The sequence below is a fragment of the Streptomyces justiciae genome (assembly GCF_015163075.1).
Taxonomy (GTDB): domain Bacteria; phylum Actinomycetota; class Actinomycetes; order Streptomycetales; family Streptomycetaceae; genus Streptomyces; species Streptomyces justiciae.
Genome location: NZ_JADDXU010000012.1, coordinates 114,436 through 172,106, shown reverse-complemented (window position 1 = coordinate 172,106; position 57,671 = coordinate 114,436). Strand labels below are relative to the sequence as shown.

Here is a 57,671-nt window from a genome sequence, read left to right as displayed (position 1 = left end):
CGCATCCCCTTCAGTCAGGAGAGACCGGTGTCAGACGTCCGTGTGATCATCCAACGCGATTCCGAGCGGGAAGAGCGCACGGTGACGACGGGCACTACGGCCGCCGAGCTCTTCGCCGGCGAGCGCTCGATCATCGCCGCGCGGGTGGCCGGTGAGCTGAAGGACCTGGCGTACGAGGTCAAGGACGGCGAGACCGTCGAGGGCGTCGAGATCTCCTCCGAGGACGGTCTCAACATCCTGCGCCACTCCACCGCCCACGTCATGGCGCAGGCCGTGCAGGAGCTCTTCCCCGAGGCCAAGCTGGGCATCGGCCCGCCGGTCAAGGACGGCTTCTACTACGACTTCGACGTCGAGAAGCCGTTCACGCCCGAGGATCTCAAGGCCATCGAGAAGAAGATGCAGGAGATCCAGAAGCGGGGGCAGAAGTTCTCCCGCCGTGTGGTGACCGACGAGGCGGCCCGTGAGGAGCTGGCGTCGGAGCCGTACAAGCTGGAGCTGATCGGCCTCAAGGGCTCGGCTTCGAGCGACGACGGCGCGGACGTCGAGGTCGGCGCCGGTGAGCTGACGATCTACGACAACCTGGATGCCAAGACCGGCGACCTGTGCTGGAAGGACCTCTGCCGCGGTCCCCACCTGCCCTCCACCCGGAACATCCCGGCGTTCAAGCTGATGCGCAACGCGGCCGCCTACTGGCGCGGCAGCGAGAAGAACCCCATGCTCCAGCGCATCTACGGCACCGCATGGCCGACCAAGGACGAGCTCAAGGGCTACCTCGACTTCCTCGCCGAGGCCGAGAAGCGCGACCACCGCAAGCTGGGCAACGAACTCGACCTGTTCTCCATCCCGGAGCAGATCGGCTCCGGCCTCGCCGTCTTCCACCCCAAGGGCGGCATCATCCGCCGGGTCATGGAGGACTACTCGCGCCGCCGCCACGAGGAGGAGGGCTACGAGTTCGTCTACACCCCGCACGCGACGAAGGGGAAGCTCTTCGAGACGTCCGGGCACCTGGACTGGTACGCCGACGGCATGTACCCGCCCATGCAGCTCGACGAGGGCGTGGACTACTACCTCAAGCCCATGAACTGCCCGATGCACAACCTGATCTTCGACGCGCGCGGCCGCTCCTACCGTGAACTGCCGCTGCGCCTCTTCGAGTTCGGGACCGTGTACCGGTACGAGAAGTCGGGCGTCGTGCACGGCCTGACCCGCGCGCGTGGCTTCACGCAGGACGACGCGCACATCTACTGCACCCGCGAGCAGATGTCGGAGGAGCTCGACAAGACGCTCACCTTCGTCCTCGGCCTGCTGCGGGACTACGGTCTGACCGACTTCTACCTGGAGCTGTCCACCAAGGACCCGGAGAAGTTCGTCGGCTCGGACGAGGTCTGGGAGGAGGCGACCGAGACGCTCCGCCAGGTCGCTGAGAAGCAGGGGCTGCCGCTGGTCCCGGACCCGGGCGGCGCCGCGTTCTACGGCCCGAAGATCTCCGTGCAGACCAAGGACGCCATCGGCCGTACCTGGCAGATGTCGACCATCCAGCTCGACTTCAACCTGCCCGAGCGCTTCGACCTGGAGTACACGGGTCCGGACGGCTCCAAGCAGCGCCCGGTCATGATCCACCGCGCGCTGTTCGGCTCCATCGAGCGGTTCTTCGCGGTGCTCCTGGAGCACTATGCGGGCGCCTTCCCGGCGTGGCTGGCCCCGGTCCAGGCGATCGGCATCCCGATCGGCGACGCGCACGTCGAGTACCTGGAGAAGTTCGCCGCCGCGGCGAAGAAGCAGGGGCTGCGGGTCGAGGTGGACGCCTCCTCGGACCGGATGCAGAAGAAGATCCGCAACGCCCAGAAGCAGAAGGTGCCCTTCATGGTCATCGCGGGCGACGAGGACATGTCGGCGGGCTCGGTGTCCTTCCGGTACCGCGACGGCTCGCAGGAGAACGGCATCCCGTTCGACGAGGCCATCGCGAAGATCGCGAAGGTCGTCGAGGAGCGGGCGCAGGTCTGATCGCTCGCCAGCAGTACGCGGAGGCCCTCGGGAGGCTCAGCTTCCCGGGGGCCTCTCGTCGTCCTCGCGCGAGAAGACCTGGAGCAGCCACGAGGCGAAGGTGCCGGTGACCGCGCCGAGCAGCGCCAGGCCGATGGCCATCATGCCGATGGCGATGAGACGGCCGATCGGGGTGACGGGGGTGACGTCGCCGTAGCCGACGGTCGCGAGGGTGGCGCAGGTCCACCACACGGAGTCGCCGAAGGTCCGGATGGAGGCGTCGGCCGCGCCCCGCTCCTGCTGGTACACGGCGAGCGAGCCCGAGAAGCCGAGCAGGAGCGTCGACAGTCCGGCGTACACCATCACGCGCGCGTGCAGCGCGAGCCGGGGCCTGCCGTGCCGCCGCTGCACCGCCTCGTAGACCCGGACGACCCGCAGGGGCCGCAGCAGCGGCAGCACCAGCACCAGCGTGTCCAGCAAGTGGGTGCGGACGAACCGCAGCCGCTGTCCGCTGACCCACCAGAGGACGGCGTAGTCCGCCGCGAACAGCGCCCAGGCGGCCAGCAGCACCGCGAGGCAGAGGTCGCGCCAGCCCTCCGCCAGATCCGGTGCCAGGACACGGACCGCGTATGCGGTGAGGAACAGCAGTGACGCCACGGCAAGTGGGGCCTCGGTGCGCCGCTCCCAGCGGTCCTTGCGGCTGTCGGTCTCCACCCCGACAGCTTCGCCCGCGCCGCTGCGGGCGCAACCCCGGCGACACGCCGCGAACGGGCGAAGCCATATGCTTCCCTGCATGACGAGTGAGCCGGAGCAGCAGTGGGGAGTGGGGACCCAGGACGCGTTCCAGCGTCTGTGGACGCCCCACCGGATGGCCTACATCCAGGGCGAGAACAAGCCGACCGGCCCGGGTGCCGACGACGGCTGCCCCTTCTGCTCCATCCCGGCCAAGTCCGACGAGGACGGTCTGATCGTCCGCCGCGGCGAGCAGGTGTACGCGGTGCTGAACCTGTACCCGTACAACGGCGGTCACCTGATGGTCGTGCCCTACCGGCATGTGGCCGACTACACCGATCTCACGGACGCGGAGACCGTCGAGCTGGCCGCGCTGACCAAGCAGGCGATGACGGCCCTGCGCACCGCGTCCGGCGCGCACGGCTTCAACATCGGCATGAACCAGGGCACGGTGGCCGGCGCCGGTATCGCCGCCCACCTGCACCAGCACATCGTGCCCCGCTGGGGCGGCGACACGAACTTCATGCCGGTCGTCGGCCACACCAAGGTGCTGCCGCAGCTGCTCGCCGACACCCGCAAGATGCTCGCGGACGCCTGGCCCGCGTAGCCGGCTACGCGTCGTAGAGGTCGGCCTTCTTCGGGGACGGGTCCTGGACCGCGGTGCTGAGGAACGCCGACCTCGTGCCGAACTTCTCCGTGTCGACGCCGTTGTCCTCCAGGACCTTGATCGCCGCCGCGTGCACCACACGCAGCACCGGTGTCGCGGCGCGCATGGCGTCGTCGGCCATGAAGCGGTGGCGCCAGGGCTGGTCGGCCCAGACGTGCCGCAGGCCGAACGGCTCGGGGAGGGTGATGGTGCCGCCGAGCCAGTTCAGCAGGGGCGGGTACCAGGTCAGCGGGGCGCGCACAGTGAGTCGTACGACCTCGTCGGTGGGGACCAGCGGCAGGTTGACCTTGCGGGTCTCCCACGGCTTGAAGGACTTCGCGACCTCCTTCGTGGGGGCCTCGGACTTGCCCGTGAACAGCGAGTTCACCGGGCCGAGCGCGTGGCCGGTCACCTCGATGCGCAGCGTCTCGTGCAGCACCGTGACGGTGATCATCATCGTGAGGATCAGCTGGCCGTCCCACAGCGTCCACTGCACGCCGAGGTAGTGCCGGTCGCCGCTGCCGAACTGCTGCTTGTTGCAGATGTCCTGTATCGAGTGCTGGCGGTGCTGGAAGGCCTCGATGTCCGCCGACTGCTCGGTGCGGGCCACAGCCTTGGCGTTCTCACCGATCGGCGAGACGATCCAGTGCCGTATGGACGCCTTCGGGAAGCCGCCGGTGTTGATGGTGTTCCGTTCCAGCATCCGCAGCCGGGCCTCGATGTTGCGGATGACGTCCCAGCTGCGGAACGGATGGATCTCCCGGGACGGGTCGGCGGGGGTGAGGTCCTCGGCGAGCTGCCAGCTGCCCCAGCGGGTGCCCATGCCGAGGATGCCCTTGGGGCCGGCGTAGAAGACGTGGTTGGACTGCTGCTCGGCGCTGAGACGGGCGAGGGACTGGCGCTTCTGCTCGGCCTGGGTCTCGCCGGGGCTGCTCGGCACCGCCTCGGGGACCTGGGCGCCGACGCTGCTGCCCGCGATCAGTCCGTCCCAGCGGGCGCGCAGGTCCTTCGCGGCGCTGTCGCAGATCTGCTTGGCCCAGAACCAGCCGATGACCGGCGCGACCACGCACGCGCGTGCGTACCAGCCCCAGAAGCCGGTGAACGGCATCTTGATCAGGAAGATGACGGCGAGGGCGCCGACGCCGACGAGGAGCGTGGTGGCGAGGGCGGAGGCGCGCTTGTTGGGGTTCTTGTCGATGGTGGTGCGGATCGCGAACACCAGGAGCCACACCAGGAGGCCGGGCAGGAACAGCACGCCGGTCAGCAGCATGACGGTCGAGAGCCGCAAGTCCCGCGCGCGGCGCAGGCGGTAGGCGGCCAGGCAGTGGTCGACGACGACCTGGGGCTCGGTGCCGAAGGACTGGATGAGCGGCTTGCGGTCCTCGCCGATCATGCGGTCGATCACGGCCCGGGAGAACGCCTCACCGAGATTGGGCTTGAACAGGCCGCCGGTCCAGCCCTGGCCCTCCTTGACCGTCGTCTCGTGCCATTCGTTGTTGGCCTTCTTGATGTCGTCGACCAGATTGTCCCGGTACGCCGCCGAGGCCAGGGCGAAGGTCGCCGTCTGGCTCTCGTCCCCCGTGCGGGGCACCTGTGGTCCGAAGACGCTTTCGTAACCGGCATCAACGGTCATTCCCGCCCCCGATCGCCGCCATGGTCGCTCCTGCGGCCTTCCCGACTTGCTTGCTTCGCACACCTGTTGATCAGGTGATCAGCGTATCCGCAGCCACCGACATTCGTCGGCGGACGGCCCAAGCCGCCCGCCGACTCGGAGGGGAGCGTTCCACAAAGGTCACTTGGAGCGTGCCCGGCCCCAACTGCTAGGAATCGCGCGCCTCTTCACGGATTCTCTCGGCGACCTGCGCCGGCATCGGTTCGTGCCGGGCGTAGGAGCGGTTGAAGCGGGCCGTGCCGTGGGACAGCGAGCGCAGGTCGACCGCGTACCGGCCGATCTCGATCTCCGGCACCTCGGCCTTGACGAGGGTGCGGTTGCCGCTGGTCTGCTCGGTGCCCAGCACCCGGCCGCGCCGCCCGGACAGGTCGCTCATCACGGCGCCCACGTAGTCGTCGCCGACCAGGATGCTCACCTCGGCCACCGGTTCCAGCAGATGGATCTTCGCGTCGGCCGCCGCCTCCCGCAGCGCCAGCGCCCCGGCCGTCTGGAAGGCGGCGTCGGAGGAGTCCACCGAGTGCGCCTTGCCGTCGAGGAGCGTGATCCGCACGTCGATGAGCGGGTAGCCGGCCGCAACTCCCTTGGCGGCCTGGGCCTTTACGCCCTTCTCGACCGACGGGATGAACTGCCGCGGCACCGCGCCGCCGACGACCTTGTCCACGAACTCGATGCCCGAGCCGCCCGGCAGCGGCTCGACCTCGATCTCGCAGATCGCGTACTGCCCGTGCCCGCCGGACTGCTTCACATGCCGCCCGCGCCCGCCCGACTTGCCGGCGAACGTCTCCCGAAGGGAGACCTTGTGGGGTACGACGTCGACCTGGACGCCGTAGCGGCTGCGCAGCCTCTCCAGCGCGACGTCGGCGTGGGCCTCGCCGAGGCACCACAGCACCACCTGGTGGGTGTCCTGGTTCTGCTCCAGCCGCATCGTCGGGTCCTCGGCGACCAGCCGGGACAGGCCCTGCGAGAGCTTGTCCTCGTCTGCCTTGCTGTGCGCCTGGATGGCGAGCGGCAGCAGCGGGTCGGGCATCTGCCAGGGCTCCATCAGGAGCGGGTCGTCCTTGGCCGACAGGGTGTCGCCGGTCTCCGCGCGGCTGAGCTTGGCCACACAGACCAGGTCACCGGCGATGGCGTGCGTCACCGGGCGCTGCTGCTTGCCGAAGGGCGTGGACAGGGCGCCGACGCGTTCGTCGACGTCGTGGTCCTCGTGCCCGCGGTCGGCCAGGCCGTGCCCGGAGACGTGGACGGTCTCGTCGGGGCGCAGGGTGCCGGAGAAGACACGGACCAGGGAGACGCGGCCCACGTAGGGGTCGGAGGACGTCTTGACGACCTCCGCGACCAGCGGGCCCTCGGTGTCGCAGGCCTTGATCTCGCGCGGCTTGCCGTCGATGGTCGTGACGCCGGGCGTGGGGTGCTCGAACGGCGTCGGGAAGCCCCGTGTGATCAGCTCCAGCACCTCGACCGTGCCGAGCCCCTGCCTGCCGCCGTCGGTCGCGGGAGCCGCGGCGAGGACCGGATGGAACACCCCGCGCGCGACGGCCCGTTCGAGGTCCTCGATCAGGGTCTTGACGTCGACCTGCTCACCGCCGAGATAGCGGTCCATGAGGGTCTCGTCCTCGCTCTCGGAGATGATCCCCTCGATCAGCCGGTTGCGGGCGTCCTCCAGTTCCGGGAGCTCGTCCTCGCCCGGCTCGGACTCCTTGCGCTCGCCGGTGGAGTAGTCGAACAGCTTCTGCGACAGCAGCCCGGTCAGACCGGTCACGGGCGCGTGCCCGTCGGGCCCCTGCGGGCCGTGCAGCGGCAGATAGAGCGGGAGCACGGCGTCGGGGTCGTCGCCGCCGAAGGCCTCCGCGCAGGTCCGGGTCATCTCCTCGAAGTCCGCGCGGGCGGCCTCCAGGTGTGTGATCACGATCGCGCGCGGCATGCCGACGGCCGCGCACTCCTCCCACACCATGCGGGTGGAGCCGTCCACGCCGTCCGAGGCGGAGACGACGAAAAGGGCCGCGTCCGCCGCTCGCAGACCGGCCCTGAGTTCCCCGACGAAGTCGGCGTATCCGGGGGTGTCCAGAAGATTGACCTTGATGCCGTCCCATTCGACCGGCACCAGGGAGAGCTGCACCGAACGATTCTGCCGGTGCTCGATCTCGTCGTAGTCGGAGACGGTGCCGCCGTCCTCCACGCGGCCCGCCCGGTTCACCGCCCCCGCTGTCAGTGCGAGAGCTTCCACCAATGTCGTCTTGCCCGATCCGGAGTGGCCGACCAGCACCACATTCCGTACGGACGCGGGGTGGTCGGCCGCTGTTGCCCTTCCGGCGGCTCCGGGGTGTGCGTTCGCCTTGTCGCCCATGGCCTTGCCTCCCGTGCACGGTGAGGTCACTGTGGGCGCGGACATGCGGATCCGCGTGCGATGGCGGCTCCGGTGACGCCCGCGGTTCTTCGAGCTTTCCACTCTCGTCACGGTGCGTCCATACAGCGGACGCGATCGCGCCGTTACCCGTACGCCATGAGGACGTGACACGGGGCTCGGGTGCCCGGCGGTCGCACACGCGCGCGCGTGGCTACGATGGGCCAGCCGGTGGCCAGCAGGGGCCGCGCGGCGACACCGACCCTCGGGAAGGCCATGCTGAACAAGTACGCGCGTGCATTCTTCACGCGTGTCCTCACACCGTTCGCCGCGTTTCTGATCCGCAGGGGCGTCAGCCCCGACACGGTGACACTCCTCGGTACCGCAGGGGTGGTCGCGGGCGCGCTGGTCTTCTACCCCATGGGCGAGTTCTTCTGGGGCACGGTCGTGATCACGCTCTTCGTGTTCTCCGACCTCGTCGACGGCAACATGGCCCGCCAGCTCGGCCGCTCCAGCCGCTGGGGTGCCTTCCTGGACTCCACGCTCGACCGGGTGGCGGACGGCGCGATCTTCGGCGGCTTCGCCCTCTGGTACGCCGGTGGCGGCGACGACATCGCCCTGTGCGCCGTCTCGATCTTCTGCCTGGCGAGCGGCCAGGTGGTCTCGTACACCAAGGCCCGGGGTGAGTCGATCGGTCTGCCGGTCGCCGTCAACGGGCTCGTGGAGCGGGCCGAGCGACTGGTGATCTCCCTGGTCGCGGCCGGTTTCGCGGGCCTGCACAAGTTCGGTGTGCCGGGCATCCAGTACCTGCTGCCCGTCGCCCTGTGGATCGTCGCGGTCGGCAGCCTGGTGACCCTGATCCAGCGTGTGGTCACGGTCCGCCGTGAGTCGGCCGAGGCCGACGAAGCCGCGGGCGCGCAGGAGGCGGCGAAGTGAGCGCTCGCGACCGGCTGACCGACGGCATGTACGGCCTGGGCTGGGGAGCGGTCAAGAAGCTCCCCGAGCCGGTCGCCGTGCGCCTCGGGCAGACCATCGCGGACCTCGCCTGGAAGAAGCGCGGCAAGGGCGTCCAGCGGCTGGAGAGCAACTACGCGCGCGTGGTGCCCGACGCGAGCCCCGAGCGGCTCGCCGAGTTGTCCCGCGCGGGCATGCGCTCGTACCTGCGCTACTGGATGGAGTCCTTCCGGCTGCCCGCGTGGAGCGCGGAGCGCGTGAAGACCGGCTTCGACCCCAAGGATGTGCACTACCTCACCGACGGCATCGCCTCCGACCGGGGCGTCATCCTGGCGCTGCCCCACATGGGCAACTGGGACCTCGCCGGCGCCTGGGTCACCACCAAGCTGGAGACGCCCTTCACGACCGTCGCAGAACGCCTCAAGCCCGAGACCCTGTACGACCGTTTCGTCGCCTACCGCGAGGGCCTCGGCATGGAGGTCCTGCCGCACAGCGGCGGCACCGCCTTCGGCACCCTGGCCCGGCGACTGCGCGACGGCGGCCTGGTCTGCCTGGTGGCCGAGCGAGACCTGTCGTCGTCCGGCGTCGAGGTCCAGTTCTTCGGCGAGGCGACCCGCATCCCCGCCGGGCCCGCGCTGCTCGCCCAGCAGACCGGGGCGCTGCTGCTCCCCGTGACGCTCTGGTACGACGACTCGCCGGTGATGCAGGGCAGGGTGCATCCCCCGATCGAGGTGCCCGAGTCAGGTACGCGGGCGGAAAAGACGTCTGTCATGGCACAGGCGCTGGCCGATGCCTTCGCCTCGGGCATCGCCGACCATCCGGAGGACTGGCACATGCTGCAGCGGTTGTGGCTCAAGGATCTCGACCCCGGTAAGGCGCCCTCGTGAGGATCGGCATCGTCTGCCCGTACTCCTGGGACGTGCCGGGCGGCGTCCAGTTCCACATCCGTGATCTCGCCGAGTACTTCATCCGGCTCGGCCACGACGTCTCCGTCCTCGCACCGGCCGACGACGACACCCCGCTGCCGCCGTACGTCGTCTCGGCCGGCCGCGCGGTGCCGGTGCCGTACAACGGCTCGGTGGCCCGGCTGAACTTCGGGTTCCTGAGCGCGGCACGCGTGCGCAGATGGCTGCACGACGGCGAGTTCGACGTCGTCCACATCCACGAGCCGTCCTCGCCGTCCCTCGGCCTGCTGACCTGCTGGGCGGCCCAGGGCCCGCTGGTCGCCACCTTCCACACCTCCAACCCGCGCTCCAAGGCGATGATCGCCGCGTACTCGATCCTCCAGGCCGCCCTGGAGAAGATCAGCGCGCGCATCGCGGTGAGCGAGTACGCCCGGCGCACGCTGGTGGAGCACCTCGGCGGCGACGCGGTCGTGATCCCCAACGGCGTCGACGTCGACTTCTTCGCCAAGGCCGAGCCCAAGCCCGAGTGGCAGGGCGACACCATCGGCTTCATCGGCCGCATCGACGAGCCGCGCAAGGGCCTGCCGGTGCTGATGAGGGCCCTGCCGAAGATCCTCGCCGAGCGGCCGCAGACCAGGCTGCTGGTGGCGGGCCGCGGTGACGAGGAGGAGGCGGTGGAGTCGCTGCCGGCGGAACTCCGCTCGCGCGTCGAGTTCCTCGGCATGATCAGCGACGAGGACAAGGCGCGCTTCCTGCGCAGCGTCGACCTGTACATCGCGCCCAACACCGGTGGTGAGAGCTTCGGCATCATCCTGGTCGAGGCCATGTCGGCGGGCGCCCCGGTGCTCGCCTCCGACCTCGACGCCTTCGCCCAGGTCCTCGACCAGGGAGCGGCGGGCGAGCTCTTCACCAACGAGGACGCGGACGCGCTGGCGGAGGCGGCCCTGCGGTTGCTGGCGGCCCCGGAGCGGCTCGCCGAGCTGCGGGAGCGCGGCAGCGCGCACGTACGGCGCTTCGACTGGTCGACGGTCGGCGCGGACATCCTGTCGGTCTACGAGACGGTCACGGCGGGCGCGGCGGCGGTGGCCGCGGCGGACGACGACAGGGCGCCGGGGCTGCGGGCACGGTTGGGGCTGGCGCGGGACTGAGCGGTGCGGGGGCGGGGGCGTGTAGAGCCGTGGACAGCGCGCGGGGCCCGGGGCCCGGGGACGCGTAGGCCGGGGCAGGGGCGCGGGGCCGGGGGGCGTGTGGAGGCGTGGGCAGTGGTCCGGGGACGTGTTGGCCGGGGCAGCGGCGCCGGTCCGTGGGGCGCGTAGGGCTGTGGGCAGGGGCGCGGGGGCTGGGGGGCGTGTGGAGGCGTGGGCAGTGGTCCGGGGGCGAGTTGGCCGGGGCAGCGGCGCCGGTCCGTGGGGCGCGTAGGGCTGTGGGCGGTGGCGCGGGGCCCGGGGGCGCGTAGGGCCGTGGGTGTACGTCGGTAGTGTTGCCGCCCGTGACCGCAACCCTCATCTGGATCCTCGTCGCTCTCGTGGCGATCGGCCTGTACTTGAGCTGGACCGCAGGCCGGCTGGACCGTCTGCACGCCCGGATCGACGCCGCCCGCGCCGCCCTCGACGCGCAGTTGCTGCGCCGTGCCTCGGTGGCTCAGGAGCTCGCGACGTCCGGCGTCCTGGACCCCGCCGCGTCGATCGTCCTCTACGAGGCCGCCCACGCCGCCCGGCAGGCCGAGGAGGAGCAGCGGGAGGTCGCCGAGAGCGAGCTGAGTCAGGCGCTGCGCGCCGTGTTCGCGGAGACTCCGCAGGTGGAGACCGTGAAGGAGGCGCCCGGGGGAGAGGCCGCGATCCACGAGCTGACCGAGGCGGTACGCCGGGTTCCGATGGCCCGGCGCTTCCACAACGACGCCGTCGGCGCGGCTCGCCGGCTCCGCGAGCACCGCAAGGTCCGCTGGTTCCGGCTGGCCGGTCACGCCCCGTTCCCGATGGCGTTCGAGATGGACGACGAGCCTCCGGCGGCCCTGGTGGACCGGGCCGCGTAGCCGTTCCGGCCCCGCGGTGACGGGAAAACGATCCACCGCCTCCCTATTGGCCCTTGCTGTGGCCTGGTCCCTTCACGTTTCCTCGGTGCCGTAGAAATCCTCTTTTCACATCAGTGAGGTCAACCCGTGTCCAGCACCGAGAACCAGACCCCCGAGACCGGCACCGCGCGCGTGAAGCGTGGCATGGCCGAGCAGCTCAAGGGCGGCGTGATCATGGACGTCGTGACCCCGGAGCAGGCGAAGATCGCCGAGGACGCGGGCGCCGTCGCCGTCATGGCCCTGGAGCGGGTCCCGGCCGACATCCGCAAGGACGGCGGCGTGGCCCGGATGTCCGACCCGGACATGATCGAGGGCATCATCGACGCGGTCTCCATCCCCGTGATGGCCAAGTCCCGCATCGGTCACTTCGTCGAGGCCCAGGTCCTGCAGTCCCTCGGCGTCGACTACATCGACGAGTCCGAGGTCCTCACCCCGGCCGACGAGGTCAACCACTCCGACAAGTGGGCCTTCACGACCCCCTTCGTCTGCGGCGCCACCAACCTCGGTGAGGCCCTGCGCCGCATCGCCGAGGGCGCGGCCATGATCCGCTCCAAGGGCGAGGCCGGCACCGGCAACGTCGTCGAGGCCGTCCGCCACCTGCGCCAGATCAAGAACGAGATCGCCAAGCTGCGGGGCTTCGACAACAACGAGCTGTACGCCGCCGCCAAGGAGCTGCGCGCCCCGTACGAGCTCGTCAAGGAAGTCTCCGAGCTCGGCAAGCTCCCCGTGGTGCTGTTCTCCGCCGGTGGCGTCGCCACCCCGGCCGACGCCGCGCTCATGCGCCAGCTCGGCGCCGAGGGCGTCTTCGTCGGCTCCGGCATCTTCAAGTCCGGCGACCCGGCCAAGCGCGCCGCCGCCATCGTGAAGGCCACCACCTTCTACGACGACCCGAAGATCATCGCCGACGCGTCCCGCAACCTGGGCGAGGCCATGGTCGGCATCAACTGCGACACCCTCCCCGAGGCCGAGCGTTACGCGAACCGAGGCTGGTAATGACCGATCCCGTCATCGGAGTGCTCGCACTCCAGGGCGACGTACGGGAGCACCTGATCGCCCTGGCCGCGGCGGACGCCGTGGCCAGGCCGGTCCGGCGCCCCGAGGAACTCGCCGAGGTGGACGGCCTGGTCGTCCCCGGCGGTGAGTCCACCACCATCTCCAAGCTGGCCGTTCTGTTCGGCGTGATGGAGCCCCTCCGCGCGCGCGTGCGGGCCGGTATGCCCGTCTACGGCACCTGCGCGGGCATGATCATGCTCGCCGACAAGATCCTCGACCCGCGCTCGGGCCAGGAGACGATCGGCGGCATCGACATGATCGTGCGCCGCAACGCCTTCGGACGTCAGAACGAGTCCTTCGAGGCCGAGGTCGACGTGCAGGGCGTTCCGGGCCATCCTGTGGAGGGCGTCTTCATCCGCGCCCCCTGGGTGGAGTCCGTGGGCGCCGAGGTAGAGGTGCTCGCCGAGCACGACGGCCACATCGTCGCGGTCCGCCAGGGCACCGCGCTCGCCACGTCGTTCCACCCCGAACTGACCGGCGACCACCGCGTGCACTCCCTGTTCGTCGACATGGTGCGCGCGAACCGCACGGCGGAGTCCTTGTAGGATCTCTGGCGTTCGTTATGTAGAGGGTTACGCGAAGGAGACAGGCAGATGTCCGGCCACTCTAAATGGGCTACGACGAAGCACAAGAAGGCCGTGATCGACGCCAAGCGCGGCAAGCTCTTCGCGAAGCTGATCAAGAACATCGAGGTCGCGGCCCGGATGGGCGGCGTCGACATCGAGGGCAACCCGACCCTCTACGACGCCATCCAGAAGGCGAAGAAGCAGTCGGTCCCGAACAAGAACATCGACTCCGCGGTCAAGCGCGGCGGTGGCCTCGAGGCCGGCGGCGCCGACTACGAGACGATCATGTACGAGGGCTACGGCCCGAACGGCGTCGCGGTGCTCATCGAGTGCCTCACCGACAACCGCAACCGCGCCGCCTCCGACGTCCGCGTCGCCATGACCCGCAACGGCGGCTCCATGGCCGACCCGGGCTCGGTGTCGTACCTCTTCAACCGCAAGGGCGTCGTGATCGTCCCCAAGGGCGAGCTGAGCGAGGACGACGTCCTCGAGGTCGTCCTGGACGCGGGCGCCGAGGAGGTCAGCGACCTCGGTGAGTCCTTCGAGGTGCTCAGCGAGGCCACCGACCTGGTCGCGGTCCGCACCGCCCTCCAGGAGGCGGGCATCGACTACGACTCCGCCGAGGCCAACTTCGTCCCGACCATGCAGGTCGAGCTGGACGAGGAGGGCGCCAAGAAGATCTTCAAGCTGATCGACGCGCTCGAGGACAGCGACGACGTGCAGAACGTCTTCGCCAACTTCGACGTGAGCGACGAGGTCATGGAGAAGGTCGACGCCTGAGCCCACGCTCCGGATTCGAACGGGCCGACGGGACACACCCCGTCGGCCCGTCGCATTGTCGGTGGCACCCGATAGCCTGCACAAACAGGCGATCGAGCGGGAGGGGGCGTGGTGCGGGTACTCGGGGTGGACCCCGGACTGACGCGATGTGGTGTCGGGGTCGTCGAGGGGGTTGCCGGGCGGCCGTTGACGATGCTCGGCGTCGGTGTCGTACGGACGCCCGCGGACGCCGAGTTGGGCCATCGCCTCGTCGCGATCGAGCAGGGCATCGAGCAGTGGCTGGACGAGCACCGGCCCGAATTCGTCGCCGTGGAACGGGTGTTCAGCCAGCACAACGTCCGTACGGTCATGGGCACCGCCCAGGCCAGCGCCGTCGCCATGCTGTGCGCCGCCCGCCGCGGCATCCCCGTCGCCCTGCACACCCCGAGCGAGGTCAAGGCCGCCGTCACCGGCAGCGGCCGCGCCGACAAGGCCCAGGTCGGCGCCATGGTGACCCGGCTGCTGCGCCTCGACGCGCCTCCCAAGCCGGCCGACGCCGCCGACGCCCTCGCGCTCGCCATCTGCCACATCTGGCGCGCCCCCGCGCAGAACCGACTCCAGCAGGCCGTGGCCCTGCACGCCAAGAAAGCACCGGCCGCCCCCACGGCACGGGTCACCTCGAAAGGCCGTACGGCATGATCGCCTTCGTCAGCGGCACGGTCGCCGCGCTCGCCCCCGACACCGCCGTCGTCGAGGTCGGCGGCGTCGGCATGGCCGTGCAGTGCACGCCGAACACGCTGTCCACGCTCCGCCTCGGCAAGCCCGCCAAGCTCGCCACCTCCCTCGTCGTACGAGAGGACTCGCTCACCCTCTACGGCTTCGTGGACGACGACGAGCGCCAGGTCTTCGAGCTGCTCCAGACCGCGAGCGGCGTCGGCCCGCGGCTCGCCCAGGCCATGCTCGCGGTCCACACCCCGGACGCCCTGCGCCGCGCGATCTCCACCGGCGACGAGAAGGCCCTCACCGCCGTCCCCGGCATCGGCAAGAAGGGCGCCCAGAAGCTGCTGCTGGAGCTGAAGGACCGGCTCGGCGAACCGGTCGGGGCCCCCGCCATCGGCGCCCCGGTCACCCAGGGCTGGCGCGACCAACTGCACGCGGCGCTGATCGGTCTGGGCTACGCGACCCGCGAGGCCGACGAGGCGGTGTCCGCCGTGGCCCCGCAGGCCGAGGCCGCCGGCGGCACGCCCCAGGTGGGCCAGCTGCTGAAGGCCGCTCTGCAGACCCTGAACCGCGCCCGCTAGGAGAACGTCAGTGAACTGGGACGACACGACCGGCACCGACGCCGCCGACGAACGCCTGGTGGCCTCCGTCGCCGACCGTGAGGACCAGGCCGTCGAGGCCGCCCTGCGCCCCAAGGACCTGGGCGAGTTCATCGGCCAGGAGAAGGTCCGCGAACAGCTCGACCTCGTCCTGCGCGCCGCACGCGCGCGGGGCGCCACCGCCGACCATGTCCTGCTCTCCGGCGCCCCCGGCCTCGGCAAGACCACTCTGTCGATGATCATCGCGGCCGAGATGGGCGCCCCGATCCGCATCACGTCCGGGCCCGCCATCCAGCACGCAGGCGACCTCGCCGCGATCCTCTCCTCCCTCCAGGAGGGCGAGGTCCTCTTCCTCGACGAGATCCACCGCATGTCCCGGCCCGCCGAGGAGATGCTGTACATGGCGATGGAGGACTTCCGCGTCGACGTCATCGTCGGCAAGGGCCCCGGCGCCACCGCGATCCCCCTCGAACTGCCCCCCTTCACGCTGGTCGGCGCCACCACGCGCGCGGGCCTGCTGCCGCCCCCGCTGCGCGACCGCTTCGGCTTCACCGCGCACATGGAGTTCTACGAGCCCGCAGAGCTCCAGCGCGTCATCCACCGCTCGGCCGACCTCCTCGACGTGGAGATCGACACCGACGGCGCCGCCGAGATCGCCGGCCGCTCCCGCGGCACGCCCCGCATCGCCAACCGCCTGCTGCGCCGGGTACGGGACTACGCGCAGGTCAAGGCCGACGGCGTGATCACCCGCGAGATCGCCGCGGCCGCCCTCCAGGTCTACGAGGTCGACGCCCGCGGGCTCGACCGGCTCGACCGGGGTGTCCTCGAAGCCCTGCTCAAGCTGTTCGGCGGCGGCCCGGTCGGCCTGTCCACGCTCGCCGTCGCCGTGGGGGAGGAGCGCGAGACCGTCGAGGAGGTCGCCGAACCCTTCCTCGTCCGCGAGGGACTGCTCGCCCGGACCCCGCGCGGCCGGGTCGCCACCCCCGCCGCATGGGCGCATCTCGGCCTCACCCCGCCGCGCTCGGCGGCCACAGGAAACGGACAACAGGACCTGTTCGGGACGTGACGGCTGACATGGCGCCGGGCGTGATGTCTTTGTGACGGCGGGGCATTGGCCGGGCCAGGAACCCGGGTGCCATGCTGAGCGTTGTTCCATGCGCGCGGACTCGCTTAGACTCCGCCGATGCCGCCTTTGTCGGCGGCGCACAAACCCCCAACCATCAGGCCGCTCAGCATCGCGGTCGCGTGAAGGAAGTACCGACCCGTGAGTCTCGTGACCCTCCTCCCGTTCATCGTGCTCATCGGGGCCATGTTCCTGATGACCCGGTCGGCGAAGAAGAAGCAGCAGCAGGCAGCCGACATGCGGAACCAGATGCAGCCCGGCAGCGGCATCCGCACGATCGGGGGGATGTACGCCACGGTCAAGGAGGTGGGCGAGGACACCGTCCTCGTCGACGCCGGCCCCGGCGTCGAACTTCTCTTCGCGAAGAACGCGATCGGTGCCGTCCTCTCCGACGACGAGTACAACCGCATCGTCCACGGCATCGAGCACGACCTGAAGACCGACGTCGTCCCCGACGACGCCTCCTCCCTCACCGAGACCGACGAGTCCGCCGACGACGCTGCCGCCGCCTCCGACGACAAGGTCGACCTCGGCAAGAAGGACGAGCCCGCCGACGAGGCCGAGCAGGCCGACGAGGCCGCCGAGGCGAAGACGGACGACGCGCCGAAGAAGACCGACGGCGACTCCGACGCGAAGTAGTCGTACCCGGGGCGCGCGGGCCACGCCCGCGCGCCCTCGGATGTACGCAGCTCGCACGGGATCGACACCATGTCATGGCCGCCCGCCCGCAGACCCGGCGCGCAGCGGCCCGAGAGGGAGTACGAGAAGGTGGCAGCACCTAAGAAGGGCCGGAGCGCGAGCGCCCAGAGCAAGCCTGGGCGCTCGCTGGCCCTGATCCTGATCGCCATCGTGGCGCTCACCGGGGGAATGTTCCTCTCCGGGCACACGACCCCGCGCCTCGGCATCGACCTGGCCGGTGGCACGAGCATCACGCTCGAGGCGAAGGCCGACCAAGGCTCCGCGATCAACAAGGCCAACATGGACACCGCGGTCGAGATCATGAACCGCCGTGTCAATGGCCTGGGCGTCTCCGAGGCGGAGGTGCAGACCCAGGGCGACAAGAACATCATCGTCAACATCCCCAAGGGCACCAACTCCAAGGAAGCCCGGGACCAGGTCGGCACCACCGCCAAGCTCTACTTCCGTCCGGTCCTGGCCCAGGAGGCCACCGGCGCCGCCGCTCCCAGCGCCTCGCCGAGCCCGTCCGCCAGCGGTTCGTCCAGCGCCTCGCCGAGCCCCTCCGCGAGCAAGTCGGGCGCCTCGGGTGAGAAGGCCACCTCTTCCTCCTCCCCGTCCGCCTCGGCCACCACGCAGGGCCGGGCCGTCACCGACGCGCTGAAGGCCGACGCGAGCCCGTCCGCCTCCGCGAGCGCCTCGTCCTCCCCGAGCCCCTCCGCCTCGTCGAGCAGCGACACCGGCAGCACCGCCGACGCCAAGCTCCAGGCCCAGTACACGGCCCTCGACTGCTCCAAGAAGTCGGCCCGCACCAAGGCCGGCGAGGGCGCCAAGCCGGAGGACTCGACCGTGGGCTGCGGCGAGATCGACGGCGTCTGGTACAAGTACCTGCTCGGCCCCGCCGCCGTCGCCGGCACCGAGGTCGACGAGGCCAAGGCCGTCTTCGACACGCAGACCGCCGCCGGCTGGCAGGTCACGATGGACTTCAACAAGAGCGGCGCGAAGAAGTTCGCCGACATCACCGGCCAGCTCGCCCAGAACACCCTGCCGCAGAACGAGTTCGGCATCGTCCTGGACGGCGAGGTCGTCTCCAGCCCGACCGTCAGCCAGTCCATCACCGGCGGCCAGGCCCAGATCTCCGGCAGCTTCACGCAGGAGGAGGCCCAGAGCCTCGCCAACATGCTGTCGTACGGCGCGCTCCCGCTCTCCTTCCAGGAGCAGAGCGTCACCACGGTGACCGCCGCGCTCGGCGGTGAGCAGCTGCACGCCGGTCTGCTCGCCGGCGCGATCGGCCTCGGCCTGGTCGTGCTCTACCTGGTGTTCTACTACCGCGGTCTGTCCGTCGTCGCCATGGCCTCGCTGCTGGTCTCCGGCGTCCTCACCTACGTGATCATGGCGCTGCTCGGCCCGGCCATCGGCTTCGCGCTGAACCTGCCGGCCGTCTGCGGTGCGATCGTCGCCATCGGTATCACCGCGGACTCGTTCATCGTCTACTTCGAACGCATCCGGGACGAGATCCGCGAGGGCCGCTCCCTGCGCCCCGCCGTCGAGCGGGCCTGGCCGCGTGCCCGGCGCACCATCCTGGTCTCCGACTTCGTGTCGTTCCTCGCCGCCGCGGTGCTGTTCATCGTCACCGTCGGCAAGGTCCAGGGCTTCGCGTTCACGCTGGGTCTGACCACCGTCCTCGACGTCGTCGTGGTGTTCTTCTTCACCAAGCCGCTGATGACGCTGCTGGCCCGCCGGAAGTTCTTCGCGAGCGGCAGCAAGTGGTCCGGCCTCGACCCGAAGAGCCTGGGTGCCCAGCCGCCGCTGCGCCGCACCCGCCGTCCCGCCGCCCCCGCCCAGACGAAGGAGGCGTGAGCATGTCGAAACTCGGCAACCTCGGCGCCCGGCTGCACCGTGGCGAGATCAGCTACGACTTCATCGGCCACCGCAAGCTCTGGTACGGCATCTCGATCCTGATCACCATCACGGCGATCGTGGGCCTCGCGGTACGCGGCCTGAACATGGGCATCGACTTCCAGGGCGGCGCCGTCTTCACCACGGAGAAGACCAGCGTCTCCGTCTCCCAGGCCGAGGAGTACGCGAAGGACGCCTCCGGCCACGACGCGGTCGTGCAGAAGCTCGGCAACGGCACGCTGCGCATCCAGATCGCCGGCATGGACACCCAGCAGTCCGACGAGATCAAGAACAAGCTCGCCGAGGACTTCAAGGTCGACCCGGAGAAGATCGCCGCCGACCTCGTCGGCCCCAGCTGGGGTGACCAGATCGCCAACAAGGCCTGGCAGGGTCTGGCGATCTTCATGGTCCTCGTCGTGATCTATCTGGCGATCGCCTTCGAGTGGCGCATGGCCATCGCGGCCCTCGTCGCCCTGATCCACGACATCACCATCACGGTCGGTATCTACGCCCTCGTCGGCTTCGAGGTCACGCCCGGCACGGTGATCGGTCTGCTGACGATCCTCGGTTACTCGCTCTACGACACGGTGGTCGTCTTCGACTCCCTCAAGGAGCAGACGAAGGACATCACCAAGCAGACCCGCTTCACCTACAGCGACGTCGCCAACCGCTCGATCAACGGCACCCTGGTCCGTTCCATCAACACCACGGTGGTGGCGCTGCTGCCGGTGGCCGGCCTGCTGTTCATCGGTGGCGGCTTCCTCGGCGCGGGCACGCTCAACGACATCTCGCTGTCGCTGTTCGTCGGCCTCGCGGCTGGCGCGTACTCCTCGATCTTCATCGCCACGCCGCTCGTCGCCGACCTCAAGGAGCGCGAGCCGCAGATGAAGGCCCTGCGCAAGCGGGTGCTGGCCAAGCGCGCCCAGGCCGCCGCCGAGGAGGAGCAGGCGGAGGCCCGGGGCGAGTCCGCGCGCGACCCCGAGGACGCCACTCCGGCCGTCGTCGGACCGCGCGCCACCCGACGCCGTCCCTCGGGGAAGCGCCGATGACCGACATCAAGGAGCTCCTGCTCAGCCGCATCCGTGACGTGGCCGACTACCCGGAGCCGGGCGTGATGTTCAAGGACATCACCCCGCTCCTGGCGGACCCGGCGGCGTTCACGGCCCTGACGGACGCGCTGGCGGAGATCGCGGAGCGCACAGGTGCCACCAAGGTCGTCGGCCTGGAGGCCCGCGGCTTCATCCTGGGCGCCCCGGTCGCCGTCCGTGCGGGCCTCGGCTTCATCCCGGTGCGCAAGGCGGGCAAGCTCCCCGGAGCGACGCTCGGTCAGGCGTACGACCTGGAGTACGGCTCGGCGGAGATCGAGGTCCACGCCGAGGACCTGACCGCCGACGACCGCGTCCTGATCGTCGACGACGTCCTGGCCACCGGCGGCACCGCCGAGGCCGCGATCCAGCTGATCCGCCGGGCCGGCGCCGAGGTGTCGGGCCTGGCGGTCCTGATGGAGCTGGGCTTCCTCGCGGGCCGCCCGCGCCTGGAGTCGGCTCTGGAGGGCGCTCCGCTGGAAGCGCTGCTGGTGGTCTGAGGCTCAGGCGTCGCAGAAGGGCCGTCCCGGCAAATCCGGGGCGGCCTTTTCGCGCCCTTCAGGGGCGCGGGGCTGTATCGATTTGCGGCTACCGCCGCGTGGGCGCGACCAGCCACGACGGCGCCGCACCCGGCAACGAGCCTCGCCCCCCGGAATGCCGCCGTCCACCCCTCACGTTCCACAGGTAGACGGCCCTCACATCGGCCTGAAGGCGATCCTCGGGCGCAGGATCGCTACCATGGGGTCTCCGGAGCCTGATCGGGGGACCCGGTTCGCGCACGAGGAGTCCTCTTGCCAGACGAGGCCCAGCCACTGACCGCCGCCAAGCCCGAGTCCGCCTCGGGACCCGCGGCCACGCCCGCGAAGAACACCACGCAGGGCTCGGTCGAGCACGCCCAGTCCGCGCCCGTGGACAAGTCGGCCGAGCAGCCGCGTCCCAAGCCGGCCCCGCCCGAGCGCCCCGCGCCCGCGTCCACGCCCCCTGCGGTCCGCCCGCCCGCAGGGCAGCCCGCCCGCTCCGGCTCCTCCAACCGCGTCCGCGCCCGCCTCGCCCGTCTCGGCGTCCAGCGCTCCAATCCGTACAACCCGGTCCTGGAGCCCCTGCTGCGGATAGTGCGCAGCAACGACCCGAAGATCGAGACCGCGACGCTCCGCCAGGTCGAGAAGGCCTACCAGGTCGCCGAGCGCTGGCACCGCGGCCAGAAGCGCAAGAGCGGCGATCCGTACATCACGCATCCCCTCGCGGTGACCACCATCCTCGCCGAGCTCGGCATGGACCCGGCCACCCTCATGGCGGGCCTCCTCCACGACACGGTCGAGGACACCGAGTACGGACTCGACCAGCTCCGCCGCGACTTCGGCGACTCCGTTGCCCTCCTCGTCGACGGCGTCACGAAGCTGGACAAGGTCAAGTTCGGCGAGGCCGCGCAGGCCGAGACCGTGCGCAAGATGGTCGTCGCCATGGCCAAGGACCCCCGCGTCCTGGTCATCAAGCTCGCCGACCGCCTGCACAACATGCGCACCATGCGCTACCTCAAGCGCGAGAAGCAGGAGAAGAAGGCGCGCGAGACCCTCGAGATCTACGCGCCGCTCGCCCACCGCCTGGGCATGAACACCATCAAGTGGGAGCTGGAGGACCTCGCCTTCGCGATCCTCTACCCCAAGATGTACGACGAGATCGTGCGTCTGGTGGCCGAGCGGGCGCCGAAGCGCGACGAGTACCTCGCCATAGTGACCGACGAGGTGCAGCAGGACCTGCGCGCGGCCCGTATCAAGGCGACCGTCACCGGCCGCCCGAAGCACTACTACAGCGTCTACCAGAAGATGATCGTCCGCGGCCGTGACTTCGCGGAGATCTACGACCTGGTCGGCATCCGAGTCCTCGTGGACACGGTCCGGGACTGCTACGCGGCCCTGGGCACCGTCCACGCCCGCTGGAACCCGGTTCCGGGGCGGTTCAAGGACTACATCGCGATGCCCAAGTTCAACATGTACCAGTCGCTGCACACCACGGTGATCGGCCCCAACGGCAAGCCCGTCGAACTCCAGATCCGCACCTTCGACATGCACCGCCGCGCCGAGTACGGCATCGCCGCGCACTGGAAGTACAAGCAGGAGGCCGTCGCCGGCACCTCCAAGGTCCGCTCGGACCAGCCGCGGACCACCGGCAAGGACGACCACCTCAACGACATGGCGTGGCTGCGCCAGTTGCTCGACTGGCAGAAGGAGACCGAGGACCCCGGCGAGTTCCTCGAGTCCCTGCGCTTCGACCTGTCGCGCAACGAGGTCTTCGTCTTCACGCCCAAGGGCGACGTGATAGCGCTGCCCGCCGGCGCCACGCCCGTGGACTTCTCCTACGCGGTCCACACCGAGGTCGGCCACCGCACCATAGGAGCGCGGGTCAACGGTCGCCTCGTACCGCTCGAATCCACCCTGGACAACGGTGACTTGGTGGAGGTCTTCACCTCCAAGGCGGCCGGCGCGGGTCCCTCCCGCGACTGGCTCGGCTTCGTCAAGTCGCCGCGCGCCCGCAACAAGATCAGGGCGTGGTTCTCCAAGGAGCGCCGCGACGAGGCGATCGAGCAGGGCAAGGACGCCATCGTCCGCGCGATGCGCAAGCAGAACCTGCCGATCCAGCGCATCCTCACCGGCGACTCCCTGGTCACGCTGGCGCACGAGATGCGCTACCCCGACATCTCCGCGCTGTACGCGGCGATCGGCGAGGGCCATGTCTCCGCGCAGAACGTCGTCCAGAAACTCGTCTCCGCGCTCGGCGGCGAGGAGGCGGCCACCGAGGAGATCGACGAGGCCGTCCCGCCGACCCGCACCCGCGGCCGCAAGCGCCGCTCCAGCGCCGACCCCGGCGTCGTGGTCAAGGGCGTCGACGACGTGTGGGTCAAGCTCGCCCGCTGCTGCACCCCCGTACCCGGCGACCCCATCATCGGTTTCGTCACGCGCGGTAGCGGAGTATCGGTTCACCGCAGCGACTGCGTCAACGTGGAGTCACTGTCCCGCGAGCCCGAGCGCATCCTCGACGTCGAGTGGGCGCCCACCCAGTCCTCGGTGTTCCTGGTCGCCATCCAGGTCGAGGCCCTGGACCGCTCCCGGCTCCTCTCGGACGTCACCCGCGTCCTGTCCGACCAGCACGTCAACATCCTCTCCGCGGCCGTCCAGACCTCCCGCGACCGCGTCGCCACGTCCCGCTTCACGTTCGAGATGGGCGACCCCAAGCACCTCGGGCACGTCCTGAAGGCGGTCAGGGGAGTGGAGGGCGTGTACGACGTGTACCGCGTGACGTCGGCGCGCAGCCGCTCGTAGCGCATACGACGAGAAGGGCCCCGTACCTCGCGTACGGGCCCTTCTCGTCGTATCAGCTCACCCGGCTGTCAGCCGCCGAACTCCTGCAGACCCTTCAGCGCCTGGTCAAGGAGCGCCTGGCGGCCCTCCAGCTCGCGCTCGAGCTTGTCGGCGCGGGCGTTGTTGCCCTGGGCGCGCGCCTGCTCGATCTGGCCGCGGAGCTTGTCCACGGCGGCCTGGAGCTGGCCCGTCAGACCCTCGGCACGCGCGCGTGCCTCCGGGTTGGTGCGGCGCCACTCGGTCTCCTCGGCCTCCTGGATGGCCCGCTCGACGGCGTGCATCCGGCCCTCGACCTTGGGGCGGGCGTCGCGCGGGACGTGGCCGATGGCCTCCCAGCGCTCGTTGATCTGGCGGAACGCGGCACGCGCCGCCTTGAGGTCGGTGACCGGGAGGATCTTCTCGGCCTCCTCGGCCAGCTCCTCCTTGAGCTTGAGGTTCTCCGACTGCTCGGCGTCCCGCTCGGCGAAGACCGAGCTGCGAGCGGCGAAGAAGACGTCCTGGGCGCCGCGGAAGCGGTTCCACAGGTCGTCCTCGTGCTCGCGCTGGGCGCGGCCCGCGGCCTTCCACTCCGCCATCAGCTCGCGGTAGCGGGCCGCCGTCGGACCCCAGTCGGTGGAGTTGGACAGCGCCTCGGCCTCGGAGACCAGCCGCTCCTTGGTCTTGCGGGCCTCCTCGCGCTGCGCGTCCAGCGACGCGAAGTGCGCCTTGCGACGCTTGGAGAACGCCGACCGGGCGTGCGAGAAGCGGTGCCACAGCTCGTCGTCGGACTTGCGGTCCAGCCGCGGCAGACCCTTCCAGGTGTCCACCAGGGCCCGCAGCCGCTCGCCGGCCGCCCGCCACTGGTCGGACTGCGCCAGCTCCTCGGCCTCGACGACCAGCGCCTCCTTGGCGTGCCGCGCCTCGTCGGACTGCTTCGCGCGCTGCTGCTTGCGCTCCTCGCGGCGCTTGTCGACGGTCTCCACGAGCTTGTCCAGCCGAGTCCGCAGCGCGTCCAGGTCGCCGACCGCGTGGTGGGCGTCGACCTGCTCGCGGATGTGGTCGATGGCGACCTGCGCGTCCTTCGCCGACAGATCGGTGGTCTTCACTCGCTTCTCGAGGAGGCCGATCTCGACAACCAGGCCCTCGTACTTGCGCTCGAAGTAGGCCAGCGCCTCCTCAGGGGAGCCGGCCTGCCAGGAACCGACGACCTGCTCGCCGTCGGCCGTACGCACGTACACGGTCCCCGTCTCGTCGACGCGGCCCCACGGGTCGCTGCTCACAGCGCCTCCTCCACATGATGCCTGCGAGGGGCTTGTGCTCCCCCGGGCATCGTCCACAGTTTCGTCACGGCCAACATAGGCGACCGGCGGGTTGCCTGTCCGCATCCCGCGCGACCGAAATTTCGCAGTTGGCGGTCAGGATTTGGTGACAGTCGCCTTGTTGATCACGACCGTCGCGTTGGGAGCGCCGTCGCCCTGGCCGGTGTTCTCACCTGCGGCGGCGATCTTCTTCAGCACGGTCATGCCGGATTCGGACACGGTACCGAACGGTGTGTAGTTGGCCGGCAGTGGACTGTCCTGGTAGACGAGGAAGAACTGGCTGCCGCCGCTGTTCTTGCCCTCGCCCGTCTGGGCGTTGTACTGGTTCGCCATGGCGACCGTGCCGGCCGGGTAGGTCTGGCCCTTGAGCGACTTGTCCTTCAGGTTCTCGTCCGGGATCGTGTAGCCCGGACCGCCGGTGCCGGCGGCCGTCGGGTCGCCGCACTGGAGCACGTAGATGCCGTTGGTGGTGAGCCGGTGGCACTTCGTGTGGTCGAAGTAGCCCTTCGACGCCAGGAAATTGAACGAGTTGACGGTGTGCGGGGCCGCGGACGCCTTGAGCGCTATGTCGATGTCGCCGCAGGTCGTCGCCAGCTTCATCGTGTACTTGGCCGACTTGTCGATCGTCATCGCCGGCTCCTTCTTCCACGTCGCCGTCTTGACCTTGCCCTCGGCGGGCTTCTTGCACGGGTCGGAGACCGCGCTGGGGCTCGGGTCCGCCGACGCGCTCGCGTTGGCCTTGTCGTCGCCGTCGTCCTTGAGGACCCCGGTCGTGTAGAGCGCCAGGCTGCCCACGATGATCACGCCGAGCACCGACGCGATCACGGAGTTGCGCATGCGGGCCTTGCGCCGCGCGGCGGTGCGCCGCTGCTGCTGCCGCAGAAACTTCTCCCGGGCGAGCTGCCGCTTCCGCTGTTCCTGGGTGACCACCGGGTTCTCTCCTCATGCGTCTCGTACGTCGACTGGGACGCGTGCGTCTTGTGAGCCGACCGCCTGCGTGTGCCCCGTACCGTATATGGGTTCGCTGAGGAAACGGCAGCGCCGGTAGGCTCTGACCACAGGCGCAGCTGTTTTTTCAGCCCGCCCTCAGTCCGTAGAGTCCGCACTTATCGACACAACGAAGGACGATCGTGCTCATTGCCGGGTTCCCCGCCGGGGCCTGGGGGACGAACTGTTTTCTCGTCGCCCCCGCCGCCGGTGAGGAGTGCGTGATCATCGACCCGGGCCATCAGGCCGCCCTGGGAGTCGAGGAGACGCTGAAGAAGCATCGGCTCAAGCCCGTCGCGGTCGTCCTCACCCATGGCCACATCGACCATGTGGCCTCGGTCGTCCCGGTCTGCGGCGCGCATGACGTGCCGGCGTGGATCCACCCCGAGGACCGGTTCATGATGAGCGACCCCGAGAAGGCGCTCGGCCGCACCATCGGAATGCAGCTCATGGGCGAGCTGACCGTGGGGGAGCCGGACGACGTCAAGGAGCTGGCGGACGGGGCGAAGCTGGAGCTGGCGGGCCTCGAGCTCACCGTCGCGCACGCGCCGGGCCATACCAAGGGGTCGGTGACCTTCGGCCTGCCCGAGACGGCGGACATCCCGCCGATTCTCTTCTCGGGCGACCTGCTGTTCGCCGGCTCCATCGGACGCACCGATTTCCCCGGTGGCTCCATGGACGACATGCTCGAGTCCCTGGCCCGCGTGGTCCTGCCGCTCGACGACTCGACCGTGGTGCTGCCCGGCCACAACGAGCAGACGACCATCGGCCGTGAGCGTGCCACCAACCCGTATCTGCGGCAGGTGGCAGCCGGCCCGGGAGCGCACGTCGACGCTCCCCGACGAGGAATGTGACGAGACTTTCCGTGAGCACCTTCAAGGCCCCCAAGGGCACGTACGACCTGATCCCGCCGGACAGCGCCAAGTTCCTGGCGGTCCGCGAGGCGATCGCCGCGCCGCTGCGCAACTCCGGCTACGGCTACATCGAGACGCCCGGCTTCGAGAACGTGGAGCTCTTCGCGCGCGGGGTCGGTGAGTCCACCGACATCGTGACGAAGGAGATGTACGCCTTCGAGACCAAGGGCGGCGACCGGCTCGCCCTGCGCCCCGAGGGCACCGCGTCCGTGCTGCGCGCCGCGCTGGAGGCCAACCTGCACAAGGCGGGCAACCTCCCCGTCAAGCTCTGGTACTCCGGCTCGTACTACCGCTACGAGCGCCCGCAGAAGGGCCGCTACCGGCACTTCTCCCAGGTGGGCGCCGAGGCGATCGGCGCCGAGGACGCGGCGCTGGACGCCGAGCTGATCATCCTTGCCGACCAGGCGTACCGGTCGCTGGGGCTGCGCAACTTCCGCATCCTCCTCAACAGCCTGGGCGACAAGGAGTGCCGTCCGGTGTACCGGGAGGCGCTACAGGCCTTCCTGCGCGGCCTCGACCTGGACGAGGAGACGCTGCGCCGGGCCGACATCAACCCGCTGCGCGTCCTCGACGACAAGCGTCCGGACGTGCAGAAGCAGCTCGGCGACGCCCCGCTGCTGCGCGACTACCTCTGCGACGCCTGCAAGGCGTACCACGAGGAGGTCCGCGAGCTGATCACGGCCGCCGGTGTCGCCTTCGAGGACGACCCGAAGCTGGTCCGCGGCCTGGACTACTACACGCGCACGACCTTCGAGTTCGTCCACGACGGTCTGGGCTCGCAGTCCGCGGTGGGCGGCGGCGGGCGCTACGACGGCCTGTCGGAGATGATCGGCGGCCCCGCGCTCCCGTCCGTCGGCTGGGCCCTCGGCGTCGACCGCACGGTCCTCGCCCTGGAGGCGGAGGGCGTCGAGCTCGAACTCCCCTCCACGACCAGCGTCTTCGCGGTGCCGCTGGGCGAGGAGGCCCGCAGGGTCCTGTTCGCCAAGGTGACGGAGCTCCGCAAGGTCGGCATCGCGGCCGACTTCTCCTACGGCGCCAAGGGCCTCAAGGGCGCGATGAAGAACGCCAACCGCAGCGGTGCCCGCTACACGGTCGTCGCCGGCGAACGCGACCTCGCCGAGGGCGTCGTCCAGCTCAAGGACATGGAGTCCGGCGAACAGACGGCCATCGGCGTCAACGAGATCGTGGCGGAGCTGGAGGCCCGGCTGGGCTGAGTGAGACGCGAGGGCGCCGGGGAAACCCGGCGCCCTTTCTCATGGGTCCAGCAGCCCGTACCGCATCGCGCTCGTCACCGCCGCCGTCCGGTCGTCGACCCCCAACTTGCCGAAGACCCGCAGCAGATGGGTCTTCACCGTCGACTCGCCGATGAACAACCGCCGCCCGATCTCCGCGTTCGTGCAGCCCTCCGCCACCAGGCGCAGTACCGCCGTCTCGCGTTCCGACAGGCGGGGGCGTTCCGGCTTGGTGCGGAGTTGGTCGATCAGGCGGGCCGCGACCGACGGGGCCAGGACCGTCTCGCCCCGCGCCGCGGCTCGTACCGCCTCCGCGAGCTCCCCGCGCGGCAGGTCCTTGAGCAGGTAGCCCGCCGCGCCCGCCTCCACGGCCCGCAGGATGTCCCGGTCCGTCTCGTACGTCGTCAGGACGAGCACCCGGCACGGCAGCCCGGCTGCCGCCATCCGCTCGATCGAGTCCACGCCACCGCCGCCCGGCATCCGCAGGTCCATCAGCACGATGTCCGGGCGGAGTTCCGCCGCCAGCGCCTCGGCCTGCGGCCCGTTGGCCGCGTCGGCGACCACGTCCAGGTCGGGTTCGGCGCTCAGCATCGCCCGCAGGCCCTCCCGTACGACGGGATGGTCGTCGGCCAGGATGATCCGGATCATGAAGTGCTCCCAGGTACCGGTAGCCGGACGGTCACCGTCGTGCCGTCGCCCGGCGCGCTGTGTATCTCGGTGGTGCCTCCCACCTCGGCGGCCCGCGCGCGCAGCCCCGCCAGACCGTATCCGCCGGTCACGGACGAGGGGGCGAAGCCGTCGCCGTCGTCCCGTACGGACACGGTGAGCGACTCGTCGGCGTACGTCACCACGATGCCGATCGCCGCCGAACTCCCGGCGTGTTTGCGGGCGTTGGACAGCGCCTCCTGGCAGGCGCGCAGGGCCACGACCTCGGGTCCCGCGGGCAGCGCACGCACGGGGCCGGTCACCTCAAGGGCGGCGTCATGGCGGGCGGCCAGCCTGCGCAGCGCGTCGGGCAGTGAGGCACCGTCCAGGTCCGCGGGGGCGCCGCCGGCGACCAGCGCCCGCGCCTCGGCGAGGTTCTGCCGGGCCGTCTCGTCCATCAGGCACAGATGCCGGCGGGCCTGCGCGACATCGGTCTCCAACTCGGCCTCCACCGCCTGGATCAGCATCAGCAGGCTCGTGAAGCCCTGGGCGAGGGTGTCATGGATCTCCCTCGCCATCCGCTCCCGCTCCGCCAGCGCCCCGTGCGCCGCCGACAGCCGCGACACCTCGTGCCGGCTCGCGTCCAGTTCCGCGATCAGCTCGGCCCGCTCCTGGCTCTGCTCGATGATCCGGATGATCCAGCTGCCGATGGCGACGGAGAAGACGAACGTGACCACCGCGAACACCGAGTTGAAGAACACCGCCTCGTCCCCGGGCCGCCACAGCAGCGCCCAGCCCGCCACCGGCACCAGGTTGATCACCGCCACCGCCACGAACGCCCACCGCAGCCGCAGCGTCATGAAGCACTGCGGCACCAGCGCGAACGTCAACAGCCGCGTCTCACCGACCAGCACCGCCGACGGCAGGAACAACGCCAGCGCCGCCGCCAGATAGCCGAGCGCCCGCCGCTCGTCCGGCGGGTCACCGCACAGGATGGGGCGGCCGACCAGGACGTACAGCGGGATCAACGGCACGAGCAGCGCCGCCGCGGCGAGCCGGACCGGCCACCCCGGGAAGTTCGCGCCGAGCGCGAACACCAGGGTGGCCGGCCAGATCAGCGCGAAGTACGTGTCCCAGAGCCGGAACGAGCGGTCCCAGGTGTACGCGCCGGCGAGCCCCGAGGGGATCCTCATCCGTCGCGCCGGTTCTTCCACCGGAAGGTCAGCAGACACAGCGCCAATCCTCCGACGCACCAGGCGCCCAGGACCAGGGCGATCCGCCCGAACTCCCAGTCGCCCGCCTGCTCCAGGACCCGCGCCGAGTCCGGCAGGAACACCCCGCGCAGCCCCTGGCACATCCACTTCAGCGGGAACAGGGCGCCGATGTTCAGCATCCAGCCCGGGATGGTGTCGATCGCGATGTACACCCCGGAGATGAACTGCAGGACCAGGAAGGGGAGGACGACGACCGAGGTGGCGCTCTTGCCCGACTTCGGGACCGAGCTGATGGCGATGCCGAGCAGCGCGCACGCCGTCAGACCGAGGACGAAGATCCAGGCGAAGTGGAACCAGCGGGTCGCGTCCGAGGGCAGGTCGACGTCGTAGAGCGTCGTGCCGACGAGGAGCAGGACCGCCGTCTCCATCAGGCCCGTGACCAGAACCAGCCAGATCTTGCCGAGGAAGTACGCGGCCGGTGGCATCGGGGTGCCGCGCAGCCTGCGCAGGACCTTCTCGTCCCGTTCGATGGCGATCGAGATGCCGAGGGACTGGAAGCTCGTCGACATGATGCCCGCGGCCATCATCGCCGGGACGTAGAGCTGCGAGGCGGTGATGCCGGCGCCCTCCACGTCGTCACTGAAGATCGACGCGAACAGGAAGAGGAAGACAACCGGGAAGGCGAAGGTGAACACCACCTGGTCGCGCTGGCGGAAGAACTGCCTGAGTTCCAGTGCGCCCCGCTGGAGGCCGATGCCGAAGGCACTGGGCAGCCGCTCGGCGACCGCGTCCGCGCGGGTCCGTACGACGGTCGTGGTCATCGCGCGTCCTCCTGTCCGGTCAGCCGGAGGTAGACGTCCTCCAGCGTGGGGCGGCTCACCCGCAGCCCCGGGATCTCGCCGTCGAAGCGGCGCATCAGCGCGGCGACCGTGCGGGTCGGGGTGTCCGTGCGCTCGCTGCGCGGGGCGCCGTCCGGCTCGGTCCACTCGACGGTCGCCTCGGTGCCGTACCGCTCCCGCAGGGCGGCCGGACGGCCCTCGGCGACGATCCGGCCCGCGGTCACCACGGCCAGCCGGTCGGCCAGGGCCTCGGCCTCCTCCAGATAGTGCGTGGTGAGGAGGATCGTCGTGCCCTCCTCGGCGAGGGCGCGGATCAGCTCCCAGAACTGGCGGCGCGCCGCCGGGTCGAAACCGGTCGTGGGCTCGTCCAGGAGCAGCAGCTCGGGGCCGCCGATCACACCCAGTGCCACGTCGAGACGGCGGCGCTGGCCGCCCGACAGGGCCTTGATCCGGCTGCCTGCCTTCCCCTCAAGACCCACCAGGCCGATGACCTCCTCCGGGTCGCGCGGCCTCGGGTAATAGCGGGCGAAATGACGGACGGTCTCGCGGACCGTCAACTCGGCGGGCGCCGATTCGTCCTGCCAGACGATTCCCACACGGGACCTCCACGCGCGCGTGCCGTTCGCGGGGTCCGCGCCGAGCACGGACACTTCCCCCGCGTCCCGGCCGCGGTGGCCCTGGAGGATCTCCACCGTCGTGCTCTTGCCCGCGCCATTGGGCCCCAGCAGGCCGAACACCTCGCCCCTGCCGATGCCGAGATCGATCCCGTCGACCGCGGTCACGTCGCCGTACTGCTTGCGCAGCCCCCGTACGTCCACCGCGAGTTCGTTCGCGTGTGCTGTCATGTTTTCGAGGCTCGGCCGGAACCGAACGTTCAGGGACGACCGTGCGTACTTCCTTATGTCCACCGAACGGTGGACAAGGGCTCGTGTACGGCACAATGGCCCTCGCCCGAAGAAGGTCCAACTCTCAAGCAGACGGAATCGGCGTGATGAGCAAGACCACAGTCAAGAGCGTCTCCACCGTGCCAGAGCCCGATCGCGCGGCCGGCGAGCCACGGTCGGCGGGAGGCAGCCGCGCCTTCGCGGTGCTGCTGGTCCTCACCGGCGCGGCCGGCCTGCTCGCCGCGTGGGTCATCACGATCGACAAGTTCAAGCTGCTCGAGGCCAAGGTCGAGGGCAAGACCTTCACCCCCGGGTGCAGCCTGAACCCCGTGGTCTCCTGCGGCAGCGTCATGGAGTCCAAGCAGGCCGCCGTCTTCGGCTTCCCCAACCCGATGCTCGGTCTCGTCGCCTACGGCATCGTCATCTGCGTCGGCATGAGCCTGCTCGCCCGGGCCCGCTTCCCGCGCTGGTACTGGCTGACCTTCAACGCCGGCACGCTCTTCGGTGTCTCGTTCTGCGCCTGGCTGATGTTCCAGTCGCTGTACCGCATCAACGCCCTGTGCCTGTGGTGCTGCCTGGCCTGGGTCGCGACGATCATCATGTTCTGGTACGTCACCTCGTTCAACGTGCGCAACGGCTTCCTGCCCGCCCCGAGCTGGCTGAAGAGCTTCTTCGGCGAGTTCACCTGGGTCCTGCCGGTCCTGCACATCGGCATCATCGGCATGCTGATCCTGACGCGCTGGTGGGACTTCTGGACCAGCTGACCGGCCTGGCTCCCTCGGGGCCCGGACCGACTGTCAGTGCGGTGATTTAGGGTTTTGGACGTGGAGCCCGATCTGTTCACCGCCGCCGCCGAAGACCGCCAGGAGAAGGACCCCGCCGGGAGCCCCCTGGCGGTGCGGATGCGCCCGCGCACCCTCGACGAGGTGGTGGGCCAGCAGCACCTGCTGAAGCCCGGCTCACCCCTGCGCCGCCTGGTCGGCGAGGGCGCGGGCGGACCGGCCGGGCCGTCCTCGGTGATCCTGTGGGGCCCGCCCGGCACCGGCAAGACGACCCTCGCCTACGTCGTCTCCAAGGCCACCAACAAGCGCTTCGTCGAACTGTCGGCGATCACCGCGGGCGTCAAGGAGGTCCGCGCGGTCATCGACGGCGCCCGCCGCGCCACCGGGGGATACGGCAAGGAGACCGTCCTCTTCCTCGACGAGATCCACCGCTTCAGCAAGGCCCAGCAGGACTCCCTGCTCCCCGCCGTCGAGAACCGCTGGGTCACGCTGATCGCGGCGACCACCGAGAACCCGTACTTCTCGGTGATCTCCCCGCTGCTCTCCCGCTCCCTCCTGCTCACCCTCGAACCGCTCACCGACGACGACGTGCGCGGGCTCCTGAAGCGCGCGCTGAGCGACGAACGCGGCCTGAAGGACGCCGTCGGACTCCCCGAGGACACCGAGGACCACCTGCTGCGGATCGCCGGCGGCGACGCCCGCCGCGCGCTCACCGCCCTGGAGGCGGCTGCCGGGGCCGCGCTCGACAAGGGCGAGGCCGAGATCTCCCTCCAGACCCTGGAGGAGACCGTCGACCGCGCCGCGGTGAAGTACGACCGCGACGGCGACCAGCACTACGACGTCGCCAGCGCCCTCATCAAGTCCATCCGCGGCTCCGACGTCGACGCGGCGCTGCACTACCTCGCCCGCATGATCGAGGCCGGCGAGGACCCCCGCTTCATCGCCCGGCGGCTGATGATCTCCGCGAGCGAGGACATCGGCCTGGCCGACCCCAACGCCCTCCCCATAGCCGTCGCCGCCGCCCAGGCCGTCGCCATGATCGGCTTCCCCGAGGCCGCCCTCACCCTCAGCCACGCCACCATCGCCCTCGCGCTGGCCCCCAAGTCCAACTCCGCGACCATGGCGATCGGCGCCGCCATGGAGGACGTACGCAAGGGACTGGCCGGCTCCGTGCCGCCCCATCTGCGCGACGGGCACTACAAGGGCGCCGCCAAGCTCGGCCACGCCCAGGGGTACGTGTACCCGCACGACCTGCCCGAGGGCATCGCCGAGCAGCAGTACGCCCCGGACGCCCTCAAGGACCGCGAGTACTACGCCCCGACCCGGCACGGCGCGGAGGCGCGGTACGCGGACGCCGTCGAGTGGACCCGCAAGCACCTCGGTCGCAAGCGGTCCTGAGCAGCCTGTAGAATCCCTCGAAGTGCTGTGTCCCGTGCAGTCAGAACGGGACGGTCAGCCGGAACCCCCAGTGGGTTCCAGGAGCGTCGCGCACCGTTCGAATGGTGTCGCGGGCCGCCCACCACCACTCACCGCAGGGTGAGACCGGTCGGTGGGCCACTCGCGTGCTGCACGTATGTGCCCAGACCAGGGAGCGGCTGCCCACCAGGCCCGGCAACGGACCCGGAGGGTTTCCCCGGCTGCGGATGCGACCTCCCTCAACCCTGACGAGCCGAACACTGAGAAATGAGAGATTGTGGCGAACCAGTCCCGCCCCAAGGTCAAGAAGTCGCGTGCCCTCGGCATCGCGCTGACCCCGAAGGCCGTCAAGTACTTCGAGGCCCGTCCCTACCCGCCGGGTGAGCACGGCCGTGGCCGCAAGCAGAACTCGGACTACAAGGTCCGTCTGCTGGAGAAGCAGCGTCTGCGCGCGCAGTACGACATCTCCGAGCGCCAGCTGGTCCGCGCCTACGAGCGTGCCTCCAAGGTGCAGGGCAAGACCGGTGAGGCCCTGATCGTCGAGCTCGAGCGCCGTCTCGACGCCCTGGTCCTGCGTTCGGGCATCGCCCGCACCATCTACCAGGCCCGTCAGATGGTCGTGCACGGCCACATCGAGGTCAACGGCCAGAAGGTCGACAAGCCGTCCTTCCGCGTCCGTCCCGACGACGTCGTGATGGTCCGTGAGCGCAGCCGCGAGAAGACCCTCTTCTCCATCGCCCGCGAGGGCGGCTTCGCCCCCGAGGGTGAGACCCCGCGCTACCTCCAGGTGAACCTCAAGGCCCTGGCGTTCCGCCTGGACCGTGAGCCGAACCGCAAGGAGATCCCGGTGATCTGCGACGAGCAGCTCGTCGTCGAGTACTACGCCCGCTGATCACCAGCAGGCCGTAGGACACGCACCACCTCAGCCCGCCGTCTCCCCGCCCTTCCGGGCGCGGGAGGCGGCGGGTTCGTGCATGGTGACGGGCCCGCGCGCATGCCGGGCCTGTCCGTGCGGGCCGGGCAGCGGCGCCGGCGGCCGCCCCAGCGCCCTGGCCACCGCGGCCTCCCGGTCGAGCCCGGCCCCCTGCCGTACGCACTCCTCGTACCGCTCGTCGCCCAGCCGCTCCCGGGCCGTCGCCTCGCACAGCTCGTGCGGGCCGTTGTAGTACGCGGACCCGAACAGCGGCAGCCCCACCGAGGGCCACAGCGCGCCCGCCGCCCCCTGCAGCACCGCCGCCTCGGCGGCATCCCCGGCCTCGCCCCGGGCGGCCGTGACCAGGGCCAGCAGCTCGATCGACAGCACCGAGCCCAGCAGATCGCTGAAGGCGTGCGCGGCACCCAGGCAGTCGGTCAGCAGCTCACGGGCGCCGGCCAGGTCCCCCTCGGTCCAGGCCGCGTACGCCAGCACGTACAAGGCGTACGACCTGGTCCAGCGCTCGCCGTGGTCCTCGCAGACCCGGCGGACGTCCTCGCACAGCTTCACGGCCTCCGGCAGATCCCCTTGGAAGGCCCGGGTCATCGCCAGCTCGACCTGGCCCATCAGGACGTTGCTGTTGAGCTCGCCGATCTCCTGGTAGCGCTCCAGCGCCGAGCGCAGCAGCGTTTCTGCGCGGGGCATGTCGTCCGTGACCAGGGCCAGGCAGCCGGTGCGATGCTCGGCGTACGCGATCGCCGTCGCGTTGGCCGAGCGCTCCGCCTCCTCCCGGCACTCCTGGAGCGCGGCCAGCGCGGGCACCTTGTCGCCCTGGAGGATCGCGACATAGCCCAGCACCCACAGCGCCTTCAGCCGGGACAGCTCGTGGTCGGACTCCAGCTGCACGGACTGCTCCAGCCAGTGCCGGCCCTCCGACAGCCGCCCGCAGCCGGCCCAGTAGAACCAGAGGGAGCCCGCGAGGTACTGCCCCAGGTACGCCTCCTCCGGGTCGGCCAGGCAGCGCTCCAGCGCACAGCGCAGATTCGGCAGCTCCGCCTCGATCCGCGCGGCCACCTCGCCCTGGCGCGGCGAGAACCAGTCCAGCTCGCACCAGGTGGCCAGGCCCAGATACCAGTCGCGGTGCCGCCGGCGCAGCCGGTCCGCGTCCCCAGTCGCCTCCAGCCAGTCCTCGCCGTAGGCCCGGACCGTGTCCAGCATCCGGTAGCGCACCCCGGTCGCGGTCTCCTCGCGCCCGACCACGGACTGCGCGAGCAGCTCCGTCAGCACCTCGAGGACGTCCTGCTCGGCCAGACCGTTGCCGCTGCACACGTACTCCACGGCCTCCAGATCGAACGGCCCGGCGAACACCGACAGCCGCGACCACAGCAGCCGCTCCTCGGGCGTGCACAGCTCGTGGCTCCAGCCGATCGCGGTGCGCAGGGTCCGGTGCCGCGCCGGGGAGCCGTGGGCCGCCCCCGTCAGCAGCCGGAACCGGTCCTCGAACCGGGCCAGCAGCTGGGCGGGGGACAGGGCCCGCAGCCGACCCGCCGCCAGCTCGACGGCGAGCGGGATGCCGTCCAGCCGCCGGCACAGCTCGCGCACGTCGGGATCGTCACCGACGTCCACGCCCTGCTGCCCCGCCCGGTCGACGAAGAGCTCCACGGCCTCGTCCTCGCCGAGCGGCGCCAGCGCGAACACCCGCTCGCCCGGCACCGACAGCGGCCTGCGGCCCACGGCGAGCACGGTGAGCCCCGGCACCCGGCTCAACAGGTCGGTCACCAGCTCCGCGCAGGCCTCGACGAGATGCTCGAACCCGTCGAGGACCAGCAGGAGTTGACGCCCCGGCTCGCCCAGATACGCGAGCAGCGTCTCGCGCGGCAGCCGCGTGGTGTGGTCCGTCAGCCCCAGCGCGTCCACGACCGCGTAGTCCACGAACTCCGGATCACGCACCGCCGCCAGCTCAACCCGCCACGCCGCCCTCGCACCGAGCGCGGCCCGCGCCGCCAGCCGGGACTTGCCGACCCCGCCGGCGCCGGTGACGGTCACCAGACGCGAGGTCTCCAGCAGTCGGGACAGCGCGGCGAGTTCGGCCGTGCGGCCCACGAACGCGTCCAGTTCGAGAGGCAGATTGCCGTCGCTGAGCCGATCATCCCGCATGGAACACGGAGCGTACTCAACCGTAATCACTCCGTACAATCGCTTCGCCCAAGTCCGCTGCGCGCGGACGGTAATACCGGTGCGGAGTGCCACCCGCGGCGCGATAGGCTCGGGCCACTTGTTTTTTGGGTTCCGATGTTCAGAGCACGTATACGGGAGCGGGTGCGCAGTGTCCGGTGGAGAGGTGGCCGGCATCCTGGTGGCCGTCTTCTGGGCGATCCTGGTCTCCTTCCTCGCCGTCGCGCTGGCGAGGCTGGCCCAGACGCTCAGGGCGACCACCAAGCTGGTGGCGGACGTGACCGACCAGGCCGTCCCGCTCCTCGCGGACGCCTCCTCGGCGGTGCGCTCCGCGCAGACCCAGATCGACCGGGTCGACGCGATCGCCTCCGACGTCCAGGAGGTCACCTCCAACGCCTCCGCGCTCTCCACGACGGTCGCCTCCACCTTCGGCGGCCCGCTGGTCAAGGTCGCGGCCTTCGGCTACGGCGTGCGCCGGGCACTCGCGGGCCGCAAGGACGAGGACGTGCCCGCCAAGGCGCCCCGGCGTACCGTGATCGTGGGGCGCACCGTGCCGGCCGCGCGGCGGAAGAACCGGGGAAAGTAGGAGCCACTCAGATGTTCCGCCGTACCTTCTGGTTCAGCACGGGCGTCGCCGCCGGTGTGTGGGCCACCACCAAGGTCAACCGCAAGCTGAAGCAGCTGACCCCGGAGCACCTCGCCGTCGCTGCGACGAACAAGGCGATCGAGGCCGGGCACAGGCTCAAGGACCGTGCGGTCGGCTTCGCGCTCGACGTCCGCGACAACATGGCCCAGCGGGAGGAAGAGCTGGGGGAGGCGCTGGGCATCAACGCGGACCCCGAACTCCCCGCGCCCCGGCGGTTCGCCGCCATCGAGAACCGCAACAACCACAAGTACGTCGAGGGATCGACGTACCAGACGTACTCGTACAACCGGAATGAGGACCACTGATGGAGTCGGCCGAGATTCGCCGCCGCTGGCTGAGCTTCTACGAGGAGCGCGGTCACACCGTCGTCCCTTCGGCGTCGCTCATCGCGGACGACCCGACTCTGCTCCTGGTCCCCGCCGGAATGGTGCCCTTCAAGCCGTACTTCCTCGGTGAGGTCAAGCCGCCGTGGGCGCGCGCGACCAGCGTGCAGAAGTGCGTGCGCACGCCCGACATCGAAGAGGTCGGCAAGACCACCCGGCACGGCACGTTCTTCCAGATGTGCGGCAACTTCTCCTTCGGCGACTACTTCAAGGAAGGCGCCATCAAGTACGCCTGGGAGCTGCTCACCACGCCCCAGGACAAGGGTGGTTACGGCCTGGAGCCCGAGAAGCTCTGGATCACCGTCTACCTGGAGGACGACGAGGCCGAGCGCATCTGGCACGAGGTCGTCGGCGTGCCGAAGGAGCGCATCCAGCGCCTCGGCATGAAGGACAACTACTGGTCCATGGGCGTCCCCGGTCCCTGCGGCCCCTGTTCCGAGATCAACTACGACCGCGGCCCCGAGTTCGGCGTCGAGGGCGGCCCCGCCGTCAACGACGAGCGGTACGTGGAGATCTGGAACCTCGTCTTCATGCAGTACGAGCGCGGCGAGGGCATCGGCAAGGACAACTTCGAGATCCTCGGCGAGCTCCCCAGCAAGAACATCGACACCGGCCTCGGCCTCGAGCGCCTCGCGATGATTCTGCAGGGCGTGCAGAACATGTACGAGATCGACACCTCCATGGCCGTCATCAAGAAGGCCACCGAGCTGACCGGCGTGGCCTACGGCGACGCCCACGAGTCGGACGTCTCCCTGCGCGTGGTCACCGACCACATGCGTACGTCGGTGATGCTCATCGGCGACGGCGTGACCCCCGGCAACGAGGGCCGCGGCTATGTGCTCCGCCGCATCATGCGCCGCGCCATCCGCAACATGCGCCTGCTCGGCGCCACCGGCCCGGTCGTCCTGGACCTCATCGACACCGTCATCGGCATGATGGGCCAGCAGTACCCCGAGCTCGTCACCGACCGCGAGCGCATCGAGAAGGTCGCCCTCGCCGAGGAGAACGCCTTCCTCAAGACGCTCAAGGCCGGCACCAACATCCTCGACACCGCCGTCACCGAGACCAAGGCCTCCGGTGGCACGGTCCTCGCCGGCGACAAGGCGTTCCTGCTCCACGACACCTGGGGCTTCCCGATCGACCTCACCCTGGAGATGGCCGCCGAGCAGGGCCTCTCCGTGGACGAGGACGGCTTCCGCCGCCTGATGAAGGAGCAGCGGGAGCGCGCCAAGGCCGACGCCCAGGCCAAGAAGACCGGCCACGCCGGTGCCGGTGCCTACCGCGAGATCGCGGACAAGACCGGTGAGACCGAGTTCATCGGCTACTCGGACACCGAGGGTGAGTCCACGATCGTCGGCATCCTCGTCGACGGCGCCTCCTCCCCGGCGGCCACCGAGGGCGACGAGGTCGAGATCGTCCTCGACCGCACCCCGTTCTACGCCGAGGGCGGCGGCCAGATCGGCGACACCGGCAAGATCAAGGTCGACTCCGGTGCCGTCATCGAGATCCGCGACTGCCAGAAGCCGGTTCCGGGCGTGTACGTCCACAAGGGCGTCGTGCAGTTCGGCGAGGTCACCGTGGGTGCCAAGGCGCACGCGTCGATCGACGCCCGGCGCCGTACCGCCATCGCCCGCGCCCACTCGGCCACCCACCTGACCCACCAGGCGCTGCGGGACGCGCTCGGCCCGACGGCCGCGCAGGCCGGTTCCGAGAACCAGCCCGGCCGCTTCCGCTTCGACTTCGGCTCCCCGTCCGCCGTTCCCACGGCCGTGATGACCGACGTCGAGCAGAAGATCAACGAGGTGCTCGCGCGCGACCTCGACGTCCGCGCCGATGTCATGGGCATCGACGAGGCGAAGAAGCAGGGCGCCATCGCCGAGTTCGGTGAGAAGTACGGCGAGCGGGTCCGTGTCGTCACCATCGGCGACTTCTCCAAGGAGCTGTGCGGCGGCACGCACGTCCACAACACCTCGCAGCTCGGCCTGGTCAAGCTGCTGGGCGAGTCGTCGATCGGCTCGGGTGTCCGTCGTATCGAGGCCCTCGTCGGTGTCGACGCGTACAACTTCCTCGCCCGGGAGCACACGGTCGTCGCCCAGCTCCAGGAGCTGATCAAGGGCCGCCCGGAGGAACTGCCGGAGAAGGTCTCCGCGATGCTCGGCAAGCTGAAGGACGCCGAGAAGGAGATCGAGAAGTTCCGCGCGGAGAAGGTCCTCCAGGCCGCGGCCGGTCTCGCCGAGTCCGCGAAGGACGTACGCGGTGTCGCTCTGGTGACCGGCCAGGTCCCGGACGGCACCACCGCCGACGACCTGCGCAAGCTGGTCCTCGACGTGCGCGGCCGCATCCAGGGCGGACGGGCCGCGGTCGTGGCCCTGTTCACCACGGTCAACGGCAAGCCGCTGACGGTCATCGCCACCAACGAGGCCGCCCGCGAGCGCGGTCTCAAGGCCGGTGACCTGGTGCGTACGGCGGCCAAGACCCTCGGCGGCGGCGGTGGCGGCAAGCCGGACGTCGCGCAGGGCGGCGGCCAGAACCCGGCCGCGATCGGCGAGGCCGTCGAGGCCGTCGAGCGTCTGGTCACGGACACCGCGAAGTGACGATGCGCAGAGGCCGTCGACTCGCGATCGACGTCGGGGACGCCCGGATCGGGGTCGCCTCGTGCGACCCCGACGGGATCCTCGCCACTCCGGTGGAGACGGTCCCGGGCCGGGACGTCCCGGCCGCCCACCGCCGGCTGAGGCAGCTGGTGGAGGAGTACGAACCGATCGAGGTCGTCGTCGGACTCCCTCGCTCCCTCAAGGGGGGCGAGGGCCCGGCCGCGGTGAAGGTCAGAGCCTTCGCCCAGGAGCTGGCCAAGGGCATCGCCCCGATCCCGGTCCGCCTGGTGGACGAGCGGATGACCACGGTCACGGCAAGCCAGGGACTGCGCGCCTCGGGCGTGAAATCCAAGAAGGGCCGCTCCGTCATCGATCAAGCAGCCGCTGTGATCATCCTCCAGCAGGCGCTCGAATCCGAACGGGTGTCAGGTAAAGCACCCGGAGAGAGCGTCGAAGTGGTCATCTGATCGCGATACGGTAACGTTCCGCGCGATCGCGGCGCTGTTCGAACAGGTGCCGCACAGAGAGAGGCGGAACGGATGCCGAGCCACAAGCCGCGCGACCGCCGCCTCGCGGCTCTAGGGGATCGATGACTGAGTATGGCCGGGGCCAGGAAGGCTCCGAACCGTGGCATCCGCAGGACCCGTACTACGGGGACGGCGGATGGGAAGGGCAGCAGGGCCACGCCGGCCATCAAGCTGCCTACGGCGGCCAGCCGCAGCACTATCCGCAAGCGCCGCAGCAGCCGGGATACGGCGACTGGGGCACCGGCCAACAGGCCGACTACGGTCAGGCGCAGCAGCAGTACCAGCAGCAGCACTACGACCAGCAGCACCAGCAGCAGTACGACCCGAACCAGCAGTACGGCCAGCAGCAGTACGCGCCCCAGCAGCCTCAGCAGTCCCAGCAGCAGCACGACAGCGGCACCTGGGGAACCGGGACGCACACGCACGTCCAGTACCCGGACCCCTCGGACCCGTACGGCCAGCAGGCCGCCGCGTACGGCGCCGGTGACCAGCCCGACTACTACGGCACCCCCGACGCGTACCCGCCGCCGGAGCCGCCGAGCCGCCGCCGCACCGAGCCGGAACCGCAGCGGGCGGACTGGGACCCGGGCCCCGACCAGGGCGAACACGCCTTCTTCGCGGGCGGCGGGGACGACGACGCCGACGACGACCTGGACGACGAGGGCGGCCGCGGCGACCGCAGGGGCCGCGGCGGCAAGAAGCCGAAGAAGCGGCGCAGTGGCTGCGCCTGCCTGGTGGTCGTGCTGGTCTTCGGCGGCGGTATCGGTGGCATCGGCTATTTCGGCTACCAGTTCTACAAGGATCGTTTCGCCTCGGCGCCGGACTACACGGGCGACGGAACCGACAAGACGGTGTCGATCGTGGTCCCGAAGGGGGCGGGCGGCGCCGAGATCGGACGCCTGCTGAAGGCGAAGGACGTCGTCAAGAGCGTCGATGCGTTCGTGTCGGCGTTCACGCAGAACGACGGCGACAAGATTCAGGCCGGCGCTTATTTGCTGAACACGGAGATGTCCGCCAAGAGTGCCGTCGAAATGATGCTCGACCCGAAGAGCCAGAACGCCGTGATGGTCACCCCGGGTCAGCGCAATATCGCGGTCTACAAGCTCATCGACGAAAAACTCGGCCTGAAGTCCGGCGCCACGCTCAAGGTCGCCAAGGCGGATTACAAGAGCCTCGGACTTCCGGACTGGGCGGAAACGAACAGCGAGATGAAGGATCCGCTGGAAGGCTTCCTGTACCCGGGCACCTATCCCGCCGCGAAGGGCATGAAGCCCGAGGCGGTCCTGAAGGACATGGTGGGCGAGGCCGCGAAGAAGTACGACGCGCTCAACCTGGAAGCCAAGGCCAAGACGCTCAAGCTGGACAGCCCCATGGACATCATCACCATCGCGAGCCTTGTCGAGGCCGAGGGCAAGACCCCCGACGACTACCGCAAGATCGCCGAGGTGGTCTACAACCGCCTCGACTACGGAAACCCGCAGACCTACGGATTCCTCCAGTTCGACTCGACGTACAACTACGCGAAGAACGAAAGCAACATCGACATCAGCGAGTCCGAGATCAACAAGGATCAGGACCCGTACAACACCTACACCCACAAGGGTCTGCCGCCCGGCCCGATCGGGAATCCGGGCGAGGACGCGCTCAAGTCGACGCTGAATCCCACCGACGATGGCTGGTACTACTTTGTGGCGACCGACGGCGTGAGCAAGACCGAATTCGCCAGGACGCACGAAGAATTCCAGAAACTCAAGGACAAGTTCGATGCCAGCAGGGGCAACTGACGCCCGCCGGGCCGCCGTGCTCGGTTCGCCCATCGCCCACTCCCTCTCCCCGGTGCTGCACCGCGCCGCGTACGAGGAACTGGGACTGAAGGGCTGGTCCTACGACCGGTTCGAGATCGACGAGACCGCGCTGCCCGGGTTCTTCGCGGAACTCGGGCCGGAGTGGGCCGGGCTGTCGCTGACCATGCCGCTCAAGCGGGCGGTCATCCCGCTGCTCGACGAGATCAGCGAGACGGCCGCCTCGGTCGAGGCGGTCAACACGGTCGTGTTCACCGAGGACGGCCGCAAGGCCGGCGACAACACCGACATCCCCGGCATGGTCGCCGCGCTGCGCGAGCACGGCATCGAGACGGTGGACTCCGCCGCCATCCTCGGCGCCGGCGCCACGGCGTCGTCCGCGCTGGCGGCGCTGGCCCGGGTCTGCGCCGGTGAGGTGGTCGTCTACGTGCGCAGCGAGGCCCGCGCCACCGAGATGCGGGAGTGGGGCGAGCGGCTGGACGTCGAGGTCCGTACGGAGGACTGGTCCGAGGCGGCGGACGCGCTGCACCGGCCCCTGGTCATCGCCACCACCCCGGCGGGCGCCACGGACGGCCTCGCCATGGCCGTGCCCGAGCGGCCCACCACCCTCTTCGACGTGCTCTATGAGCCCTGGCCCACCCAGCTCGCGGCCCGCTGGTCGATGTTCGGCGGTGCCGTCGTCAGCGGCCTCGACCTGCTGGTGCACCAGGCGGTGCTCCAGGTCGAGCAGATGACGGGCCGCAGGCCCGCCCCCGTGGACGCCATGCGGAAGGCCGGCGAGCAGGCGCTGGCGGCCCGCTAGGGTCCCGCGGGTTCGTCGTGAGCGATGCCGACTTCCTGGGGGCCTACGCCCCGCGGAACCAGCAGGGCGACGGCTCCGCCTGAGCCGTGCCGGTGGAAGGGCGTCCGTCTGGTGGACCGGCGGCCGGACATGTCGGTGGGACGTGGGAGGATCGAAGGTGGCGGGCCCGGGCCGCGCACCTGGTCGCGCCATTGCCGTACGCGAGGACGCGCGTACGCAGGGCAGTACGAGGGCGCGAGCACTGAGGAGCACCGTTGAGCAGGTTGCGCTGGCTGACCGCGGGGGAGTCCCACGGTCCCGCACTCGTGGCGACGCTGGAGGGTCTTCCCGCCGGCGTGCCGATCACCACGGAGATGGTGGCGGACCACCTGGCCCGGCGCCGGCTCGGCTATGGACGCGGTGCCCGGATGAAGTTCGAGCAGGACCAGGTCACCTTCCTCGGCGGCGTCCGGCACGGCCTCACCCTCGGCTCCCCGGTCGCGATCATGGTGGGCAACACCGAGTGGCCGAAGTGGGAGCAGGTCATGGCGGCCGACCCGGTGGACGAGGAGATCCTCGCCGGGCTCGCCCGCAACGCCCCGCTGACCCGGCCCCGTCCCGGCCACGCCGACCTGGCCGGCATGCAGAAGTACGGCTTCGACGAGGCCCGGCCGATCCTGGAGCGCGCCTCCGCGCGTGAGACGGCGGCCCGGGTGGCGCTGGGCGCGGTCGCCCGGTCGTACCTCAAGGAGACGGCCGGCATCGAGATCGTCAGCCATGTCATCGAGCTGTGCTCTGTGAAGGCCCCGCAGGGCGTCTACCCGACCCCTGCCGATGTCGAGAAGCTGGACGCCGACCCGCTGCGCTGCCTGGACGCCGACACCTCGAAGGCGATGGTGGCCGAGGTCGACCAGGCCCACAAGGACGGCGACACCCTGGGTGGCGTGGTCGAGGTCCTGGCCTACGGCGTCCCGGTCGGCCTCGGCTCGCACGTCCACTGGGACCGCAAGCTCGACGCCCGCCTCGCAGGCGCGCTCATGGGCATCCAGGCCATCAAGGGCGTCGAGATCGGCGACGGCTTCGAGCTCGCGCGCGTGCCCGGCTCCAAGGCGCACGACGAGATCGTGAACACGCCCGAGGGCATCCGCCGCGTCTCCGGCCGCTCCGGCGGTACCGAGGGCGGTCTGACCACCGGCGAGCTGCTGCGCGTGCGGGCCGCGATGAAGCCCATCGCCACCGTGCCGCGGGCCCTGCAGACCGTCGACGTCACCACCGGCGAGGCGGCGCCCGCCAACCACCAGCGCTCCGACGTCTCCGCGGTCCCGGCCGCCGGCATCGTCGCCGAGGCCATGGTGGCCCTCGTCCTCGCGGACGCGGTCGCGGAGAAGTTCGGCGGCGACAACGTGGCCGAGACGCGGCGCAACGTGCGGTCGTTCCTCGACAACCTGGCCATCCGATGAGCCCTCGGGTGGTGCTCGTCGGCCCGATGGGCGTCGGCAAGTCGACCGTCGGGCAGCTGCTCGCCGAGCGGCTCGGCGTGGGCTACCGGGACACCGACGACGACATCGTCGCCGCGCAGGACCGGACCATCGCCGAGATCTTCGTCGACGAGGGCGAGTCGGCCTTCCGTGCGATCGAGAAGGCCGCGGTGCTGCGGGCGCTGACCGAGCACGACGGCGTCCTCGCCCTCGGCGGCGGCGCGATCCTCGACGACGACACGCGCGCGTCCCTCGCCGGCCTGCCGGTCGTCTACCTCTCGATGGACGTTGAGGAGGCCGTCAAGCGCACCGGCCTCAACACGGCCCGCCCGCTGCTCGCGGTCAACCCGCGCAAACAGTGGCGCGAGCTGATGGAGGCGCGACGGCACCTGTACGAGCAGATCGCCACGGCGGTCGTCGCGACCGACGGCCGTACGCCCGAAGAAGTCACCGAAGCCGCCCTGGACGCACTGGAGTTGAAGCAGGCATGAGTGAAGCAGTGACGCGGATCCAGGTCGGCGGCACCGCGGGCAGCGAGCCGTACGAGGTCCTGGTGGGCCGTCAACTCCTGGGCGAGCTCGGCGGGTTGATCGGCGACAAGGCCAAGCGGGTCGCCATCGTCCACCCCGAGGCGCTCGCCGAGACCGGCGAGGCGCTGCGGGCCGACCTCGCCGGGCAGGGCTACGAGGCGGTCGCCATCCAGGTGCCGAACGCGGAGGAGGCCAAGACCGCCGAGGTCGCCGCCTACTGCTGGAAGGCGCTCGGCCAGTCCGGGTTCACCCGCACCGACGTCGTCGTCGGCGTGGGCGGCGGCGCGACCACGGACCTCGCCGGTTTCGTGGCCGCGACCTGGCTGCGCGGGGTGCGCTGGATCGCGATCCCCACCACCGTCCTGGCGATGGTGGACGCGGCCGTCGGCGGCAAGACCGGCATCAACACCGCCGAGGGCAAGAACCTCGTCGGCGCCTTCCACCCGCCGGCCGGCGTCCTGTGCGATCTGGCAGCGCTGGACTCCCTCCCGGTCAACGACTACGTCTCCGGCCTCGCCGAGATCATCAAGGCCGGTTTCATCGCCGACCCGGTGATCCTGGAGCTCATCGAGTCCGACCCGCAGGCCGCCCGCACCCCGGCGGGCCCGCACACGGCCGAGCTGATCGAGCGGTCCATCCGGGTCAAGGCCGAGGTCGTCTCGTCCGACCTCAAGGAGTCGGGCCTGCGCGAGATCCTCAACTACGGTCACACGCTCGCCCACGCCATCGAGAAGAACGAGCGCTACAAGTGGCGGCACGGCGCCGCGGTCTCCGTCGGCATGCACTTCGCCGCCGAACTCGGCCGCCTGGCAGGCCGGTTGGACGACGCGACGGCGGACCGCCACCGCACGGTCCTCGAATCGGTCGGCCTGCCGCTGCACTACCGCTACGACCAGTGGCCCAAGCTCCTTGAGACCATGAAGGTCGACAAGAAGTCCCGCGGTGACCTGCTGCGCTTCATCGTCCTGGACGGCCTGGGCAAGCCCACCGTCCTGGAGGGTCCCGACCCGGCCGTACTGCTGGCCGCGTACGGAGAAGTGGGCGAGTAGTCCGCCGAGGAGTCATCCGTCCCATTTGCCTTGCGGGCACGGGCACTTAGGGCCGTCCCCGGCCGTTCACCAAACGGCGGCCGGGGACGGTACCGTTCGGTAAGGAGCGGGTCCGCACCCGCTCCGCCAGCGCCAATTGCCTTGTACGAGACGGAGTGGCACCGGATGCAGCACGCAGTGGGTTCTCCGCTGCCGCCGCCCCACCAGCCGGGGCACGGACCGGCCGTCGGCTGGTCGCCGGCCGCACACCACCCGGGTCCCCAGCACCCGGGCGCGCACCAGGGCTCCGCCCCGGTGCCCCCACCGCCCCCGGCACCGGGTTTCGTCCCGCCGTCGCATCAGCACCCCTCGGCGCCGCCGGCCCCGCCGCACCCCTCGGCGCCCCCGGCACCGGACACCACCGGCCACGTTCCGCTGCCGCCCGGCGGCCCCGTCGGTGTTCCCAGCACCCCACCGGCCGCGGTCACCCCCGACCCGACGAGCACGACCCTCGCGGTGCTGCTCATCGGTCCGGCCGGCGCGGGCAAGACCAGCGTCGCGAAGTACTGGGCCGATCACCGCCGGGTGCCCACGGCCCACATCAGCCTCGACGACGTCCGCGAATGGGTCCGCTCCGGCTTCGCCGACCCCCAGTCCGGCTGGAACGACCACTCCGAGGCCCAGTACCGCCTGGCCCGCCGCACCTGCGGCTTCGCCGCCCGCAACTTCCTGGCCAACGGCATCTCCTGCATCCTCGACGACGCGGTCTTCCCGGACCGCCCGGTGGTGGGCCTGGGCGGCTGGAAGCGGCACGTGGGACCTGGACTGCTGCCCGTGGTGCTGCTCCCGGGCCTGGAGATCGTCCTGGAGCGCAACGCCGAGCGATCGGGGAATCGCCGGCTCACCGATGAGGAGGTGGCGCGGATTCACGGCCGTATGGCGGGGTGGTACGGCTCGGGCTTGCCGATCATCGACAATTCACAGCTGGACGTTCCCCAGACGGCCCAGGTCCTGGACGACGTACTCGCACGGTCCATTGCCAGCCCACCTAGCTGGTAAAGGCTTTTCAGGGGCGCGGGGAACTGCGCGACCAGCCCCCACCCCGCCGCAGACCGCGTACAACCCCCATTGGCACCCCCCAACCGGCACAAAACAGACACCGCTCCTACGCTCGTGTCATGTCAGAGGTGTACGCGGCCCGCCGCACAAAGCTCAGGGAACGCTGCCACGCGGTCGGCAGCGCATCGGCACTGATCTCGCGCCCCGCCAACGTGCGCTACCTGGCGGGCGCCGCACCCAAGGGCTCCGTCCTGCTGCTCGGCAGGACAGAAGACGTGCTGGTGTGCCTCGATCCGCCGGACGACCGTGCCGGAGAGGGCCGACCCGACGAGACCCTCCGCCTGCAGACCCTGCCTGGGTCAGGTGGCGACCCCGCCGTCGCGGCGGTCGACCTGGCCTCGATCCAGGGCATCGACGCTCTCGCCGTGGAAGAACACCACCTCACCGTCGCGCGCCACAGAGCCATCCGCTCCGTCGCCCCCCGCCTCCACCTCACCGACCTCGGCGCAGCCGTGGAGCAGCTCCGGGTCGTCAAGGACGAGGAGGAGATCTCCTGCCTCCGCATCGGCGCCGAGATCGCCGACCAGGCGCTCGGTGAACTCCTCGAATCCATCCTCGTCGGCCGTACCGAACGGCACCTCGCCCTCGAACTGGAGCGCCGCCTCGTCGACCACGGCGCCGACGGCCCCGCCTTCGCGACCTCCGTCGCCACCGGCCCGCACTCCGGCCGTCGCGCCCACCGTCCCACCGACCGGCGCGTGGAGGAGGGCGACTTCCTCTCCGTCTGCCTCGGCGCGACGTACCGCGGCTACCGCTGCGAGATCGGCCGTACGTTCGTGATCGGGACGTCCCCCGCGGACTGGCAGATCGAGCTGTACGACCTGGTCTTCGCCGCTCAGCGCGCCGGCCGGGAGAGCCTCGCACCCGGCGCCGCGTACCGTGACGTGGACCGCGCCGCACGCCAGGTGCTGGACTCCGCGGGGTACGGCGAGGGCCTGCCGGCCCTGACCGGACACGGTGTCGGACTCGAAATCGACGAGGACCCGCAGCTGGCCCCCGCGGCCATGGGTAAACTGGACGCTTGCGTGCCGGTCACCGTCGAACCGGGGGTCCACCTCCCGGGCCGGGGCGGTGTCCGGATCGATGACACGCTCGTCGTACGCCCCGAGGCGGACGGCGGACCCGAGCTACTCACCATCACGACCAAGGAGCTGCTCGCGCTGTAGCTTTCCCGCTACGCGCGTGCGCCGGGGTCGTCCACGTCAGTCCAGGAGATTCCGCAACCGTGGCTTCCACGAACGACCTCAAGAACGGCCTCGTGCTCAAGCTCGATGGCGGCCAGCTGTGGTCCGTCGTCGAGTTCCAGCACGTCAAGCCCGGCAAGGGCCCGGCCTTCGTGCGCACCAAGCTGAAGAACGTGCTCTCCGGCAAGGTCGTCGACAAGACGTTCAACGCCGGCGTCAAGGTCGAGACGGCCACGATCGACAAGCGCGACATGCAGTTCTCGTACATGGACGGCGAGTACTTCGTCTTCATGGACATGGAGACCTACGACCAGCTCATGGTCGACCGCAAGGCCGTCGGCGACGCCGCCAACTTCCTGATCGAGGGCTTCACCGCCACCGTCGCGCAGCACGAGGGCGAGGTGCTCTTCGTCGAGCTGCCGGCCGCCGTCGAGCTCGTCATCCAGGAGACCGAGCCGGGCGTGCAGGGCGACCGCTCCACCGGTGGCACCAAGCCCGCCACCCTGGAGACCGGCCACCAGATCCAGGTCCCGCTCTTCATCACCACCGGTGAGAAGATCAAGGTCGACACCCGCACCAGCGACTACCTCGGCCGGGTGAACAGCTAACCGTGGCTGCCCGCAACACGGCCCGCAAGCGCGCCTTCCAGATCCTCTTCGAGGGCGACCAGCGCGGGGCCGACGTCCTGACGGTCCTTGCGGACTGGATCCGGCTCTCCCGGACCGACACCCGGCAGCCGCCGGTGAGCGAGTACACCATGCAGCTGGTCGAGGGCTACGCGCAGCACGCGAAGCGCATCGACGAGCTGATCGCGCAGTACTCCGTCGGCTGGACGCTCGACCGGATGCCGGTCGTCGACCGCAACATCCTGCGGCTCGGCGCCTACGAGCTGATCTGGGTCGACGGGACCCCGGACGCGGTCGTGCTCGACGAGATGGTCGAGATCGCCAAGGAGTTCTCCACGGACGAGTCGCCGGCCTTCGTGAACGGCCTGCTCGGCCGTCTCAAGGACCTCAAGCCCACGCTGCGCCGCGAAGAGGCGTAAGCAGAGGTACGACATCGCCAGGGGGCCCGCAGCGTGATTGCTGCGGGCCCCCTGGCGTCTCCGTGCCCGGGAGGCACCGGAGAAGCGCAGAAAGCCGCCGGGGTGGCCGGAACCATGAAGTTCCGGCCACCCCGGCGGCACGTTTCTGCTGAGGCGGGAAGCGGCTCAGCTCTCCTCGTGGGACACCGCGCGACGCGCGTCGGCGTCCAGCACGCCCCAGCTGATCAGCTGCTCGGTGAGGACCGAGGGCGACTGGTCGTAGATGACGGCGAGTGTGCGCAGGTCGTCCTGGCGGATCGAGAGCACCTTGCCGTTGTAGTCACCGCGCTGCGACTGGATCGTCGCGGCGTAGCGCTGGAGGGGGCCCGCCTTCTCGGCCGGCACGTGGGCCAGCCGCTCCAGGTCGAGGACCAGCTTCGGCGGCGGCTCGGCGGCGCCGCCCGGGGTCGTACCCGGCAGCAGCTCCTGAACGGGCACACCGTAGAAATCCGCCAACTCGGCGAGGCGCTGCACGGTCACGGCACGGTCGCCGCGCTCGTACGAACCGACCACGACCGCCTTCCAGCGTCCCTGGGACTTCTCCTCGACACCGTGGAGGGAAAGGCCCTGCTGGGTGCGGATGGCCCGGAGCTTCGCCCCGAGCTGTTTGGCGTATTCGCTGGACATATAGCTCCCCGGCACTGTGTCGACGCGGCCGGCAGGGGCGCCGTACCGCGCGGCTGGTAACTCACTGTGAGGTTACGCAGCGTTACTCTTCTGCGTCAAGCCGAATGAGCCGCACCGACTCTTCCGTGGTAGCGGTGGCCGATTAGGCCATGGGGGTGATCAGGGGTGTCCTGAGGGCCTGCTACCGTGGATGGCGCAATTCCGACGTCCTTTAAGGTCCGTCCCGTGAGGCGGAGAAGGAGGTCCGTTTCTTATGGACAAGCACGACCAGCAGGACACGCAGTCCGATGCCCGGCCCGTTCTCGAAAGCCCCGACATCGCCCGCGTACTGACCCGCATCGCCCACGAGATCGTCGAACGCGCCAAGGGCGCCGACGACGTGGTGCTCCTCGGCATCCCGACCCGAGGCGTCTTCCTCGCCCAGCGGCTCGCCGTCAAGCTCGAGGAGATCACCGACCGCAAGATTCCGGTCGGTTCGCTCGACATCACCATGTACCGCGACGACCTGCGCATGCATCCGCCGCGTGCGCTGGCCCGCACCGAGATCCCCGGTGACGGCATCGACGGCCGCCTCGTCGTCCTCGTCGACGACGTGCTCTTCTCCGGCCGCACCATCCGCGCCGCCCTCGACGCCCTGAACGACATCGGGCGTCCGCGCGCGGTGCAGCTCGCGGTCCTCGTCGACCGCGGCCACCGTGAACTGCCCATCCGCGCCGACTACGTCGGCAAGAACCTCCCCACGTCGTTGCGGGAGACGGTCAAGGTCCAGCTCGCCGAGGAGGACGGTCGCGACACCGTGCTGCTCGGCGCGAAGCAGACCCAGTAGCAAGCCGCCCGGCACGTCCGTCTTCGGCGTGCCCTGCCTTGCCCCGGAATCTCCCGACCTGAACTTCCTTACGGAGCCTGACAGATGCAGCGTCATCTCATCTCGGCCGCCGACCTCACCCGCGACGACGCCGTCCTGATCCTCGACACCGCCGAGGAGATGGCCCGGGTCGCCGACCGGCCGATCAAGAAGTTGCCGACCCTGCGCGGCCGCACGATCGTCAACCTCTTCTTCGAGGACTCCACGCGCACGCGGATCTCCTTCGAGGCCGCGGAGAAGCGCCTCTCCGCCGATGTCATCAACTTCACCGCCAAGGGGTCGAGCGTCTCCAAGGGCGAGTCCCTGAAGGACACCGCCCAGACCCTGGAGGCCATGGGCGTCGACGCCGTGGTCATCCGGCACGGCGCCTCCGGAGCGCCGTTCCGCCTCGCCACCTCCGGCTGGATCGACGCGGCCGTCATCAACGCCGGTGACGGCACCCACCAGCACCCCACGCAGGCCCTGTTGGACGCCTTCACGATGCGGCGCCGGCTCATTGGGCGGGACGCCGGGCTCGGCCAGGACCTGTCCGGCAAGCGCATCACGATCGTCGGCGACGTCCTGCACAGCCGCGTCGCCCGCTCCAACGTCGACCTGCTGCACACCCTCGGCGCCGAGGTCACCCTCGTCGCCCCGCCGACCCTGGTGCCGGTCGGCGTCGAGACCTGGCCCTGCGAGGTGTCGTACGACCTGGACAGCACGCTCGCCAAGTCCGACGCGGTGATGATGCTGCGCGTCCAGCGCGAGCGCATGAACGCCGCGTTCTTCCCGACCGAGCGCGAGTACTCGCGGCGCTACGGCCTCGACGGCGAGCGCATGGCGAAGATGCCCGAGCACGCCATCGTGATGCACCCCGGCCCGATGGTCCGGGGCATGGAGATCACCGCCGAGGTCGCCGACTCCGACCGCTGCACCGTCGTGGAGCAGGTCGCAAACGGAGTCTCCATCCGGATGGCCGTTCTGTATCTGCTGCTGGGTGGAAATGAGCCCGCCGTCAGCCACACCCGTATCGAGGAGAAGTAAGAGACATGAGCAAGATCCTGATCCGTGGTGCGAAGGTGCTCGGCGGCGAGCCGCAGGACGTCCTGATCGACGGTGCGGTCATCGAGGCCGTCGGCACGGGGCTGTCCGCCGAGGGCGCCGAGGTCGTCGAGGCCGGCGGCAAGGTCCTCCTGCCCGGGCTCGTCGACCTGCACACCCATCTGCGCGAGCCGGGCCGTGAGGACTCCGAGACCGTCCTGACCGGCACGCGTGCCGCCGCCTCCGGTGGCTACACCGCCGTGTTCGCCATGGCCAACACCTTCCCGGTCGCCGACACCGCCGGCGTGGTCGAGCAGGTCTACCGGCTCGGCCAGGAGCACGGCTACTGCGACGTGCAGCCCATCGGCGCCGTCACGGTCGGCCTGGAGGGCAAGAAGCTCGCCGAGCTCGGTGCCATGCACGAGTCGGCCGCCGGGGTCACCGTCTTCTCCGACGACGGCAAGTGCGTCGACGACGCGGTGATCATGCGCCGGGCGCTGGAGTACGTGAAGGCCTTCGGCGGGGTCGTCGCCCAGCACGCGCAGGAGCCGCGGCTGACCGAGGGCGCCCAGATGAACGAGGGGATCGTCTCCGCCGAGCTGGGGCTCGGGGGCTGGCCCGCGGTGGCCGAAGAATCGATCATCGCCCGGGATGTCCTGCTCGCCGAGCACGTCGGCTCCCGCGTCCACATCTGCCACCTGTCGACCGCCGGGTCCGTCGAGATCATCCGCTGGGCCAAGTCCCGCGGCATCGACGTCACCGCCGAGGTCACCCCGCACCACCTGCTCCTCACCGACGAGCTGGTGCGCACGTACAACCCGGTCTACAAGGTCAACCCGCCGCTGCGCACCGAGCGCGACGTGCTGGCCCTGCGCGAGGCGCTCGCCGACGGCACCATCGACATCGTCGCCACCGACCACGCCCCGCACCCGCACGAGGACAAGGACTGCGAGTGGGCCGCGGCCGCCATGGGGATGGTGGGCCTGGAGACCGCGTTGTCAGTGGTGCAGGAGACCATGGTGGACACCGGACTCCTCACCTGGGCCGGGGTCGCCGAGCGCATGTCCTCCAAGCCCGCCGAGATCGGGCAGGCGAAGGGCCACGGCCGTCCCGTCTCGGCTGGTGAGCCCGCCAACCTCACGCTCGTCGACACGGAATACCGTGGGGACGTGGACCCCGCGGGCTTCGCCTCGCGCAGCCGGAACACCCCGTACGAGGGGCGTGAGCTGCCGGGCCGTGTGACGCACACGTGGCTCCGGGGCAAGGCCACGCTCGTCGACGGGAAGCTCACGTGACACCTGTAATCCTGCTCGCAGGCGGCCTCGCAGCCGAGAAGGAATCGGCCGAGGTCACCGACTGGGCCGCGCGCATCGGCTGGCTCGTCGGGCTGGCGCTGTTCGTCGCCCTCATCTACTGGCTGATGCGCGAGGGCTGGAAGTGGCGCGGCACGCTCCAGAGCGACCTGCCCGAGCTGCCCGACGCGCCGGACGACCTCGGTGCGGCGAAACTGACGATGAGCGGCCGCTACCACGGCTCCACCACCGCCGGGCAGTGGCTCGACCGCATCGTGGCGCACGGCCTCGGCACCCGCAGCCGGGTCGAGCTCACGCTGACGGACGCGGGACTGGACGTCGTACGCCCCGGCGCGACCGACTTCTTCATCCCGGCCGGCGCGCTGCGGGAGGCCGTGCTCGGCAAGGGCATCGCCGGCAAGGTGCTCACCGAGGGCGGGCTGCTGCTCGTGACCTGGGAACACGGGGACAGGCTGATCGACTCCGGCTTCCGCTCCGACCACGCGGCCGAGCACAACGAGTGGGTCGACGCCATTAACTCCATGATCAACAAGACGGACAAGACGGAAACGGAAGGCGCACGATGACGACCTCCACAAGGGGAGCCTCGAAGGTTCCCGCGGTACTCGTCCTGGAGGACGGCCGGATCTTCCGCGGCCGCGCCTACGGGGCCGTGGGGGTGACCTTCGGCGAGGCGGTGTTCTCCACCGGCATGACCGGCTACCAGGAGACCCTCACCGACCCGTCGTACCACCGCCAGGTCGTCGTGATGACCGCCCCGCACGTCGGCAACACCGGCGTCAACGACGAGGACCCGGAGAGCAAGCAGATCTGGGTCGCCGGATACGTCGTGCGCGACCCCGCGCGCGTGCCGTCCAACTGGCGCTCGCGCCGCTCCCTCGACGAGGAGCTGTCCCAGCAGGGCGTCGTCGGTATCTCCGGCATCGACACGCGCGCGTTGACGCGCCATCTGCGGGAGCGCGGCGCCATGCGCGTCGGCATCTTCTCCGGCAACGCGCTGCCCGACCAGGGCACCATGCTCACCGAGGTGCGCCAGGCCCCCGAGATGAAGGGCGCGAACCTTTCCGCGGAGGTCGCCACCAAGGAGGCGTACGTCGTCCCCGCGATCGGCGAGAAGAAGTTCACCGTCGCCGCGGTCGACCTCGGCATCAAGGGCATGACCCCGCACCGGATGGCCGAGCGCGGCATCGAGGTGCACGTGCTCCCCGCGACGGCGACCGTCGAGGACGTCTACGCCGTCAACCCCGACGGGGTGTTCTTCTCCAACGGTCCCGGCGACCCGGCCACGGCCGACGGCCCCGTCTCGGTCATGCAGGGCGTGCTGGAGCGCAAGACACCGCTCTTCGGCATCTGCTTCGGCAACCAGATCCTGGGCCGCGCCCTGGGCTTCGGCACCTACAAGCTGAAGTACGGCCACCGCGGCATCAACCAGCCGGTGCAGGACCGTACGACCGGCAAGGTCGAGGTCACCGCGCACAACCACGGCTTCGCCGTCGACGCCCCGCTCGACAAGGTCTCCGACACCCCCTACGGCCGCGCCGAGGTCTCCCACGTCTGCCTCAACGACAACGTGGTGGAGGGCCTCCAGCTGCTCGACCAGCCGGCCTTCAGCGTCCAGTACCACCCCGAAGCGGCAGCGGGCCCGCACGACGCCGCCTACCTGTTCGACCGCTTCGTTTCCCTGATGGAGGGCCAGCGTGCCTAAGCGCACCGATATCCAGTCCGTCCTGGTCATCGGCTCCGGCCCGATCGTCATCGGCCAGGCCGCCGAGTTCGACTACTCCGGCACCCAGGCGTGCCGCATCCTGCGCGCCGAGGGTCTGCGCGTCATCCTGGTCAACTCCAACCCGGCGACGATCATGACCGACCCGGAGATCGCCGACGCCACGTACGTCGAGCCGATCACCCCCGAGTTCGTCGAGAAGATCATCGCCAAGGAGCGCCCCGACGCCCTGCTGCCCACCCTGGGCGGCCAGACGGCCCTCAACACGGCCATCTCGCTGCACGAGGCGGGCACGCTGGAGAAGTACGGCGTCGAACTGATCGGCGCCAACGTCGAGGCCATCAACAAGGGCGAGGACCGCGACCTCTTCAAGGAGGTCGTCGAGGAGGTCCGCAAGAAGATCGGGCACGGCGAGTCCGCCCGCTCGGTCATCTGCCACTCCATGGACGACGTCCTCAAGGGCGTCGAGACCCTCGGCGGCTACCCGGTCGTCGTCCGCCCGTCCTTCACCATGGGCGGCGCCGGCTCCGGCTTCGCCCACGACGAGGAGGAGCTGCGCCGCATCGCAGGGCAGGGCCTCACGCTCTCGCCGACCACCGAGGTGCTCCTGGAGGAGTCCATCCTCGGCTGGAAGGAGTACGAGCTGGAGCTGATGCGCGACACGAACGACAACGTCGTGGTCGTCTGCTCCATCGAGAACTTCGACCCCATGGGCGTGCACACCGGCGACTCGATCACCGTCGCGCCCGCGATGACGCTGACCGACCGCGAGTACCAGCGCCTTCGCGACATCGGTATCGCGATCATCCGCGAGGTCGGCGTCGACACCGGCGGCTGCAACATCCAGTTCGCGATCAACCCCGAGGACGGTCGCGTGATCGTCATCGAGATGAACCCGCGCGTGTCGCGGTCCTCGGCGCTCGCCTCCAAGGCGACCGGCTTCCCGATCGCCAAGATCGCCGCCAAGCTCGCCGTCGGCTACACCCTCGACGAGATCCCGAACGACATCACCCAGGAGACCCCGGCCTCCTTCGAGCCCACGCTCGACTACGTGGTCGTCAAGGCGCCTCGTTTCGCCTTCGAGAAGTTCCCGCAGGCCGACTCCACGCTGACGACCACCATGAAGTCGGTCGGCGAGGCCATGGCCATCGGCCGCAACTTCACCGAGGCCTTCCAGAAGGCGCTGCGCTCGCTGGAGAAGAAGGGCAGCCAGTTCACCTTCGTCGGCGAGCCCGGCGACAAGGAGGCCCTGCTCGCGGAGTCCGTCCGGCCCACCGACGGCCGGATCAACACCGTCATGCAGGCCATCCGCGCGGGCGCCACGCAGGAGGAGATCTTCGAGTACACGAAGATCGACCCCTGGTTCGTCGACCAGCTCTTCCTCATCAAGGAGATCGCCGACGAGCTCGCCGAGGCCCCGGAGCTCACCCCCGAGCTGCTGGGCGAGGCCAAGCGGCACGGCTTCTCCGACCAGCAGATCGGCGAGATCCGTGGCCTGCGCGAGGACGTCGTCCGCGAGGTCCGGCACGCGCTCGGCATCCGCCCGGTCTACAAGACGGTCGACACCTGCGCCGCCGAGTTCGCCGCCAGGACGCCGTACTTCTACTCGTCCTACGACGAGGAGACCGAGGTCGCGCCGCGCGAGAAGCCGGCGGTCATCATCCTGGGCTCCGGTCCCAACCGCATCGGCCAGGGCATCGAGTTCGACTACTCCTGCGTCCACGCCTCCTTCGCGCTGAGCGAGGCGGGCTACGAGACCGTGATGGTCAACTGCAACCCCGAGACCGTCTCCACGGACTACGACACCTCCGACCGCCTGTACTTCGAGCCGCTGACGCTGGAAGACGTGCTGGAGATCGTCCACGCGGAGTCCCTCGCGGGCCCGATCGCCGGTGTCGTCGTCCAGCTGGGCGGCCAGACCCCGCTGGGCCTGTCGCAGGCACTCAAGGACAACGGCGTGCCGATCGTCGGCACGTCCCCGGAGGCCATCCACGCGGCCGAGGACCGGGGCGCCTTCGGGCGTGTGCTCGCCGAGGCGGGCCTCCCGGCCCCCAAGCACGGCACCGCGACCACCTTCGCCGAGGCCAAGGCCATCGCCGACGAGATCGGCTACCCGGTCCTGGTGCGGCCGTCGTACGTCCTCGGCGGACGCGGCATGGAGATCGTCTACGACGAGACCCGCCTCGCCTCCTACATCGCCGAATCGACCGAGATCAGCCCCTCCCGGCCGGTCCTCGTCGACCGCTTCCTCGACGACGCCATCGAGATCGACGTCGACGCCCTCTACGACGGCACCGAGCTCTACCTCGGTGGCGTCATGGAGCACATCGAGGAGGCCGGCATCCACTCCGGCGACTCGGCGTGCGCGCTGCCCCCGATCACGCTCGGCGGCTTCGACATCAAGCGGCTGCGGGCCTCCACGGAGGCCATCGCGCGCGGTGTCGGCGTACGCGGCCTGATCAACATCCAGTTCGCGATGGCCGGCGACATCCTGTACGTCCTCGAAGCCAACCCGCGCGCGTCCCGCAC

Annotated in this window: 52 protein-coding genes (1 of these 52 running past the window's edge); 41 read left to right on the top strand and 11 right to left on the bottom strand. The window is 70.2% G+C overall.

Features of this window, described 5'->3' with window-relative positions:
• The first annotated feature begins 27 nt into the window (after positions 1 to 27).
• On the top strand, positions 28 to 2,004 hold the full coding sequence (thrS, locus tag IQ210_RS30300) for a threonine--tRNA ligase (protein WP_194082353.1): 1,977 nt from the start codon (positions 28 to 30) through the stop codon (positions 2,002 to 2,004).
• A 36-nt stretch (positions 2,005 to 2,040) separates the two neighbouring features.
• Here the strand turns inward: thrS and IQ210_RS30295 are convergent, their stop codons facing one another.
• Positions 2,041 to 2,697 carry a potassium channel family protein gene (locus IQ210_RS30295; protein ID WP_194082352.1) on the bottom strand — a complete coding sequence of 219 codons (657 nt, stop codon included), beginning with the start codon at positions 2,695 to 2,697 and terminating at the stop codon, positions 2,041 to 2,043.
• A 67-nt stretch (positions 2,698 to 2,764) separates the two neighbouring features.
• Between IQ210_RS30295 and IQ210_RS30290 the strand changes: the two genes are divergently transcribed.
• Positions 2,765 to 3,322 carry an HIT family protein gene (locus IQ210_RS30290; protein WP_126270781.1) on the top strand — a complete coding sequence of 186 codons (558 nt, stop codon included), beginning with the start codon at positions 2,765 to 2,767 and terminating at the stop codon, positions 3,320 to 3,322.
• Between the two features lie 4 nt (positions 3,323 to 3,326).
• On the opposite strand, the gene IQ210_RS30285 is transcribed toward IQ210_RS30290, so the two are convergent.
• Both IQ210_RS30285 and IQ210_RS30280 read right to left on the bottom strand, forming a co-directional pair.
• Positions 3,327 to 4,994, bottom strand: coding sequence for a hypothetical protein (locus tag IQ210_RS30285; RefSeq protein ID WP_194082351.1), 1,668 nt, complete (start codon positions 4,992 to 4,994; stop codon positions 3,327 to 3,329).
• A 187-nt stretch (positions 4,995 to 5,181) separates the two neighbouring features.
• Positions 5,182 to 7,377, bottom strand: a complete 2,196-nt coding sequence (locus tag IQ210_RS30280) for an elongation factor G-like protein EF-G2 (RefSeq protein ID WP_194082350.1) — start codon at positions 7,375 to 7,377, stop codon at positions 5,182 to 5,184.
• A 216-nt stretch (positions 7,378 to 7,593) separates the two neighbouring features.
• On the opposite strand from IQ210_RS30280, the gene pgsA reads away from it, so the two are divergent.
• From pgsA to IQ210_RS30205, 15 genes are all read left to right on the top strand, one after another.
• Complete coding sequence (gene pgsA, locus IQ210_RS30275) at positions 7,594 to 8,310, top strand: phosphatidylinositol phosphate synthase (RefSeq protein ID WP_194082488.1); 717 nt, start codon at positions 7,594 to 7,596, stop codon at positions 8,308 to 8,310.
• Positions 8,307 to 9,215, top strand: a complete 909-nt coding sequence (locus IQ210_RS30270) for a phosphatidylinositol mannoside acyltransferase (RefSeq protein ID WP_194082349.1) — start codon at positions 8,307 to 8,309, stop codon at positions 9,213 to 9,215. Before pgsA ends, IQ210_RS30270 begins: the two co-directional genes overlap by 4 nt.
• On the top strand, positions 9,212 to 10,381 hold the full coding sequence (locus tag IQ210_RS30265) for a glycosyltransferase family 4 protein (protein ID WP_194082348.1): 1,170 nt from the start codon (positions 9,212 to 9,214) through the stop codon (positions 10,379 to 10,381). Before IQ210_RS30270 ends, IQ210_RS30265 begins: the two co-directional genes overlap by 4 nt.
• 341 nt (positions 10,382 to 10,722) lie before the next feature.
• Positions 10,723 to 11,265 carry a LemA family protein gene (locus IQ210_RS30260; protein WP_194082347.1) on the top strand — a complete coding sequence of 181 codons (543 nt, stop codon included), beginning with the start codon at positions 10,723 to 10,725 and terminating at the stop codon, positions 11,263 to 11,265.
• A 183-nt stretch (positions 11,266 to 11,448) separates the two neighbouring features.
• A complete protein-coding gene (gene pdxS / locus IQ210_RS30255) occupies positions 11,449 to 12,297 on the top strand; it encodes a pyridoxal 5'-phosphate synthase lyase subunit PdxS (RefSeq protein ID WP_228048579.1) in 849 nt (282 codons plus the stop codon).
• Positions 12,297 to 12,902, top strand: a complete 606-nt coding sequence (pdxT, locus tag IQ210_RS30250; protein ID WP_194082346.1) for a pyridoxal 5'-phosphate synthase glutaminase subunit PdxT — start codon at positions 12,297 to 12,299, stop codon at positions 12,900 to 12,902. The genes pdxS and pdxT overlap by 1 nt, the downstream gene beginning before the upstream one ends.
• Positions 12,903 to 12,950: 48 nt before the next feature.
• Complete coding sequence (locus tag IQ210_RS30245; protein ID WP_194082345.1) at positions 12,951 to 13,703, top strand: YebC/PmpR family DNA-binding transcriptional regulator; 753 nt, start codon at positions 12,951 to 12,953, stop codon at positions 13,701 to 13,703.
• Between the two features lie 111 nt (positions 13,704 to 13,814).
• Entirely contained in the window at positions 13,815 to 14,381 is a 567-nt protein-coding gene (gene ruvC / locus IQ210_RS30240; protein ID WP_194082487.1) for a crossover junction endodeoxyribonuclease RuvC, read from the top strand.
• A complete protein-coding gene (gene ruvA, locus IQ210_RS30235; protein ID WP_194082344.1) occupies positions 14,378 to 14,983 on the top strand; it encodes a Holliday junction branch migration protein RuvA in 606 nt (201 codons plus the stop codon). Before ruvC ends, ruvA begins: the two co-directional genes overlap by 4 nt.
• Positions 14,984 to 14,993: 10 nt before the next feature.
• Positions 14,994 to 16,067 carry a Holliday junction branch migration DNA helicase RuvB gene (gene ruvB, locus IQ210_RS30230; protein ID WP_126270771.1) on the top strand — a complete coding sequence of 358 codons (1,074 nt, stop codon included), beginning with the start codon at positions 14,994 to 14,996 and terminating at the stop codon, positions 16,065 to 16,067.
• Positions 16,068 to 16,265: 198 nt separating this feature from the next.
• Positions 16,266 to 16,763 carry a preprotein translocase subunit YajC gene (gene yajC / locus IQ210_RS30225; protein ID WP_194082343.1) on the top strand — a complete coding sequence of 166 codons (498 nt, stop codon included), beginning with the start codon at positions 16,266 to 16,268 and terminating at the stop codon, positions 16,761 to 16,763.
• A 129-nt stretch (positions 16,764 to 16,892) separates the two neighbouring features.
• Positions 16,893 to 18,659 (top strand): protein translocase subunit SecD, encoded by a 1,767-nt coding sequence (secD, locus tag IQ210_RS30220; RefSeq protein WP_194082486.1) that lies wholly within the window; start codon positions 16,893 to 16,895, stop codon positions 18,657 to 18,659.
• A 2-nt stretch (positions 18,660 to 18,661) separates the two neighbouring features.
• Entirely contained in the window at positions 18,662 to 19,747 is a 1,086-nt protein-coding gene (gene secF, locus IQ210_RS30215) for a protein translocase subunit SecF (RefSeq protein ID WP_194082342.1), read from the top strand.
• Positions 19,744 to 20,283 carry an adenine phosphoribosyltransferase gene (locus tag IQ210_RS30210; RefSeq protein WP_194082341.1) on the top strand — a complete coding sequence of 180 codons (540 nt, stop codon included), beginning with the start codon at positions 19,744 to 19,746 and terminating at the stop codon, positions 20,281 to 20,283. Before secF ends, IQ210_RS30210 begins: the two co-directional genes overlap by 4 nt.
• A gap of 291 nt (positions 20,284 to 20,574) precedes the next feature.
• Positions 20,575 to 23,100, top strand: a complete 2,526-nt coding sequence (locus IQ210_RS30205; RefSeq protein WP_194082340.1) for a RelA/SpoT family protein — start codon at positions 20,575 to 20,577, stop codon at positions 23,098 to 23,100.
• 68 nt (positions 23,101 to 23,168) lie between these two features.
• On the opposite strand, the gene IQ210_RS30200 is transcribed toward IQ210_RS30205, so the two are convergent.
• Both IQ210_RS30200 and IQ210_RS30195 read right to left on the bottom strand, forming a co-directional pair.
• Complete coding sequence (locus IQ210_RS30200) at positions 23,169 to 24,398, bottom strand: DUF349 domain-containing protein (protein ID WP_194082339.1); 1,230 nt, start codon at positions 24,396 to 24,398, stop codon at positions 23,169 to 23,171.
• Positions 24,399 to 24,533: 135 nt separating this feature from the next.
• A complete protein-coding gene (locus IQ210_RS30195) occupies positions 24,534 to 25,367 on the bottom strand; it encodes a peptidylprolyl isomerase (protein WP_194082338.1) in 834 nt (277 codons plus the stop codon).
• A gap of 200 nt (positions 25,368 to 25,567) precedes the next feature.
• Here IQ210_RS30195 and IQ210_RS30190 point away from each other — a divergent pair, with 200 nt between their 5' ends.
• Positions 25,568 to 26,278, top strand: coding sequence for an MBL fold metallo-hydrolase (locus IQ210_RS30190; RefSeq protein WP_194082337.1), 711 nt, complete (start codon positions 25,568 to 25,570; stop codon positions 26,276 to 26,278).
• An 11-nt stretch (positions 26,279 to 26,289) separates the two neighbouring features.
• A complete protein-coding gene (hisS, locus tag IQ210_RS30185; RefSeq protein WP_194082336.1) occupies positions 26,290 to 27,552 on the top strand; it encodes a histidine--tRNA ligase in 1,263 nt (420 codons plus the stop codon).
• 39 nt (positions 27,553 to 27,591) lie between these two features.
• On the opposite strand, the gene IQ210_RS30180 is transcribed toward hisS, so the two are convergent.
• Genes IQ210_RS30180 through IQ210_RS30165 form a run of 4 tightly spaced genes read right to left on the bottom strand, consistent with a single transcriptional unit; the run spans position 27,592 to position 31,113 of the window.
• Positions 27,592 to 28,218 carry a response regulator gene (locus tag IQ210_RS30180; protein WP_194082335.1) on the bottom strand — a complete coding sequence of 209 codons (627 nt, stop codon included), beginning with the start codon at positions 28,216 to 28,218 and terminating at the stop codon, positions 27,592 to 27,594.
• Positions 28,215 to 29,408: a sensor histidine kinase gene (locus tag IQ210_RS30175; protein WP_194082334.1), complete on the bottom strand. Its 1,194-nt coding sequence runs from the start codon at positions 29,406 to 29,408 to the stop codon at positions 28,215 to 28,217. Before IQ210_RS30175 ends, IQ210_RS30180 begins: the two co-directional genes overlap by 4 nt.
• Entirely contained in the window at positions 29,405 to 30,250 is an 846-nt protein-coding gene (locus IQ210_RS30170) for an ABC transporter permease (protein ID WP_194082333.1), read from the bottom strand. Before IQ210_RS30170 ends, IQ210_RS30175 begins: the two co-directional genes overlap by 4 nt.
• Positions 30,247 to 31,113, bottom strand: coding sequence for an ABC transporter ATP-binding protein (locus IQ210_RS30165; RefSeq protein ID WP_194082332.1), 867 nt, complete (start codon positions 31,111 to 31,113; stop codon positions 30,247 to 30,249). The genes IQ210_RS30170 and IQ210_RS30165 overlap by 4 nt, the downstream gene beginning before the upstream one ends.
• A gap of 146 nt (positions 31,114 to 31,259) precedes the next feature.
• Here IQ210_RS30165 and IQ210_RS30160 point away from each other — a divergent pair, with 146 nt between their 5' ends.
• The 3 genes from IQ210_RS30160 (at position 31,260) to rpsD (ending at position 34,242) form a co-directional block, all read left to right on the top strand.
• Positions 31,260 to 31,916: a vitamin K epoxide reductase family protein gene (locus tag IQ210_RS30160; protein WP_194082331.1), complete on the top strand. Its 657-nt coding sequence runs from the start codon at positions 31,260 to 31,262 to the stop codon at positions 31,914 to 31,916.
• Positions 31,917 to 31,976: 60 nt separating this feature from the next.
• Positions 31,977 to 33,332 (top strand): replication-associated recombination protein A, encoded by a 1,356-nt coding sequence (locus IQ210_RS30155; protein WP_194082330.1) that lies wholly within the window; start codon positions 31,977 to 31,979, stop codon positions 33,330 to 33,332.
• 295 nt (positions 33,333 to 33,627) lie between these two features.
• Positions 33,628 to 34,242 (top strand): 30S ribosomal protein S4, encoded by a 615-nt coding sequence (rpsD, locus tag IQ210_RS30150; RefSeq protein WP_004002680.1) that lies wholly within the window; start codon positions 33,628 to 33,630, stop codon positions 34,240 to 34,242.
• A 30-nt stretch (positions 34,243 to 34,272) separates the two neighbouring features.
• Here the strand turns inward: rpsD and IQ210_RS30145 are convergent, their stop codons facing one another.
• A complete protein-coding gene (locus IQ210_RS30145; RefSeq protein WP_194082329.1) occupies positions 34,273 to 36,420 on the bottom strand; it encodes an ATP-binding protein in 2,148 nt (715 codons plus the stop codon).
• Positions 36,421 to 36,589: 169 nt separating this feature from the next.
• On the opposite strand from IQ210_RS30145, the gene IQ210_RS30140 reads away from it, so the two are divergent.
• From IQ210_RS30140 to nusB, 13 genes are all read left to right on the top strand, one after another.
• Positions 36,590 to 37,024: a DUF948 domain-containing protein gene (locus IQ210_RS30140; RefSeq protein WP_194082328.1), complete on the top strand. Its 435-nt coding sequence runs from the start codon at positions 36,590 to 36,592 to the stop codon at positions 37,022 to 37,024.
• A gap of 11 nt (positions 37,025 to 37,035) precedes the next feature.
• Entirely contained in the window at positions 37,036 to 37,389 is a 354-nt protein-coding gene (locus IQ210_RS30135; protein WP_194082327.1) for a hypothetical protein, read from the top strand.
• Positions 37,389 to 40,061, top strand: coding sequence for an alanine--tRNA ligase (gene alaS / locus IQ210_RS30130; RefSeq protein WP_194082326.1), 2,673 nt, complete (start codon positions 37,389 to 37,391; stop codon positions 40,059 to 40,061). Before IQ210_RS30135 ends, alaS begins: the two co-directional genes overlap by 1 nt.
• Before the next feature lie 2 nt (positions 40,062 to 40,063).
• Positions 40,064 to 40,528 (top strand): Holliday junction resolvase RuvX, encoded by a 465-nt coding sequence (gene ruvX / locus IQ210_RS30125; protein ID WP_059196728.1) that lies wholly within the window; start codon positions 40,064 to 40,066, stop codon positions 40,526 to 40,528.
• A gap of 122 nt (positions 40,529 to 40,650) precedes the next feature.
• Positions 40,651 to 42,372 carry an endolytic transglycosylase MltG gene (mltG, locus tag IQ210_RS30120; protein WP_194082325.1) on the top strand — a complete coding sequence of 574 codons (1,722 nt, stop codon included), beginning with the start codon at positions 40,651 to 40,653 and terminating at the stop codon, positions 42,370 to 42,372.
• Positions 42,353 to 43,192 carry a shikimate dehydrogenase gene (locus IQ210_RS30115; protein ID WP_194082324.1) on the top strand — a complete coding sequence of 280 codons (840 nt, stop codon included), beginning with the start codon at positions 42,353 to 42,355 and terminating at the stop codon, positions 43,190 to 43,192. The genes mltG and IQ210_RS30115 overlap by 20 nt, the downstream gene beginning before the upstream one ends.
• Positions 43,193 to 43,446: 254 nt before the next feature.
• Complete coding sequence (gene aroC, locus IQ210_RS30110; protein WP_194082323.1) at positions 43,447 to 44,631, top strand: chorismate synthase; 1,185 nt, start codon at positions 43,447 to 43,449, stop codon at positions 44,629 to 44,631.
• Positions 44,628 to 45,140 carry a shikimate kinase gene (locus IQ210_RS30105; protein ID WP_194082322.1) on the top strand — a complete coding sequence of 171 codons (513 nt, stop codon included), beginning with the start codon at positions 44,628 to 44,630 and terminating at the stop codon, positions 45,138 to 45,140. The genes aroC and IQ210_RS30105 overlap by 4 nt, the downstream gene beginning before the upstream one ends.
• On the top strand, positions 45,137 to 46,228 hold the full coding sequence (gene aroB, locus IQ210_RS30100) for a 3-dehydroquinate synthase (RefSeq protein ID WP_194082321.1): 1,092 nt from the start codon (positions 45,137 to 45,139) through the stop codon (positions 46,226 to 46,228). The genes IQ210_RS30105 and aroB overlap by 4 nt, the downstream gene beginning before the upstream one ends.
• Positions 46,229 to 46,393: 165 nt before the next feature.
• The gene (locus tag IQ210_RS30095; RefSeq protein WP_194082320.1) at positions 46,394 to 47,266 is read left to right on the top strand and encodes a Pro-rich N-terminal domain-containing protein; all 873 of its coding nucleotides are present in this window, start codon (positions 46,394 to 46,396) and stop codon (positions 47,264 to 47,266) included.
• 119 nt (positions 47,267 to 47,385) lie between these two features.
• On the top strand, positions 47,386 to 48,492 hold the full coding sequence (locus IQ210_RS30090; protein WP_194082319.1) for an aminopeptidase P family protein: 1,107 nt from the start codon (positions 47,386 to 47,388) through the stop codon (positions 48,490 to 48,492).
• Between the two features lie 59 nt (positions 48,493 to 48,551).
• Positions 48,552 to 49,118, top strand: a complete 567-nt coding sequence (gene efp, locus IQ210_RS30085; protein WP_059196374.1) for an elongation factor P — start codon at positions 48,552 to 48,554, stop codon at positions 49,116 to 49,118.
• Between the two features lie 2 nt (positions 49,119 to 49,120).
• The gene (nusB, locus tag IQ210_RS30080; protein WP_097261491.1) at positions 49,121 to 49,555 is read left to right on the top strand and encodes a transcription antitermination factor NusB; all 435 of its coding nucleotides are present in this window, start codon (positions 49,121 to 49,123) and stop codon (positions 49,553 to 49,555) included.
• 165 nt (positions 49,556 to 49,720) lie between these two features.
• On the opposite strand, the gene bldD is transcribed toward nusB, so the two are convergent.
• Entirely contained in the window at positions 49,721 to 50,221 is a 501-nt protein-coding gene (gene bldD / locus IQ210_RS30075) for a transcriptional regulator BldD (protein WP_003956405.1), read from the bottom strand.
• Between the two features lie 253 nt (positions 50,222 to 50,474).
• Between bldD and pyrR the strand changes: the two genes are divergently transcribed.
• The 6 genes from pyrR to carB form a co-directional block, all read left to right on the top strand.
• The gene (gene pyrR, locus IQ210_RS30070) at positions 50,475 to 51,047 is read left to right on the top strand and encodes a bifunctional pyr operon transcriptional regulator/uracil phosphoribosyltransferase PyrR (RefSeq protein ID WP_194082318.1); all 573 of its coding nucleotides are present in this window, start codon (positions 50,475 to 50,477) and stop codon (positions 51,045 to 51,047) included.
• Between the two features lie 84 nt (positions 51,048 to 51,131).
• The gene (locus tag IQ210_RS30065) at positions 51,132 to 52,109 is read left to right on the top strand and encodes an aspartate carbamoyltransferase catalytic subunit (protein ID WP_194082317.1); all 978 of its coding nucleotides are present in this window, start codon (positions 51,132 to 51,134) and stop codon (positions 52,107 to 52,109) included.
• Between the two features lie 5 nt (positions 52,110 to 52,114).
• Positions 52,115 to 53,401, top strand: a complete 1,287-nt coding sequence (locus IQ210_RS30060) for a dihydroorotase (RefSeq protein ID WP_194082316.1) — start codon at positions 52,115 to 52,117, stop codon at positions 53,399 to 53,401.
• Positions 53,398 to 53,985 carry a PH-like domain-containing protein gene (locus tag IQ210_RS30055; RefSeq protein WP_194082315.1) on the top strand — a complete coding sequence of 196 codons (588 nt, stop codon included), beginning with the start codon at positions 53,398 to 53,400 and terminating at the stop codon, positions 53,983 to 53,985. Before IQ210_RS30060 ends, IQ210_RS30055 begins: the two co-directional genes overlap by 4 nt.
• A complete protein-coding gene (gene carA / locus IQ210_RS30050) occupies positions 53,982 to 55,124 on the top strand; it encodes a glutamine-hydrolyzing carbamoyl-phosphate synthase small subunit (protein ID WP_194082314.1) in 1,143 nt (380 codons plus the stop codon). Before IQ210_RS30055 ends, carA begins: the two co-directional genes overlap by 4 nt.
• A protein-coding gene (carB, locus tag IQ210_RS30045) for a carbamoyl-phosphate synthase large subunit (protein ID WP_194082313.1) crosses the window boundary here: on the top strand, positions 55,117 to 57,671 show its 5' portion. The gene runs 754 nt beyond the window's last position; the window shows 2,555 of its 3,309 coding nt (coding positions 1–2,555); its start codon is at positions 55,117 to 55,119; its stop codon lies beyond the right edge, outside the window. Before carA ends, carB begins: the two co-directional genes overlap by 8 nt.

Bases quoted from the DNA above. Each gene is read 5' to 3' on its own strand.
- IQ210_RS30290 (WP_126270781.1), top strand. From the start codon at position 2,765: ATGCTTCCCTGCATGACGAGTGAGCCGGAGCAGCAGTGGGGAGTGGGG.
- IQ210_RS30285 (WP_194082351.1), bottom strand. From the start codon at position 4,994: ATGACCGTTGATGCCGGTTACGAAAGCGTCTTCGGACCACAGGTGCCC.
- IQ210_RS30280 (WP_194082350.1), bottom strand. From the start codon at position 7,377: ATGGGCGACAAGGCGAACGCACACCCCGGAGCCGCCGGAAGGGCAACA.
- pgsA (WP_194082488.1), top strand. From the start codon at position 7,594: ATGGGCCAGCCGGTGGCCAGCAGGGGCCGCGCGGCGACACCGACCCTC.
- pdxS (WP_228048579.1), top strand. From the start codon at position 11,449: ATGGCCGAGCAGCTCAAGGGCGGCGTGATCATGGACGTCGTGACCCCG.
- pdxT (WP_194082346.1), top strand. From the start codon at position 12,297: ATGACCGATCCCGTCATCGGAGTGCTCGCACTCCAGGGCGACGTACGG.
- IQ210_RS30245 (WP_194082345.1), top strand. From the start codon at position 12,951: ATGTCCGGCCACTCTAAATGGGCTACGACGAAGCACAAGAAGGCCGTG.
- ruvA (WP_194082344.1), top strand. From the start codon at position 14,378: ATGATCGCCTTCGTCAGCGGCACGGTCGCCGCGCTCGCCCCCGACACC.
- secF (WP_194082342.1), top strand. From the start codon at position 18,662: ATGTCGAAACTCGGCAACCTCGGCGCCCGGCTGCACCGTGGCGAGATC.
- IQ210_RS30210 (WP_194082341.1), top strand. From the start codon at position 19,744: ATGACCGACATCAAGGAGCTCCTGCTCAGCCGCATCCGTGACGTGGCC.
- IQ210_RS30180 (WP_194082335.1), bottom strand. From the start codon at position 28,218: ATGATCCGGATCATCCTGGCCGACGACCATCCCGTCGTACGGGAGGGC.
- IQ210_RS30175 (WP_194082334.1), bottom strand. From the start codon at position 29,408: ATGAGGATCCCCTCGGGGCTCGCCGGCGCGTACACCTGGGACCGCTCG.
- IQ210_RS30170 (WP_194082333.1), bottom strand. From the start codon at position 30,250: ATGACCACGACCGTCGTACGGACCCGCGCGGACGCGGTCGCCGAGCGG.
- IQ210_RS30165 (WP_194082332.1), bottom strand. From the start codon at position 31,113: ATGACAGCACACGCGAACGAACTCGCGGTGGACGTACGGGGGCTGCGC.
- IQ210_RS30160 (WP_194082331.1), top strand. From the start codon at position 31,260: ATGAGCAAGACCACAGTCAAGAGCGTCTCCACCGTGCCAGAGCCCGAT.
- IQ210_RS30145 (WP_194082329.1), bottom strand. From the start codon at position 36,420: ATGCGGGATGATCGGCTCAGCGACGGCAATCTGCCTCTCGAACTGGAC.
- IQ210_RS30135 (WP_194082327.1), top strand. From the start codon at position 37,036: ATGTTCCGCCGTACCTTCTGGTTCAGCACGGGCGTCGCCGCCGGTGTG.
- alaS (WP_194082326.1), top strand. From the start codon at position 37,389: ATGGAGTCGGCCGAGATTCGCCGCCGCTGGCTGAGCTTCTACGAGGAG.
- ruvX (WP_059196728.1), top strand. From the start codon at position 40,064: ATGCGCAGAGGCCGTCGACTCGCGATCGACGTCGGGGACGCCCGGATC.
- mltG (WP_194082325.1), top strand. From the start codon at position 40,651: ATGACTGAGTATGGCCGGGGCCAGGAAGGCTCCGAACCGTGGCATCCG.
- IQ210_RS30115 (WP_194082324.1), top strand. From the start codon at position 42,353: ATGCCAGCAGGGGCAACTGACGCCCGCCGGGCCGCCGTGCTCGGTTCG.
- IQ210_RS30105 (WP_194082322.1), top strand. From the start codon at position 44,628: ATGAGCCCTCGGGTGGTGCTCGTCGGCCCGATGGGCGTCGGCAAGTCG.
- aroB (WP_194082321.1), top strand. From the start codon at position 45,137: ATGAGTGAAGCAGTGACGCGGATCCAGGTCGGCGGCACCGCGGGCAGC.
- IQ210_RS30095 (WP_194082320.1), top strand. From the start codon at position 46,394: ATGCAGCACGCAGTGGGTTCTCCGCTGCCGCCGCCCCACCAGCCGGGG.
- IQ210_RS30090 (WP_194082319.1), top strand. From the start codon at position 47,386: ATGTCAGAGGTGTACGCGGCCCGCCGCACAAAGCTCAGGGAACGCTGC.
- bldD (WP_003956405.1), bottom strand. From the start codon at position 50,221: ATGTCCAGCGAATACGCCAAACAGCTCGGGGCGAAGCTCCGGGCCATC.
- pyrR (WP_194082318.1), top strand. From the start codon at position 50,475: ATGGACAAGCACGACCAGCAGGACACGCAGTCCGATGCCCGGCCCGTT.
- IQ210_RS30065 (WP_194082317.1), top strand. From the start codon at position 51,132: ATGCAGCGTCATCTCATCTCGGCCGCCGACCTCACCCGCGACGACGCC.
- IQ210_RS30060 (WP_194082316.1), top strand. From the start codon at position 52,115: ATGAGCAAGATCCTGATCCGTGGTGCGAAGGTGCTCGGCGGCGAGCCG.
- carA (WP_194082314.1), top strand. From the start codon at position 53,982: ATGACGACCTCCACAAGGGGAGCCTCGAAGGTTCCCGCGGTACTCGTC.